Annotated in this window: 59 protein-coding genes (2 of these 59 running past the window's edge); 33 read left to right on the forward strand and 26 right to left on the reverse strand. The window is 62.9% G+C overall.

The genetic code is table 11. The annotated features are described in order from the left end of the window. The 3 genes from FJV77_RS21885 to FJV77_RS21895 all read left to right on the forward strand — a co-directional run. Positions 1-1,006, forward strand: the 3' portion of a protein-coding gene (locus FJV77_RS21885) for a phosphoenolpyruvate carboxykinase (RefSeq protein WP_142868696.1). 605 nt of this gene lie to the left of the window's left edge; only the last 1,006 of its 1,611 coding nucleotides appear in the window; its start codon lies off the left edge, out of view; the stop codon is at positions 1,004-1,006. An 86-nt stretch (positions 1,007-1,092) separates the two neighbouring features. After that, positions 1,093-1,527 (forward strand): alternative ribosome rescue aminoacyl-tRNA hydrolase ArfB, encoded by a 435-nt coding sequence (arfB, locus tag FJV77_RS21890; protein ID WP_112560029.1) that lies wholly within the window; start codon positions 1,093-1,095, stop codon positions 1,525-1,527. A gap of 121 nt (positions 1,528-1,648) precedes the next feature. Next, entirely contained in the window at positions 1,649-2,266 is a 618-nt protein-coding gene (locus tag FJV77_RS21895; protein ID WP_142868697.1) for an alpha-ketoglutarate-dependent dioxygenase AlkB, read from the forward strand. Between the two features lie 46 nt (positions 2,267-2,312). Here FJV77_RS21895 and FJV77_RS21900 read toward each other — a convergent pair whose 3' ends face one another. From FJV77_RS21900 to hisB, 12 genes are all read right to left on the reverse strand, one after another. Next, positions 2,313-3,848 (reverse strand): hypothetical protein, encoded by a 1,536-nt coding sequence (locus tag FJV77_RS21900; protein ID WP_142868698.1) that lies wholly within the window; start codon positions 3,846-3,848, stop codon positions 2,313-2,315. A 38-nt stretch (positions 3,849-3,886) separates the two neighbouring features. Continuing rightward, the gene (locus tag FJV77_RS21905) at positions 3,887-4,330 is read right to left on the reverse strand and encodes a GtrA family protein (protein ID WP_246691338.1); all 444 of its coding nucleotides are present in this window, start codon (positions 4,328-4,330) and stop codon (positions 3,887-3,889) included. Between the two features lie 2 nt (positions 4,331-4,332). Continuing rightward, positions 4,333-5,370: a glycosyltransferase family 2 protein gene (locus FJV77_RS21910; protein ID WP_246691333.1), complete on the reverse strand. Its 1,038-nt coding sequence runs from the start codon at positions 5,368-5,370 to the stop codon at positions 4,333-4,335. A gap of 72 nt (positions 5,371-5,442) precedes the next feature. Further along, a complete protein-coding gene (gene coaA, locus FJV77_RS21915; protein ID WP_142868700.1) occupies positions 5,443-6,402 on the reverse strand; it encodes a type I pantothenate kinase in 960 nt (319 codons plus the stop codon). A 133-nt stretch (positions 6,403-6,535) separates the two neighbouring features. Beyond that, entirely contained in the window at positions 6,536-6,859 is a 324-nt protein-coding gene (locus FJV77_RS21920; protein WP_142868701.1) for a phosphoribosyl-ATP diphosphatase, read from the reverse strand. Between the two features lie 35 nt (positions 6,860-6,894). Then, positions 6,895-7,689: an imidazole glycerol phosphate synthase subunit HisF gene (gene hisF / locus FJV77_RS21925; RefSeq protein ID WP_185970392.1), complete on the reverse strand. Its 795-nt coding sequence runs from the start codon at positions 7,687-7,689 to the stop codon at positions 6,895-6,897. Then, a complete protein-coding gene (locus FJV77_RS21930) occupies positions 7,686-8,522 on the reverse strand; it encodes an arginase family protein (RefSeq protein ID WP_142868703.1) in 837 nt (278 codons plus the stop codon). Before FJV77_RS21930 ends, hisF begins: the two co-directional genes overlap by 4 nt. Beyond that, positions 8,519-9,265 carry a 1-(5-phosphoribosyl)-5-[(5-phosphoribosylamino)methylideneamino]imidazole-4-carboxamide isomerase gene (gene hisA / locus FJV77_RS21935; protein ID WP_142868704.1) on the reverse strand — a complete coding sequence of 249 codons (747 nt, stop codon included), beginning with the start codon at positions 9,263-9,265 and terminating at the stop codon, positions 8,519-8,521. Before hisA ends, FJV77_RS21930 begins: the two co-directional genes overlap by 4 nt. A 2-nt stretch (positions 9,266-9,267) precedes the next feature. Continuing rightward, complete coding sequence (locus FJV77_RS21940) at positions 9,268-9,558, reverse strand: DUF1330 domain-containing protein (protein ID WP_142868705.1); 291 nt, start codon at positions 9,556-9,558, stop codon at positions 9,268-9,270. Beyond that, on the reverse strand, positions 9,558-10,208 hold the full coding sequence (gene hisH, locus FJV77_RS21945; RefSeq protein WP_142868706.1) for an imidazole glycerol phosphate synthase subunit HisH: 651 nt from the start codon (positions 10,206-10,208) through the stop codon (positions 9,558-9,560). Before hisH ends, FJV77_RS21940 begins: the two co-directional genes overlap by 1 nt. Position 10,209: 1 nt before the next feature. Continuing rightward, complete coding sequence (locus tag FJV77_RS21950) at positions 10,210-10,686, reverse strand: DUF2628 domain-containing protein (protein ID WP_142868707.1); 477 nt, start codon at positions 10,684-10,686, stop codon at positions 10,210-10,212. Between the two features lie 4 nt (positions 10,687-10,690). Further along, the gene (hisB, locus tag FJV77_RS21955; RefSeq protein WP_142868708.1) at positions 10,691-11,290 is read right to left on the reverse strand and encodes an imidazoleglycerol-phosphate dehydratase HisB; all 600 of its coding nucleotides are present in this window, start codon (positions 11,288-11,290) and stop codon (positions 10,691-10,693) included. Between the two features lie 241 nt (positions 11,291-11,531). Here hisB and hslV point away from each other — a divergent pair, with 241 nt between their 5' ends. The 5 genes from hslV (at position 11,532) to FJV77_RS21980 (ending at position 15,770) form a co-directional block, all read left to right on the forward strand. Next, the gene (gene hslV, locus FJV77_RS21960) at positions 11,532-12,083 is read left to right on the forward strand and encodes an ATP-dependent protease subunit HslV (protein WP_128302721.1); all 552 of its coding nucleotides are present in this window, start codon (positions 11,532-11,534) and stop codon (positions 12,081-12,083) included. After that, entirely contained in the window at positions 12,073-12,615 is a 543-nt protein-coding gene (locus tag FJV77_RS21965; RefSeq protein WP_142868709.1) for a GNAT family N-acetyltransferase, read from the forward strand. Before hslV ends, FJV77_RS21965 begins: the two co-directional genes overlap by 11 nt. A gap of 4 nt (positions 12,616-12,619) precedes the next feature. Further along, positions 12,620-13,219 (forward strand): DUF2585 domain-containing protein, encoded by a 600-nt coding sequence (locus FJV77_RS21970; protein WP_142868710.1) that lies wholly within the window; start codon positions 12,620-12,622, stop codon positions 13,217-13,219. A gap of 5 nt (positions 13,220-13,224) precedes the next feature. Next, positions 13,225-14,538, forward strand: coding sequence for an ATP-dependent protease ATPase subunit HslU (gene hslU / locus FJV77_RS21975; RefSeq protein WP_142868711.1), 1,314 nt, complete (start codon positions 13,225-13,227; stop codon positions 14,536-14,538). A 275-nt stretch (positions 14,539-14,813) separates the two neighbouring features. After that, complete coding sequence (locus FJV77_RS21980; protein ID WP_142868712.1) at positions 14,814-15,770, forward strand: DUF1402 family protein; 957 nt, start codon at positions 14,814-14,816, stop codon at positions 15,768-15,770. Between the two features lie 245 nt (positions 15,771-16,015). On the opposite strand, the gene FJV77_RS21985 is transcribed toward FJV77_RS21980, so the two are convergent. From FJV77_RS21985 to FJV77_RS21995, 3 genes are read right to left on the reverse strand one after another with little or no spacing between them, the layout of a single operon-like run. Further along, on the reverse strand, positions 16,016-17,251 hold the full coding sequence (locus tag FJV77_RS21985) for an FAD-dependent oxidoreductase (RefSeq protein WP_185970393.1): 1,236 nt from the start codon (positions 17,249-17,251) through the stop codon (positions 16,016-16,018). Continuing rightward, complete coding sequence (locus tag FJV77_RS21990) at positions 17,251-17,565, reverse strand: MocE family 2Fe-2S type ferredoxin (protein ID WP_023744927.1); 315 nt, start codon at positions 17,563-17,565, stop codon at positions 17,251-17,253. The genes FJV77_RS21985 and FJV77_RS21990 overlap by 1 nt, the downstream gene beginning before the upstream one ends. 23 nt (positions 17,566-17,588) lie before the next feature. After that, positions 17,589-18,680 (reverse strand): fatty acid desaturase family protein, encoded by a 1,092-nt coding sequence (locus FJV77_RS21995; RefSeq protein ID WP_142868714.1) that lies wholly within the window; start codon positions 18,678-18,680, stop codon positions 17,589-17,591. A gap of 161 nt (positions 18,681-18,841) precedes the next feature. Here FJV77_RS21995 and FJV77_RS22000 point away from each other — a divergent pair, with 161 nt between their 5' ends. The 10 genes from FJV77_RS22000 (at position 18,842) to FJV77_RS22045 (ending at position 27,761) form a co-directional block, all read left to right on the forward strand. Beyond that, positions 18,842-19,873 carry a LacI family DNA-binding transcriptional regulator gene (locus FJV77_RS22000; RefSeq protein WP_142868715.1) on the forward strand — a complete coding sequence of 344 codons (1,032 nt, stop codon included), beginning with the start codon at positions 18,842-18,844 and terminating at the stop codon, positions 19,871-19,873. A gap of 615 nt (positions 19,874-20,488) precedes the next feature. After that, a complete protein-coding gene (locus tag FJV77_RS22005; RefSeq protein ID WP_142868716.1) occupies positions 20,489-21,430 on the forward strand; it encodes a sugar ABC transporter substrate-binding protein in 942 nt (313 codons plus the stop codon). 112 nt (positions 21,431-21,542) lie between these two features. Further along, positions 21,543-22,619 carry an ABC transporter permease gene (locus FJV77_RS22010; RefSeq protein ID WP_142868717.1) on the forward strand — a complete coding sequence of 359 codons (1,077 nt, stop codon included), beginning with the start codon at positions 21,543-21,545 and terminating at the stop codon, positions 22,617-22,619. Between the two features lie 2 nt (positions 22,620-22,621). Beyond that, the gene (locus tag FJV77_RS22015; RefSeq protein WP_142868718.1) at positions 22,622-23,389 is read left to right on the forward strand and encodes an ATP-binding cassette domain-containing protein; all 768 of its coding nucleotides are present in this window, start codon (positions 22,622-22,624) and stop codon (positions 23,387-23,389) included. A 174-nt stretch (positions 23,390-23,563) separates the two neighbouring features. After that, the gene (gene iolG, locus FJV77_RS22020) at positions 23,564-24,559 is read left to right on the forward strand and encodes an inositol 2-dehydrogenase (protein ID WP_142868719.1); all 996 of its coding nucleotides are present in this window, start codon (positions 23,564-23,566) and stop codon (positions 24,557-24,559) included. Positions 24,560-24,592: 33 nt separating this feature from the next. Beyond that, entirely contained in the window at positions 24,593-25,387 is a 795-nt protein-coding gene (locus FJV77_RS22025) for an SDR family oxidoreductase (protein WP_142868720.1), read from the forward strand. Between the two features lie 72 nt (positions 25,388-25,459). Next, entirely contained in the window at positions 25,460-25,723 is a 264-nt protein-coding gene (locus tag FJV77_RS22030; protein ID WP_142868721.1) for a type II toxin-antitoxin system Phd/YefM family antitoxin, read from the forward strand. Further along, positions 25,720-26,142, forward strand: a complete 423-nt coding sequence (locus FJV77_RS22035; protein WP_142868722.1) for a type II toxin-antitoxin system VapC family toxin — start codon at positions 25,720-25,722, stop codon at positions 26,140-26,142. The genes FJV77_RS22030 and FJV77_RS22035 overlap by 4 nt, the downstream gene beginning before the upstream one ends. Positions 26,143-26,151: 9 nt before the next feature. Next, complete coding sequence (locus tag FJV77_RS22040; protein ID WP_142868723.1) at positions 26,152-26,448, forward strand: hypothetical protein; 297 nt, start codon at positions 26,152-26,154, stop codon at positions 26,446-26,448. 221 nt (positions 26,449-26,669) lie between these two features. Beyond that, on the forward strand, positions 26,670-27,761 hold the full coding sequence (locus tag FJV77_RS22045; RefSeq protein ID WP_142868724.1) for a 3-deoxy-7-phosphoheptulonate synthase: 1,092 nt from the start codon (positions 26,670-26,672) through the stop codon (positions 27,759-27,761). A 263-nt stretch (positions 27,762-28,024) separates the two neighbouring features. Here FJV77_RS22045 and FJV77_RS22050 read toward each other — a convergent pair whose 3' ends face one another. Continuing rightward, the gene (locus FJV77_RS22050) at positions 28,025-28,660 is read right to left on the reverse strand and encodes a LysE family translocator (protein ID WP_142868725.1); all 636 of its coding nucleotides are present in this window, start codon (positions 28,658-28,660) and stop codon (positions 28,025-28,027) included. Positions 28,661-28,787: 127 nt separating this feature from the next. Between FJV77_RS22050 and FJV77_RS22055 the strand changes: the two genes are divergently transcribed. Continuing rightward, positions 28,788-29,489: a YafY family protein gene (locus FJV77_RS22055; RefSeq protein ID WP_142868726.1), complete on the forward strand. Its 702-nt coding sequence runs from the start codon at positions 28,788-28,790 to the stop codon at positions 29,487-29,489. 12 nt (positions 29,490-29,501) lie between these two features. Here FJV77_RS22055 and FJV77_RS22060 read toward each other — a convergent pair whose 3' ends face one another. Further along, positions 29,502-30,611 carry a Gfo/Idh/MocA family oxidoreductase gene (locus FJV77_RS22060; protein ID WP_142868758.1) on the reverse strand — a complete coding sequence of 370 codons (1,110 nt, stop codon included), beginning with the start codon at positions 30,609-30,611 and terminating at the stop codon, positions 29,502-29,504. 217 nt (positions 30,612-30,828) lie between these two features. On the opposite strand from FJV77_RS22060, the gene FJV77_RS22065 reads away from it, so the two are divergent. Beyond that, positions 30,829-31,674 (forward strand): MurR/RpiR family transcriptional regulator, encoded by an 846-nt coding sequence (locus tag FJV77_RS22065; protein ID WP_185970394.1) that lies wholly within the window; start codon positions 30,829-30,831, stop codon positions 31,672-31,674. Here FJV77_RS22065 and FJV77_RS22070 read toward each other — a convergent pair. Next, a complete protein-coding gene (locus tag FJV77_RS22070; RefSeq protein WP_142868728.1) occupies positions 31,671-32,561 on the reverse strand; it encodes an AraC family transcriptional regulator in 891 nt (296 codons plus the stop codon). The genes FJV77_RS22065 and FJV77_RS22070 overlap by 4 nt on opposite strands. A gap of 140 nt (positions 32,562-32,701) precedes the next feature. Between FJV77_RS22070 and FJV77_RS22075 the strand changes: the two genes are divergently transcribed. From FJV77_RS22075 to phnN, 10 genes are all read left to right on the forward strand, one after another. Next, complete coding sequence (locus FJV77_RS22075) at positions 32,702-33,427, forward strand: SDR family oxidoreductase (protein WP_142868729.1); 726 nt, start codon at positions 32,702-32,704, stop codon at positions 33,425-33,427. A gap of 89 nt (positions 33,428-33,516) precedes the next feature. Beyond that, positions 33,517-34,017, forward strand: coding sequence for a hypothetical protein (locus FJV77_RS22080; protein WP_142868730.1), 501 nt, complete (start codon positions 33,517-33,519; stop codon positions 34,015-34,017). Positions 34,018-34,277: 260 nt separating this feature from the next. Continuing rightward, positions 34,278-36,212 carry a 5-dehydro-2-deoxygluconokinase gene (gene iolC, locus FJV77_RS22085; RefSeq protein WP_142868731.1) on the forward strand — a complete coding sequence of 645 codons (1,935 nt, stop codon included), beginning with the start codon at positions 34,278-34,280 and terminating at the stop codon, positions 36,210-36,212. 32 nt (positions 36,213-36,244) lie between these two features. Beyond that, complete coding sequence (iolD, locus tag FJV77_RS22090) at positions 36,245-38,095, forward strand: 3D-(3,5/4)-trihydroxycyclohexane-1,2-dione acylhydrolase (decyclizing) (RefSeq protein ID WP_142868732.1); 1,851 nt, start codon at positions 36,245-36,247, stop codon at positions 38,093-38,095. Between the two features lie 104 nt (positions 38,096-38,199). Beyond that, a complete protein-coding gene (gene iolE, locus FJV77_RS22095; RefSeq protein WP_142868733.1) occupies positions 38,200-39,117 on the forward strand; it encodes a myo-inosose-2 dehydratase in 918 nt (305 codons plus the stop codon). 43 nt (positions 39,118-39,160) lie between these two features. Further along, positions 39,161-39,394 (forward strand): DUF3329 domain-containing protein, encoded by a 234-nt coding sequence (locus FJV77_RS22100; RefSeq protein WP_142868734.1) that lies wholly within the window; start codon positions 39,161-39,163, stop codon positions 39,392-39,394. 349 nt (positions 39,395-39,743) lie between these two features. Then, a complete protein-coding gene (iolB, locus tag FJV77_RS22105) occupies positions 39,744-40,556 on the forward strand; it encodes a 5-deoxy-glucuronate isomerase (protein ID WP_142868735.1) in 813 nt (270 codons plus the stop codon). A 138-nt stretch (positions 40,557-40,694) separates the two neighbouring features. Beyond that, positions 40,695-41,402 carry a DUF1045 domain-containing protein gene (locus FJV77_RS22110; RefSeq protein WP_142868736.1) on the forward strand — a complete coding sequence of 236 codons (708 nt, stop codon included), beginning with the start codon at positions 40,695-40,697 and terminating at the stop codon, positions 41,400-41,402. A 33-nt stretch (positions 41,403-41,435) separates the two neighbouring features. Beyond that, positions 41,436-42,575: an alpha-D-ribose 1-methylphosphonate 5-triphosphate diphosphatase gene (locus FJV77_RS22115; protein WP_142868737.1), complete on the forward strand. Its 1,140-nt coding sequence runs from the start codon at positions 41,436-41,438 to the stop codon at positions 42,573-42,575. Continuing rightward, positions 42,572-43,201, forward strand: a complete 630-nt coding sequence (gene phnN / locus FJV77_RS22120) for a phosphonate metabolism protein/1,5-bisphosphokinase (PRPP-forming) PhnN (RefSeq protein ID WP_185970399.1) — start codon at positions 42,572-42,574, stop codon at positions 43,199-43,201. Before FJV77_RS22115 ends, phnN begins: the two co-directional genes overlap by 4 nt. A 2-nt stretch (positions 43,202-43,203) precedes the next feature. Here phnN and FJV77_RS22125 read toward each other — a convergent pair whose 3' ends face one another. The 3 genes from FJV77_RS22125 to FJV77_RS22135 form a co-directional block, all read right to left on the reverse strand. Further along, a complete protein-coding gene (locus tag FJV77_RS22125) occupies positions 43,204-44,190 on the reverse strand; it encodes an ABC transporter permease (RefSeq protein WP_142868738.1) in 987 nt (328 codons plus the stop codon). Between the two features lie 73 nt (positions 44,191-44,263). Next, positions 44,264-45,802, reverse strand: coding sequence for a sugar ABC transporter ATP-binding protein (locus tag FJV77_RS22130; RefSeq protein WP_142868759.1), 1,539 nt, complete (start codon positions 45,800-45,802; stop codon positions 44,264-44,266). Positions 45,803-45,924: 122 nt separating this feature from the next. Then, the gene (locus FJV77_RS22135) at positions 45,925-46,887 is read right to left on the reverse strand and encodes a sugar-binding protein (RefSeq protein ID WP_142868739.1); all 963 of its coding nucleotides are present in this window, start codon (positions 46,885-46,887) and stop codon (positions 45,925-45,927) included. Positions 46,888-47,476: 589 nt separating this feature from the next. Here FJV77_RS22135 and FJV77_RS22140 point away from each other — a divergent pair. Continuing rightward, entirely contained in the window at positions 47,477-48,589 is a 1,113-nt protein-coding gene (locus FJV77_RS22140) for a LacI family DNA-binding transcriptional regulator (protein ID WP_185970395.1), read from the forward strand. An 84-nt stretch (positions 48,590-48,673) separates the two neighbouring features. Here FJV77_RS22140 and FJV77_RS22145 read toward each other — a convergent pair whose 3' ends face one another. The 3 genes from FJV77_RS22145 to FJV77_RS22155 form a co-directional block, all read right to left on the reverse strand. Next, a complete protein-coding gene (locus tag FJV77_RS22145) occupies positions 48,674-48,979 on the reverse strand; it encodes a protamine-2 (modular protein) (RefSeq protein WP_246691334.1) in 306 nt (101 codons plus the stop codon). A gap of 212 nt (positions 48,980-49,191) precedes the next feature. After that, positions 49,192-50,307 (reverse strand): DUF1501 domain-containing protein, encoded by a 1,116-nt coding sequence (locus FJV77_RS22150; protein WP_142868741.1) that lies wholly within the window; start codon positions 50,305-50,307, stop codon positions 49,192-49,194. Next, a complete protein-coding gene (locus FJV77_RS22155; RefSeq protein WP_185970396.1) occupies positions 50,298-51,647 on the reverse strand; it encodes a S8 family serine peptidase in 1,350 nt (449 codons plus the stop codon). The genes FJV77_RS22150 and FJV77_RS22155 overlap by 10 nt, the downstream gene beginning before the upstream one ends. A gap of 166 nt (positions 51,648-51,813) precedes the next feature. Between FJV77_RS22155 and FJV77_RS22160 the strand changes: the two genes are divergently transcribed. Further along, positions 51,814-52,395, forward strand: coding sequence for a hypothetical protein (locus FJV77_RS22160; protein WP_142868743.1), 582 nt, complete (start codon positions 51,814-51,816; stop codon positions 52,393-52,395). A 12-nt stretch (positions 52,396-52,407) separates the two neighbouring features. On the opposite strand, the gene FJV77_RS22165 is transcribed toward FJV77_RS22160, so the two are convergent. Next, on the reverse strand, positions 52,408-54,141 hold the full coding sequence (locus FJV77_RS22165) for a tetratricopeptide repeat protein (protein ID WP_142868744.1): 1,734 nt from the start codon (positions 54,139-54,141) through the stop codon (positions 52,408-52,410). 182 nt (positions 54,142-54,323) lie between these two features. Here FJV77_RS22165 and FJV77_RS22170 point away from each other — a divergent pair, with 182 nt between their 5' ends. After that, the gene (locus FJV77_RS22170; RefSeq protein ID WP_185970397.1) at positions 54,324-55,520 is read left to right on the forward strand and encodes a YcaO-like family protein; all 1,197 of its coding nucleotides are present in this window, start codon (positions 54,324-54,326) and stop codon (positions 55,518-55,520) included. Positions 55,521-55,532: 12 nt separating this feature from the next. On the opposite strand, the gene FJV77_RS22175 is transcribed toward FJV77_RS22170, so the two are convergent. Further along, positions 55,533-56,094, reverse strand: the 3' portion of a protein-coding gene (locus FJV77_RS22175) for a LysR substrate-binding domain-containing protein (RefSeq protein WP_142868746.1). 350 nt of this gene lie beyond the right edge of the window; only the last 562 of its 912 coding nucleotides appear in the window; its start codon lies beyond the right edge, outside the window; its stop codon occupies positions 55,533-55,535.

Here is a 56,094-nt window from a genome sequence, read left to right on the forward strand (position 1 = left end):
GGTGTTCACCATGCTGAACTACCTCTTGCCGGCCAAGGGCGTCATGCCGATGCACTGCTCGGCCAATGAGGGACCGGCCGGCGACGCGGCGATCTTCTTCGGGCTTTCCGGCACCGGCAAGACGACGCTGTCGGCCGATCCGTCGCGTACGCTCATCGGCGACGACGAGCATGGCTGGGGGCCGCATGGCATCTTCAATTTCGAAGGCGGCTGCTACGCCAAGACGATCCGGCTGTCGGCCGAAGCCGAGCCGGAGATCTTTGCCACCACGCAGCGTTTCGGCACGGTGCTGGAAAATGTCGTGCTCGACGCAAACCGCGTGCCGGATTTCAACGATGGCCGGCTGACCGAAAACACGCGCTGCGCCTATCCGCTCGACTTCATCCCCAACGCCTCGAAGACCGGGCGCGCCAGCCACCCGAAAAACATCATCATGCTGACCGCCGATGCTTTCGGCGTCATGCCGCCGATCGCGCGGCTGACCCCGGCGCAGGCGATGTATCACTTCCTCTCCGGCTACACCGCCAAGGTGGCCGGCACCGAAAAGGGCGTGACCGAGCCGGAAGCAACGTTCTCGACCTGTTTCGGCGCGCCGTTCATGCCGCGCCATCCCAAGGAATACGGCAATCTGCTGCGCGAGTTGATCGCCCGCCACGACGCCGATTGCTGGCTGGTCAACACCGGCTGGACCGGCGGCGCCTATGGCACCGGCAAGCGCATGCCGATCAAGGCGACGCGCGCCTTGCTGTCCGCTGCCCTCGACGGTTCGCTGAAGGCGGCCGGCTTCCGCACCGATGCCAATTTCGGCTTCGAGGTGCCGGTGGCCGTTCCGGGCGTCGACAGCGCCATTCTCGACCCGCGTTCGACCTGGGCCGACAAGGCTGCCTATGACCGCCAGGCAGCAAGGCTGGTCGGCATGTTCGCCGTCAACTTCGAGAAGTTCGAAAGCCATGTCGATGCCGTTGTGCTCGGCGCCGCACCGCGCCTGCAGGAGGCTGCGGAGTAATCGCGACGTCGCTCTCGGTATGTCGTTGAAAGGCCCGGTCCCGATCGGGCCTTTTCTTTTTCGGTCCGCCGCGCCATGACTGCGGCATGCCGATCGACGACATCATCATTGCCGACGAAGCCGTGATCCACCAGGGCGACCTGCACGAGGATTTCATCCGCTCGTCCGGTCCCGGCGGCCAGAACGTCAACAAGGTGGCCACCGCAGTGCAGTTGCGCTTCGACGCGGCCAATGCGGCCGGCCTGTCGGAGCGCGTACGCGCACGAACCATCAAGCTTGCCGGCCAGCGTGCCACCAAGGATGGTGTCATCGTCATCGAGGCCGGGCGCTTCCGCACCCAGGAGCAAAACCGGGCCGATGCCCGGGCAAGGCTGACGGCACTGGTCGCCAAGGCCGCCGAACCACCGCCGCCGCCGCGCAAGAAGACCAGGCCGTCGAAAGGCGCGGTGGAGCGGCGTCTGAAGAGCAAGGCCGGAAGAGGCACGATCAAGAAGCTGCGCGGCCGGGTGGAGAACGATTGAGCGCCTGACCGATGTAGTGCGCCGGCGATGCCTGACCGAAATCGGATACACCGCGGCTTTCGGGTCGCCGTTTTGTTTGGCGGTGGCATTGTCGGCCAGATCAATTAGGTGAAGCGTCCCCATGCTCGTTCTGCCCAAAGGCGTCCGCCATATGCCTGGTTATCTGCCCCGCGCGGCGCAGGAAGCGCTGGTCGAAGACGTCCGCAAGGTGGTGCAGCAGGCGCCGCTGTTCGTGCCGGCCATGCCGCGCACCGGCAAGGAGATGAGCGTGCGCATGACCAATTGCGGCCCGCTCGGCTGGGTCACCGACAAGGAACTGGGATATCGCTACCAGCCGATGCATCCGCTGACCGGGGAGCCATGGCCGCCGATCCCCGACGCGTTGATGCAGTTGTGGCAGGAGGTTTCTGCCCATCCGCATCCGCCGGAGGCCTGCCTGGTCAATTTCTACACGCAGGACGCCAAAATGGGCCTGCATCAGGACCGCGACGAACTCGATTTCGCGGCCCCGGTGGTTTCCGTCTCGCTTGGCGACGACTGCCTGTTTCGGGTCGGCCAGACGACACGCGACGGCGGCACCAAATCGTTCAGGCTGAAAAGCGGCGATGTCGTCGTGCTCGGCGGTGAAGGCCGGCTCTGCTTCCACGGCGTCGACCGCATCTACCCGTCGACCTCGGCGCTGCTGAAGAATGGCGGCCGCATCAATCTGACGTTGCGGCGGGTGACGAAGGCCTGCTAGAGCAATTCCGGGAAAAGTGTGAAGCGCTTTTCCGTCCGGAATTGCGTCAAAACAAAGAGATAGAGCGGTTCGCAGCTCTAGCATCGTCGCGGACAAGGACCTTCAACGTGTCATCCTCGGCGATTTGCCGGTAGCCTTGCATGAAGCGGACGAAATCCTGTCGGCCGGAAAGCTCGGTTAACCACAAGATGTCCGCTTTCTGCACAATCACCAGCGATGGCCGCTTGCTTTCGAGTTGGGCAAGCTTGTCGTCGATGTAGCGATCGGTGATCTGCCGGTAGTGTTCGGCCGCCGCCTGGTTGCCGCTTTGCGCCTCGACCTGCGCGAAATAGGTGGCGAATCCCCCAAGCCAATCGCTGCAGTAGATCGAGATCCAGCTGCCGCCGACCATCCGCGTCAGCGGATGGCCCGCGGCAATGTCCGACCCTATGAGTGCGACCGTCGGGTGGTCGACCGCGGCCTTTATCGTGGCGACGAAATCGGCGCCGGGTTTCTGGCTGGGCCAGAAGGGAACGGCATTGGCCAGAATGGTGGTGGCAAGCAAAAGCATGCGCGCAGACCCCATGCCCATGCCCGATGGCGATTGCCTCGCGGGGTCGATCTGCACGGCTCGGAGCAGCAACGCCGCGGCCATCAGGCTGAGCGCCGGGAATGCATGATAGGGCCAACCCTTGGCCTGATAGACAAGAGGCACTGCGGCCGCCAGTGACGCCAGGACGAACACCATGATCAGCGGCGACAAGGCGAGGCCCGGCCGAAGCAAACGCAACATGTAGAGTGCGACGAGATAGGCCGGCGCATACTTGACCAACAGCGCTTGCACGACCCGCAGCCGCATATAGGTGTCGGCCAGCACCGGGTAGATGGCGTTGAGGAATTCTGGATAGAAGTACAGCACGGCGACAAGATAGGCGGCGCAGACCAAGCCGATTACCCAGTATTCGATGCAGAAGAGTGACCAGATCGACCGGCGCCGCCAGGCCACGTAGAGCGCCGGAACCAGCACCATCAGCGCATAATAGGGTTTCACAAGCACCAGTACGCTGCCGCAAAGGCCGGCCAGTACCGCTATAAGCAAGCTCGGCGTGCGCCCTTCCGTCGGCGCGGCGCGCCAGGCCATCAACACCAGCAACGGCAGAAACAGCGCGACGCCCAGATGTTCCCGCTCGCTGAAAGCATTGCCGGGAAGAATGATCAGCAGTGCCAGGAACAGCGGCAGCATCGAGAACAGGACACGGTTTTCGGCAAAGCCGGCCAAGCTGGCTATCCGCGCGGCAAAGCCGAGACCCAGCAGGCAGATCGCATAGGCATAGAGATGAATGACGACTTCCGGCGAAATGCGGAGCGCCTGCGCCAGGGCCACGGCCGGCATGAACAGCCATGGCGTGAACGGCGGATTGACCTCGAAGAGATCGACATAGAGTCGTGAGCCGGCAAGCACCTTCTCGGACATGGTGATTGCCCAACTGGTGTCGGGTATGACACCCCAGCGCATCTGCCAGGGCACGGCCGCCACCAGCACCAGCAGGCAGAAGACCAGGGTCCATGGCAGCGTTCGCGAGCTGCCCTGGGCCGAAGTCATGGCGGATCTCTCAATGAGCGAAGTGCGGATCTCCGTACTCATCGGGCCGCCACGAAGACGAATTTGCGCAGGATGATGAAGTTCAGGAGCGGAACCAGAACGGAAGCGATTACCACCGGCACCAAGGGCGGCAGTCCGGCTACGTCGGCAAGGATCACGGCCAGCCCGACCGAGAGCAGAAATCCGAGCGCGGTGGCGCAGGCGAAGCGGACGATCTCGAAGCCGACCGCGCCGTCCGACATGAACGTTACGAAGCGATGCCCGCAATAGGAGAACACCGCGCCGGCGCCATAGCCGGCGATCGAGGCTATTGTCGCCGGCATGCCGAAGCCGTGGCGGGCCGAAAGCGCCAGGGTCAGCACGGCGTAGATCAGGGTCGATACGCAGCCGATCGCGGCAAATCGGAGGATTCGCGCTGGCTCCGAACGGCCCATGGCCCATGACCAGTAGCCGGGCAAAGGATCGTTGACCGCCTGGCGCACAGTCAACCGAACCGGCGTTCATGCGTCGCAGGCGGCGTTTTTTTCGACGCCTGGGAATTGTTCATCGCGGCGATCGCTTCCTCGAAGCCGGTCAGCCGGTCGACGACGTAAAGCGGCCGCCGTTTCACCTCGGCATGAATGCCGCCAACATAAAGGCCGATGACGCCGGTCATCAGCAGATTGATGCCCGACAGGAAGGAAATGATCACCACCGTCGATGTCCAGCCATGGACGACGCCGCTGACAAAAAGCCAGGAAAACACCGCGTAGAGGCCGAGCAGGGCGGCGAGGCCGGAAATGGCCAGACCCGCCCACAGCGCCAGCCGCAGCGGCTTGTCGGAAAAGCTGACGATGCCGTGCACGGCCAGCCGCACCATCTTCCAGAACGGATATTTGGTTTCGCCTGCCGCCCGCATCGGCCTCTCGAATGGCACAGCGGTCTGCTTGAAGCCCATCCAGCCGAACATGCCGCGCACGAAGCGATCACGCTCGGGCATGCGTTTGAAGGTTTCCAGCGCCTTGCGCCCGATCAGCCGGAAATCTCCGACATCGCGCGGGATATCGACGGAGGTCATCTTCTCGATCAGCCGGTAGAAGATACTGGCGCTGACCCGCTTGAACCAGGTTTCGCCCTCACGCCGGATGCGCCGCGCATAGACGATCTCATAGCCTTCTTTCCACTTGGCGATGAGATCGAGCACCACCTCCGGCGGATCCTGCAGGTCGGCATCCATGACGATGACGGCCTCGCCCGCGGCGGCATCCATGCCGGCCGTGATGGCGATCTGGTGGCCGAAATTGCGCGACAGCTCGATCAGCCTGTAGCGGTCATCCTCAGCTACCATGCCGCGCAGGAAGATGACGCTGGTGTCGCGGCTGCCGTCGTCGACGAAAATTGCTTCGGCACGACCGTCCAGCGCGTCCAGCAGCATGCCGATGCGCCGCACCAGCAGCGGCAGCACCGCTTCCTCGTTGAAGATCGGAATGACCAGGGAATAGACCGTGGCCTGGCGGCCCACGGCATCGCTCGCATTGATCACCGCTTGCTCCCGGCCCGCTGGAATTGCAGCAAAAACTAGCCGGGATTGCCTAAGGTGCCGTTAACCCAGTGGTCACAGTTTCCTGAGTGCCACTTCCTCGACTAGGTGATTGGCGCCCTTGCGCAGGATGAGGTCGGCGCGCGCCCGCGTCGGCACGATGTTCTCGCGCAGGTTTTTCAGGTTGATGTTGGCCCACAATCCTTCCGCAATGGCGCGCGCGGCGTCTTCGGAAAGCTGCGAATAGCGATGGAAAAAGGAGTCCGGATTGCGGAAGGCGGTCTCGCGCAACCGCATGAAACGGGCGATGTACCAGTGATGAATCAGCTTTTCGTCGGCATCGATATAGATGGCGAAATCGAAGAAATCGGACAGGAACGGAACTATCTTGCCGTCCTTCGGCAATTTGCCGGGCTGCAGCACATTGATGCCTTCGAAGATCAATATGTCGGGCCGGTCGATGGTGACGAACTCGCCGGGAATGACGTCATAGGTCAAATGCGAATAGACCGGCGCGCGGACATTTCGCTGCGCCGACTTGATGCCCGAGAGGAAGCGCAGCAGCGCGCCGACATCGTAGCTGTCGGGAAAGCCCTTGCGTTCCATCAGATTGTCGCGCCGCAGAACCTCGTTGGGCAGCAGGAAGCCGTCGGTGGTGATGAGGTCGACCTTGGGGCTCGACGGCCAGCGCGCCAGAAGCTCCTTCAGCACGCGCGCCGTGGTCGACTTGCCGACCGCGACCGAACCGGCAATGCCGATGATGAACGGCGTCTTGACCACATCCAGCGCGTTGAAAAAGGCCTGGCGTTGCCGAAACAGCAGCTGGCTGGCCTCGACATGGGCCGACAGCAGCCGCGACAGCGACAGATAGATGCGCTTGACCTCTTCCAGGTCGACCGGGTCGTTGAGCGAGCGCAGACGGTTGATCTCGTCTTCGCTCAGCGTCATCGGCGTGTCGGCGCGGAAGTTCGACCATTGCTCGGCCGAGAAGAAACGATAGGGGGAATATTTCTCGGTCGGAGCGAGCTGGTCCATCGAGTTTCCTGCCCTCCTAGAGCATGATGCCGAAAAGTGTGAAGCGGTTTTCGGACGACATCATGCTCCTTCTTTAATTTTAGAGACGGATTCAGATTTCAGGCCTTGGCCTGAAATCATCCGGCTCTAGCGGTCAACCCTTCGACCGCGAAGCCTTTTCGGCGACGCCCGAGCGGCCGGTACGGCTCTCGAGCTCGCGCAGTACGTCGTCCAGCGGAACCTCCGCAATGCCGAGCACGACAAGCCAATGATATATAAGATCGGCACTTTCGGAAACGAGGGCTTTTTTGTCGCCTTTGATGGCGGCAATGACGGTCTCGACCGCTTCCTCGCCAAGCTTCTGCGCGGCCTTGTCCATGCCCTTGGCAAACAGTTTCGCCGTCCACGAGTCCGGGTCGCCGGACCGGGCGCGTTGGGCGATGATTGTCTCCAGCTCGGAGAGCGAGAATTCAGCCATGGCGAGGTAGCAAGCCTTTCTTAGCCGGAAACGCTCTAGGGCCGATCGACGGACGAGTCCAGCCGCATCGGCAGGCCGGCCTTGGCCATATGCGCCTTGGCTTCGGCAATCGTGTAGGTGCCGAAATGGAAGATCGACGCCGCGAGCACCGCACCGGCATGGCCGTCGCGGATGCCCTCGACCAGATGATCGAGCGTGCCGACGCCGCCCGACGCGATCACCGGCGCGCGCACCGCATCCGCAATCGCGCGGGTCAGCGCAATGTCGTAGCCCGCCTTGGTGCCGTCACGGTCCATCGAGGTCAATAGGATCTCGCCGGCGCCACGATCGACCATTTTTCGCGCAAACTCGACCGCATCGATGCCGGTCTTTTCGCGGCCGCCATGGGTGAAGATCTCCCAGCGGTCGCTCTCGCCCGCGGCGGAAACCTTCTTGGCGTCGATGGCCACGACGATGCACTGATTGCCGAATTTGTCCGCTGCCTCGGCGACAAAATCCGGGTTCTTCACCGCCGCCGTGTTGATCGACACCTTGTCGGCGCCGGCCAGCAGCAGTTTTCTGATATCGGCGACTTGCCGCACGCCGCCGCCGACCGTCAGCGGCATGAAGCACTGTTCGGCGGTGCGGGCGACGACGTCGAAGATGGTTTCCCGGTTGTCGGACGACGCGGTGATGTCGAGAAAGCAGAGCTCGTCGGCGCCGGCCGCGTCATAGGCTTTTGCCGCCTCGACCGGGTCGCCGGCATCGACCAGATCGACGAAATTGACGCCCTTGACGACGCGGCCGTTCTTGACATCGAGGCAAGGGATGACGCGAGCCTTCAGCATCAACTCTCCTCCATCGTCGCCAGCAACTCGCTGAGCAGTTCGCCGACCAGCGGCGGAACCTCGGCCTGCGCGTCGAAGGCCGGATCGTAGGCCGAGATGGTGATGCCGGCGATCGGCAGCAGACCGGCGATGCCGCAGACCGCCTGGCGCAGCTGTTTCGGCTCCGGGCCGCCCGGCGTGGTGTAGCGGTTGGCCTGCAGCGCCTCGGGATCGTGCACGTCGAGGTCGAGATGCAGGTGCACCCGCTTTGCGTCCGGCGCCTTTAGTCTGCCACAGGCCGTTGCCCAGTCGGGGCATTCAGCGCGGATCACCGGCAGCGTCTTCAACAGCTCCTGTTCGGCGGGGTCGAGGTCGCGCGCATTGACCAGCACGCAGCGGGCCGGGTCGATCGGTTTGAAGCCGGGGATAGCCGAGGCCATCGGCTTCCAGCACAGGCCCAGGACCGTCGCCAGCGCCATGCCGTCGAGAAAGCCGTAGACGGAGGTTTCGGGCGTGTTGAGGTCACCATGCTGGTCGGCCCAGATGATCGCATCGGCATCTTCGCCGGCGACCGCACCGGCCGATGTCAGGCAGTTGCCGGCGAGCACGATCGGAAAGCGGCCGCGGTCCAGGGCGATGCGGACCTCGCCGCAGACGGCATTGCAGACCGCAAAGCCGGTTGCGATCTCGCGCTCCTGCTCGTCGCCAACCCTGCCGATATCCGTAACGACGACGTCATGCCCGGCCAGCGTCAGCGCATCGACGAGCCCGCCGGCGACGATCGCGTCCGGTCCCTGGCCCATGCCGCCGTGATAGTGGCCGCTGTCATAGGAGGCGAGGATGATGGAGATTTTCACGTGCGGGTCTCCATTGCCTTGCCCTGCAGCACCGCCAGCGCCTCGGCCGGATCGATGCGCCCGTCATAGAGCGCGCGGCCGGAGATCGCGCCTTCGAGTTTTTTCGCGTCGGGCATGGTCATACGCACAATGTCGGCGATCGAGGCCAGTCCGCCCGAGGCGATGACCGGGATCGACACCGCGTCGGCGAGGTCGATCGTGGCATCCCAGTTGATGCCGGTCAAAACACCGTCGCGGTCGATGTCGGTGTAGATGATGGCGGCAACGCCCGCGCCTTCGAATTTCTGCGCCAGTTCGATGACGCCGAGGCTGGAGGCCTCGGCCCAGCCTTCCACCGCCACCTTGCCACCCTTGGCGTCGATGCCGACGGCAATCTTGCCCGGGAATTCCTTGCAGGCCTGCTTTACCAGGTCGGGGTCGCGCACCGCCACTGTGCCGAGAATGACGCGCGCCAGCCCGCGATCGAGCCAATCCTCGATCTGCGCCAGCGTGCGGATGCCGCCGCCAAGCTGCACCGGGTTCTTCGTCGCCTTGAGAATGGCGCCGACCGCCGCGCTGTTGACGCTCTGGCCCTTGAAGGCGCCGTTGAGGTCGACGACGTGCAACCACTCAAACCCTTGGTCCTCGAAGGCCCTGGCCTGGGCCGCAGGGTCATCATTGTAGATCGTCGCGGTCGCCATATCGCCGTGCTTCAACCGCACGCATTTGCCGTCCTTGAGATCGATGGCGGGAAACAGGATCACGGTCAGGCACCCTCGACGATGACGAAATGGCCGGTCGAGGCGGCGAGCCTGTATTTCGAAGCCTCCTGGTACTCCGGCGAGTGATAGCAGGCCACGGCCACATCGTAGGATTCGAACTCGACCACGACATGACGGTTGCCGGTCAACGTTTCCGGATTTTCATAACGCCCGGCCCGCACGATGAACTTCGCGCCATATTTGGCGAAGGCTTTGGCGTTGGCTTCGATGTACTGTTTGTAGATCTCGGGATCGCGGACATCGACCAGCGCGATCCAGTAGCCCTTCTTGCTCATCAGGGTCTCCAGCGCAGGAAATTGGTGATCAGCGCCAGGCCGAGCGCCTGGCTTTTTTCGGGATGGAACTGCGTGCCAACGAGGTTGCCGCGGGCGACCGCAGCCGTTACCGGGCCGCCATAGTCTGTAACGGCCAGCACCTCGTCCGGCTTTGTCGCGTCAAGATGATAGGAATGGACGAAATAAGCGTGCAGGCCCTTCGGCCCGGTCGCAATGCCGGAAAACAGCGGGTGCTTGCGGTTGAGATCGATCGTGTTCCAGCCGATCTGGGGGATTTTCAGCGCCGGATCGGTCGGCGCGATCTCCTTGACGTCGCCGGCAATCCAGCCGAAGCCGTTGGTCACGGTCTTTTCCAGGCCGCGCTGCGACATCAGCTGCATGCCGACGCAGATGCCGAGAAACGGCCGCGCCTTGGCGATCGCCACCTCCTCCACCGCTTCCCACATGCCGGCCACGCCGCGCAGGCCTGCCGCGCAGTCGGCATAGGCGCCGACGCCGGGCAGCACGATGCGGTCGGCGCTGCGCACCCGTTCGGCATCGGCGGTGAGTTCTATGGCAGCGGCAATCCCGGCTTCATGCGCGGCGCGCTCGAAGGCCTTGGTGGCCGAGCGCAGATTGCCCGACCCGTAATCGATGATTGCTACCCGCATGTCAGCCTTTTCCCGGCGTGTGGGTCAGCCCGAGCGTCAGGCCGGTCTGCGCCGGCCGGGCGAGACTGGCGTCCGGCACGATGCGTGGCAGCGGCGCCTGTTCCTCCGCCTGCGCCTCCGCGTCCAGCGCCTGGCGGATGTCGGCACCGTCAGGATTGTCGGCTTCGACGACGCCCCATTCATGCCAGCCGCGGCGGCGCAGGGCCGCGATCCGCAACCCTTGTCCTTCCAGGCCGATATAGAGCGAGACCAGCAGCGACAGCGCCGAGCCTGCCCAATCCAGTCCCAGCCTTTGGCCGAGCAGCGAGATGAGGCCCATGGCGACGAAGGCGAGCGCGGCCTCGATCCACAGCCGGTGCCAGGCGAGCCAAAGCGGCGCAAGCAGGAAAGCCAGCCAGGAAAACCCGTCGCGGACAAAAATGGTTGCGTCGCCCGCCTCGGTGCGGCCTGGCGGTTCCATCACGACATAGATGGCCATCAGCCTACCCTTTCAGAGATCCCTTGGTGGAGGGAACCGCGTCCGGCTGGCGCGGGTCGCGCTCCAGTGCTGCACGCAGGGCGCGCGCCACCGCCTTGAAGCAGGTCTCGGCGATGTGATGGTTGTTGGCGCCATAATGGTTGGTGACATGCAGCGTGATGCCGGCATTCTGCGCCAGCGCCTGGAAGAATTCGCGCACCAGTTCGGTGTCGAACGTGCCGATCTTCGGCGACGAGAAGGCGACGTTCCAGACCAGGAACGGCCGGCCCGACACGTCGATCGCCGCGCGCGTCAGCGTCTCGTCCATGGCGAGATCAATCGAGGCATAGCGCATGATGCCGCGCCGTTCGCCCAGCGCCTTGGCCAGCGCCTGGCCGATTGCAATGCCGGTGTCCTCGACCGTGTGATGGTCATCAATATGCAGGTCGCCCTTGGCCTTGACCGTGATGTCGATCAGCGAATGGCGCGACAGCTGGTCGAGCATATGGTCGAAGAAGCCGACGCCCGTCGACATGTCGGAGATACCGGTGCCGTCGACATGGACCGAGACCGCGATCTCGGTTTCCTTGGTCTTGCGGCTGACTTCGGCGGATCGGGACGCCATGACCTTGTCCTTGTCTTTGGGCAAACGACTGGGGGCAAAACGGAAAGACAACGCCTCCAAGCGCTCATTTGCTTGAAAACGAAAGCCTTCTAGCAGCATGATCCGGCGATTGCCAGTTGCGATGCGGATCGCTATCGCCGGTAGCGGAGGCGGTTTGCAATCACCTGCCCCATGCATACATATGGCCGATCGAAATCCCGCGCCAATCGCCTTATCGGGATCGCGCGAATCGGAGCTATAAATGTCGAATGAACTGACCATGCATGCCACGACCATCGTGACGGTGCGCAAGGGCAACAAGGTGGTGATCGCCGGCGACGGCCAGGTCAGCCTTGGCCAGACCATCATGAAGGGCAACGCCAAAAAGGTGCGCCGCATAGGCAAGGGCGGCAATGTCATTGCCGGTTTCGCCGGCGCCACGGCGGATGCCTTCACCTTGCTGGAGCGGCTGGAAGCCAAGCTCGAACAATATCCCGACCAGCTGACGCGCGCCTGCGTCGAGCTCGCCAAGGACTGGCGCACCGACCGCTATCTGCGCCGGCTGGAAGCGATGATGCTGGTGGCCGACAAGTCGGTCTCGCTGGCGCTGACCGGCACCGGTGACGTGCTGGAGCCTGAATTCGGCGTCATGGCCATCGGCTCCGGCGGCAATTATGCACTCGCCGCTGCCCGTGCGCTGATGGATAGCGACAAGGATGCCGAGGAGATCGCCCGCAAGGCGATGCAGATCGCATCCGACATCTGCGTCTACACCAACAACAATTTCGTCATCGAAACGCTCGATGCCGCCTGAGCCGCCGGTGCTCTACGATTTTCGGCCGGTTGTGGAAAAAGACCTGCCGATGATCGCCGGCTGGCTGGCCGAGCCGCATGTCGCCGAGTGGTGGGACGATCCGGAGACGGAAATCGCCGGGATCCGCGATCACATCGCCTCGATTTCCGTCGAGCCGCTGATCGTCGAACTCGACGGCAAGCCGATCGCCTATCTGCAGAGCTACGACCCGCATCTGGAGGACGGTCATCCCTATGCCGACCAGCCTTTCGGCACGCTCGGCATCGACCTGTCGATCGGCATGCCGGACCTTGTCGGCAAAGGTCATGGCTCGGCCATCGTCAGGCAGTTCGTGGAACAACTGTTCGAGGAAGGCGCGCCGCGCGTCATCATCGATCCGCATCCCGACAATGGCCGCGCCATCCGCGCCTATGAAAAGGCGGGCTTCAGGGCTATCGATCGCAGGCACTCGGAATATGGGGACGTCGTGCTGATGGCAATCGATGCCGAAGAGGGCGATGCCGAAGAGATCGACGCGCAAGAGGGGGAATAACCTGATGACGACACCGAGCGTGGACAAAAAATACTTGGCCTATGAAGACAGCTGGCGGATGGGGCTTCTCCTCGTGCTCGCTCTGCTCATCTTCCAGGCGGGCGCGCTTTACGGCATGGGCCGCACGCCGATCTGCACCTGCGGCTACGTCAAACTCTGGCACGGGGTGGTGAACAGTTCGGAGAATTCCCAGCACATTTCCGACTGGTACAGCTTCTCGCATATCATCCACGGCTTCCTGTTCTACGCCTTGGCCTGGTTCCTGTTTCCGCGCTCGCCGATCGGTCTGCGCCTGGCTTTTGCGGTCGTCATCGAGGGCGGCTGGGAGCTCCTGGAAAACAGCCCGTTCATCATCGAACGCTACCGTGCCGGCACCATTTCGCTGGATTACTATGGCGACTCGATCATCAATTCGGTGTCCGACACACTGGCCATGGTGCTGGGATTTGTGATGGCGCGAAAGCTACCTATATCAGTCGTCGTCGGCCTCGCCCTCATCTTCGAACTGGGTGTCGGCTACCTCATCCGGGACAATCTGACGCTCAACGTGATCATGCTGCTGCATCCGTTCGAGTCCATCAAGCAGTGGCAAAGTGGAATTTGAGTGATATGACCACCTTCTCTCCCCGCGAAATCGTTTCGGAACTCGACCGCTTCATCATCGGCCAGAAGGACGCCAAGCGCGCCGTGGCCATCGCCTTGCGCAACCGCTGGCGCCGCCAGCAGCTGGAAGGCCAGATGCGCGAAGAGGTGATGCCGAAGAACATCCTGATGATCGGCCCGACCGGCGTCGGCAAGACCGAGATATCGCGCCGCCTGGCGCGGCTCGCCGGTGCGCCTTTCGTCAAGGTCGAGGCCACCAAGTTCACCGAGGTCGGTTATGTCGGCCGCGATGTCGAGCAGATCATCCGCGACCTCGTCGAGATCGCCATCGGCCTGGTACGCGAAAAGATGCGCGAGGACGTCAAGGCGCGTGCCCACATCAACGCCGAGGAACGCGTGCTGGAAGCCCTCGTCGGCAAGACGGCGAGCCCGGCCACGCGCGACAGCTTCCGCAAGAAGCTGCGCGACGGCGAGCTCGACGACAAGGAGATCGAGGTTGAGGTGGCCGACACCGGCAACGGCGGCATGCCCGGCTTCGAGATCCCCGGCATGCCCGGCGGCAATATCGGCGTACTCAACATCAACGACATGCTGTCGAAGGCGATGGGCGGCAAGAAGACCAAGAGCCGCAAGACCACGGTCAAGGAATCCTATGCGCTGTTGATCAGCGACGAATCCGACAAGCTGCTCGACCAGGACGAGGTGGTGCGCAGGGCGCTCGAATCGACCGAAAACGACGGCATCGTCTTCCTCGACGAGATCGACAAGATCGCCTCGCGCGAGGGGGGCATCGGTGCCGGCGTCTCGCGCGAGGGCGTGCAGCGCGACCTGCTGCCGCTGGTTGAGGGCACGACGGTGGCGACCAAATACGGACCGGTGAAGACCGACCACATCCTGTTCATCGCCTCGGGTGCGTTCCACGTTGCCAAGCCGTCCGACCTTTTGCCGGAGCTGCAGGGCCGCCTGCCTATCCGCGTCGAACTGCGCGCGCTCGAGAAGGACGATTTCGTCCGCATCCTCACCGAGACGGAAGCCAGCCTTATCAAGCAGTATATCGCGCTGATGAAGACCGAGGGGGTCGACCTGACCTTCACCGACGATGCCATCGATTCGCTCGCCGGCATCGCCGTCGACCTCAATGCCAGCGTCGAAAACATCGGCGCAAGGCGGCTGCAGACGGTCATGGAGCGCGTGCTGGACGAGATCTCCTACGATGCGCCGGACCGCAACGGCACCAGCGTCACCATCGACGCCGCCTATGTGGAAAAGCATGTCGGCGACCTCTCCAGAAACACAGATTTGTCGCGATTCATCCTTTAAACGAGGGCGCCGGATCAGTCCGGCGCCGGTAGAGCGCCGCGCGTCCTTCGGGCGCGCAAAGGTCGCTCTAACAGTATTGAATCGACGCATCGGACTTTCCAAAAATCGGTTCCGATTTTTGGGCCGATGCTTCGGCACCAATTTCCGGCAAACAGCATGATGTGTGGCCGGATGGTACCATGCGGCCACCTTTCGTCTTGCCGTGTGACGGGGCGCTCTCGACTCAACCGGGAGCACTACCCTAGTTTGCGCGGCAATTCTTTAGGCGGCGGCGCATGAAAAAACTGATCTTGATCATTCTCGGTTTGACGCTGGCGGCGACGCTGTTTGCCGCCGACGCGGCAACATTGGTGCCGGCGGGCAACCGCAACGCCGTGCAGCCCGACATACCCGGCGCTTCCAGTCGCCGCACCCAGGCCACCAACACCACCTTCCAGGCCAAATACCGCAAGGTCTACGCCCTGCTGCAGACTGACGCCGAACTGCGCGCCAAGATCAAGAAGGCGGCCGCCGCTTACGGCATCAACCCCTTGCACATCGTCGGCGCCATCGTCGGCGAGCACACCTACAATGTCGACGCCTACGACCGGCTGCAGACCTATTATGTCAAGGCGATATCCTACCTCTCCAGCAAGCTGTCCTTCGCCTATGACGGCGAAGACATCACCGATTTCGTGCAGCGGCCGGAATTCAAGAAATGCACGATGTCCGACAGCTACGATCTGTGGGAATGCCGTGAGCAGGTGTGGAACCACTCTTTCCGCGGCAAGACCGTCGGCGGGACAAGCTTTCCCAACGACCGCTTCGGCGCCACCTTCTTCCAGCCCTATTATGCCGGCCAGACCTTTGGCCTCGGCCAACTCAACCCGCTGACCGCGCTGCAGATGAGCGATCTCGTGCACAAGGTTTCGGGACTGCCGGAGCTCGATGTCGGCGATCCGAATGGGGTCTACAAGACCATCATGGATCCGGACCTGACGCTGCCCTATGTCGCGGCGACGATCAAAAAGTCGATCGACGCCTATAAAAGCATTGCCGGCTTCGACATTTCGGGCAATCCGGGGCTCACCGCCACGCTCTACAATGTCGGCAACCCCGAGCAGCGCGCCTATGCGCTGAAGGCCGAAAACGACAAGCGCCGCGCCGCCGGCGAGCCGGTTAAGCTGCCCGAGGAAAATTACTACGGCTGGCTGGTCAACGACAAGCTGGACGAGCTGAAGGCGCTGTTTTAGGGCACGATTAAGTTCGGATTGAGCGGACACCACCTCATTTTCAGGCGTTTGTGCTGCCCCTCATCTGCCTGCCGGCATCTTCTCCCCGTGAGAAGGGGGCTGTCGCAATCCCCGCCGCCTTTTCTGCGACGTTTAAGATTGGCGAAAGCATCGGCGCAGGCCTCTTTCTCCCCGTCACTATACGGGGAGAAATGCCCGGCAGGGCAATGAGGGGCGGCGCAGGTCTCAATGATTGGCGGAGAGACTCACGCCGCCAGCAGCGACTTCAGCTTCACATCCTGCGATCCCAGCGCTTCCGGCGCCGGCTTTGCCCGCTTGGCGATCAGCATCTCGGCCAGCCTGATGTCGCGCGCCACGGCGTTGCCGGGGCCGATGCCGCTTGCCGCCACCAGCCTGCCGTCCCCGGCCAGATGGAACAGGATGAAGGCGCCGTGGTCGAGGTCGCGGCGCACGGTGCTTTTGCCCTCGTCGGAAAGCCCGGCGATCTGCAGGCTGAGCCCGTACTGATCCGACCAGAACCACGGCACCGCCGCATGCGCCTCGCCGGCGCCCAGCATGTTCCTCGCTGCCAGCGCGCCCTGTTCCTGCGCGTTGCGCCAGGCCTCCAGCCGCACACGGCGGCCAGCATAGACAGCGAGCGGAAACGAACAACAGTCGCCGGCGGCAAAGATGTCCGGGTCACCAGTGCGCAGCATGGCGTCGACGGCGATGCCATTGTCGATGGTCAGACCCGCTTCGACGGCAAGCCCGGTGACCGGCACGGCGCCGATGCCGATGACGGCCAGATCGGCAACGATCTCTTGTCCGTCGGCGTGCGCAATGCACACCTCGGTGCCGTCATCGGCGATGGAGATGATGCCCTGACCGGTGAGGATTTTCACGCCCTCGGCTTCATGCGCTTGATGGACAATCTGGGCGATTTCGGCCGGCACACCGCGCATCAGGATGCGCGGCTGCGCCTCGATGACGGTGACCGCAGCCCCGAGCTTGCGCGCCGAGGCCGCGAGTTCAAGACCGATGAAGCCACCGCCGATGATGGCGACGCGGTTGCCTGCACTCAGATGCTGGCGAATAGCGAGTGCGTCGGTAAATGTGCGAAGGTAGACGCAGCGCGCACCCAACCCCGGCATAGGCAGCTTGCGCGGTGTCGAACCGGTCGCCAGCAGCAGTTTGTCGTAGGCGAGCACCGAACTGTCCGACAGCCGCACCATATGCGCCGCGCGGTCGATAGCCACGGCTTGCACGGAATGGATATGGCGGATGGACCGTTCCGCCAGAAGTTCGTCACTGGCGATCGCCCGGATTTCAGGCGCATCGCTGACCATTGCGTCTTTCGACAAAGGAGGCCGCTCATAGGGCAGATGCGGTTCGTCACCGACCAGCGTCACCGGGCCGTCATAGCCGAGCTCGCGCAGCGTCAGCGCTGCCCGCCCGCCACATTCGCCGGCGCCGATGATGACCATCCCCGCTTGCATCGCCATCATCCGATCTGGATCAGCACTTTGCCGGCCTCGACCTTGACCGGATAAGTCGCGAGGTTGACGCAGACCGGCGCGCCGCGCGCAGCGCCCGTCTTGTAATTGAAGCGGCCATTGTGCTTGGGGCATTCGATGATGTCGTCCATCACCAGCCCATCGGCCAGATGCACCTTCTCATGCGTGCACAGGCCATCGGTGGCGAAATAATCATCGTCCGGGCTGCGATAGATGGCGAAGGTACGCCCGCCATGGTCGAAGCGCATCACGTCTTCTTCGTCGATATCGCCTGCGGCGCAGGCCTCGACCCAGTCGCTCATTTATTTCTCCCCAAATCGGATCGTCATTCCGCCGCGGCGGCGACGGCATCGTTGTGGAATTCCTCGCGGTATGGCCTGGCCGTCGGCGGCAATTCGCGCTTGACGAAATAGTCCTCGTTGCGCAGTTGGCGCAGGAAGGCCGGGATCATCTCGCGATAGCCAGCCAGGATCGACGGCGTCGGCGCCGGCAGATCGTGCTTGATCAGCGCATGCAGCCTGGGCAGCGCGTGATAGGGCACCATCGGGAACATGTGGTGCTCGACATGGTAATTCATGTTCCAGTAGATGAAGCGGCTGACCGGGTTCATGTAGACAGTGCGGCTGTTGAGCCGGTGGTCGGTGACGTTGTCGGCAAGACCGCCATGCTGCAGCAGCCCGACCATGACGTGATGCCAGGCGCCGTAGAGCCTGGGCAAGCCGACCAGCATCAGCGGCAGGAATGAGCCGAAATACAGTGCCAGCGCAATCGTGACGGCATAGATCGCCGTCCAGATGCGGGCGATGCGGATCGCCCTCGGCTGCTCCTGCTCGGGTATGAAGGTCTTTTCGGCCGGGCTGATATTGCCGGCGGCGTTGCGAACCATGTCACTCATCGCGTGCCAGGCGTCGAGCACGCCGACGAAGCCGAGGGCAGCACGCGCCAGATCCGGTGGTCGCATGACCGAGATTTCCGGATCGCGCCCGACGATGATGGTGTCGGTGTGGTGGCGGGTGTGACTCCAGCGCCAGGTCACCGGATTGCGCATGATCATGAAGCTGGCGATCTGGTAGACCGCGTCGTTCATCCACTGCGTGCGGAAGGCGGTGCCGTGGCCGCATTCGTGCCAGCGCGAATCGGTCGAAGAGCCGTAGAGCACGCCATAGACGAAGAAGAACGGCACGCACCACCAGCTGCCCCAGAACCAGACGCCGCCGGCGGCACTCAGGATCAGCGCGGCGAGCCAGATCGCGGTATCGCGGATCGCCGGCCCGTCGGAGCGCTGCATCAGCTCCTTCATCTGCTTGCGCGGAATGTCGGTGTGATACCACTCGGCCGCCGAGAGTCCGGTCTCGACGGCGAGTTGAGCGTCGCGGCCAATCAGGCTGTAGTCCCGCCGGGACGGTGTTGCGGTCATGATTGCCTCCCACGGCAACGGCGCTCGCTCCAGCGAATGCCAGCCTGGCTTCGAGCGTGAAAATAACGCCGACGCATGATAGACTCAACATCACAAAGATAGTTTCTATCATTTTCTATCAGGATGATGTAGAAGCTTCGGACGAACCCGACGAGGCGAGCATGGCAAAACGGCCGACCATCACCGACCTGGCGCGCATCTCCGGTGTCAGCGTCGCCACTGTCGATCGCGTGCTCAACAGCCGCCTGCCGGTGCGCCAGGAAACGGCGCGCCGCGTCTATGAGGCGGCGACAGAGATCGGCTACCACGCCGCCGGCCTGATCAAGCAGCGGCTGCGTCATGAACTGCCCGAATACAGGCTAGGCTTCCTGCTACTCAGGGGCAACTACACTTTCTATAGCGAATTCGCGCGCGAGCTGGAACTGGCCGTATCGCAATCGCCGCGCTTCCGTGGCGTCGCCATGATCGACTTTGCCGACTCGCTCGCTCCCGACGAAATTGTCGAGCGTGCTCGCAAGCTGGCCTCCAAATGCCGGGCGGTAGCTTTGGTCGGACCGGATCATCCGACGCTGACCGTCGCCGTCGAGGAGATGAAGGCAAAAGGCCTGCCGGTGTTTTCGCTGCTGTCCGATTTCGCTGCCGGCATCCGCGAAGGCTATGTCGGTCTCGACAACCGCAAGGTCGGCCGCACCGCCGCCTGGATGATCTCGAAGGCGGCGAAGCGGCCGGGCAAGGTGGCGCTGTTCGTCGGCAGCCACCGCTTCCATGGCCACGAACTGCGCGAGATCGGCTTCCGCTCCTTCTTCCGCGAGCAGGCGCCGGATTTCACTCTGCTGGAAACGCTGGTCAATCTGGAAGCCAATGAGATCACGCAGGACACGCTGCTTGGTCTTCTCGGCAACCAGCCGGATCTCGTCGGTTGTTATGTCGCCGGTGGCGGGATGGAAGGCGCGGTCGCGGCACTAAGGCAGGCCAAGCCCGCCGACATGCCCGCCATCGTCTGCAACGAGATCAACGCGGTGTCGCGCTCGGCGCTCGCCGACGGCATCCTGACCATGGTGATCTCGACGCCGCTGACCGCTCTCTGCCGCGAACTGGTCGGCCTGATGGCGCACGCCATCGAGGCAGGCGCTGCCAATGCGCCGGGACAGACCTTCCTGCCCTTCGACATCTATCTGCCGGAGAATATTTAGGGGTCTCGACGTCGGCGATTGGTCGGAGCATTCCCACCCGCCGTCGTCATCCACGGGCGGAGCAAGGAGCGCAGCGACGCGGCGCAGACCCGAGGATCCATGCCGCGACTTCCGAGCTATGCAACGGTGCAGACGAACCTTCCGGAGCACTACGACCATAAATCCTGAACCGCCGTGTTCGTGCCGACAGTCCCGGCATGGATCCCAGAGTTTCCGCGACGTCGCTTCGCGACTGCTCCACTCTAGGATGACGAAGTCTAGGGTGGCCCTCGCAAATCGTGGATGGCAGCGACCGGGAGCCGGCCAGCGGCTTAGGTCTCGATCCCCCGATAGGCTCAGCCTCTGCAGCGGCTTCTATCATCTATCCTCCGAAAATCTCGCATCCGGTTTTGGAATGGCCCTTGACGTCTGGCAAAAAAATGGAATAAATATTTCACCAACTAGGTATTTTGGTCCTTTCGTTCCGGAACATCTGTTTCAAACAGGGAGCCTGGCGTTCCAATCCTTGGCAAACGCCGTCCGGAACAGAGACGACATCAGGGAGAGATTCCTCGGGCGATCGGGGATTCCGGGTAGATCGGTGCAGCCGGACACCAAATGTGGAGGAGAAACACAATGAAGAAACTGATTTTGGGCGTCGCCTTTGCGGCGCTGATGAGTTCGTCCGCTTTTGCCGCCAAGATCGGCGTGTCGATGGCCAAGTTCGACGACAACTTCCTCACCGTGCTGCGCAACGGCATGATCGAGCAGGCCAAGGGCATGAGCGGCGTTGAGCTGCAGGTCGAAGACGCGCAGAACGACGTCGCCAAGCAGCTCGACCAGATCAAGAACTTCGCCGCCTCGGGCGTCGACGCCATCATCGTCAACCCGGTCGACACCTCGGCCACGCAGGCGATGTCGGATGCCGCCGCCGCCGCCAAGATCCCGCTGGTCTATGTCAACCGCGAGCCGGTCAATGTCGACACGTTGCCGGACAACCAGGCTTTCGTCGCTTCGAACGAGGCCGATTCCGGCACGCTCGAGACCAAGGAAGTCTGCCGCCTGTTTACCGAAGCCGGCAAGAAGGAAGCCAATGTCTATGTCATCATGGGCGAGCTTTCCAACCAGGCCGCCGTGCAGCGCACCAAGGACATTGAAGAGGTCATTGCGACACCGGAGTGCAGCTTCATCAAGATCATCGACAAGCAGACCTCGAACTGGAACCGTGACGAAGCCCAGAACCTGATGACCAACTGGCTGTCGACCGGCAAGCCGTTCGACGGCGTCATCGCCAACAATGACGAAAGCGCCATCGGCGCCATCCAGGCGATGAAGGCCGCCAACGTCGACATGAAGTCGGTCGTCGTCGGCGGCGTCGACGCCACGCAGGACGCGCTGGCCGCCATGCAGGCGGGCGACCTCGACGCAACCGTGTTCCAGGACGCGGCCGGCCAGGGCGCAGGCGCGCTGGATGCAGCACTCAAGCTCGCCAAGGGCGAGAAGGTCGAACACAAGGTCTACGTGCCCTTCCAGCTGGTGACGCCGGCCAACATCGACAAGTTCTTGAAGAAGAACTGAGGCAAGCGCTTCGCTCGACCAACGGAGCGGCGCATTAACATCCGCGCCGCTCTTGTCTCCCTCACCGCCCTGACGGGCGGGAGGGCAGGTGTGGCCTCACGGAGGACAAGACATGTCACAGACATCGCATGGCGTCGGCGGGGTCAGCTATGACGCGAAGAAACGGACATGGCCGGCCGAATTCAACGTCTTCCTGGCGCTCATCATTCTCGTCATCGTCTTCGAACTGATCGGTCGCATCTTCCTCGGCGATAGCTTCCTGTTCAACACCCGCGACAATGTCGCCGGCATCTTCAACGAGGCCCGCCTGCAGATCATCATCCTGCAAGTGTCGATCGTCGGCATCATCGCCATCGGCGTCACGCAAGTGATCATCACCGGCGGCATCGACCTGTCCTCAGGCTCGATTGTCGGCGCCACCGCGATGATCGCCATGAGTTTCGCCCAGGTGGCGACGGTCAACGGCAACCCCAACCCCAAGGCGATGTTCCTGGCGCAAGGCTGGACCGACCTGCCGGTCATCGTGCCGGTGCTGGTTGCGATCGGCTGCGGCATGCTCGCCGGCCTGATCAACGGCTCGTTGATCGCCTACACGCGCATCCCGCCCTTCATCGCCACCCTCGGCATGATGATCACCGCGCGCGGCATCGCCAAATGGTGGTCCAAAGGCCAGCCGATCTCGTTTCCCACCGACAGTTTTGCCGCCGTCAGCACCGGCTCGAGGCCGGTTATCATCTTCCTGGCGCTGGCGGTGCTGTTTCAGCTGATCCTGACCTATACGCGCTACGGCAAGCATTGTTATGCCATCGGCTCCAACGAGGATGCCGCGCGCATGTCCGGCATCAAGATCCCCAATCACAAGATCCTCGTTTACACGATCGCCGGCATTCTTGCCTCGCTCGCCGCTGTCGTGCTGTGCTCCAAGAACCTGACCGCCCAGTCCGGCATGGGTGTGATGTACGAGCTCGACGCCATCGCCATGGCGGTCATCGGCGGCGTTTCGCTGTCGGGCGGTCGCGGTTCGATCATCGGAACGGTGATCGGCGCGCTGATCTTCGGCGTCATCATTTCCGGCTTCACCTTCCTGCGCCTCGACGCCTACTATCAGGAGATGGTCAAGGGCGTGATCATCGTCGGCGCGGTCGTTCTCGACCAGTGGCGTCAACGCATGCGGGCATTGAGGGCTTGACCATGTCAGACATCGTCCTGAAGACCGAAAACCTCACCAAGCGCTATGGCGGCGTGCACGCGCTCGAAGGCGCGAATTTCGAGCTGCGCAAGGGCGAGCATGTCGCCATCATGGGCGACAATGGCGCCGGCAAGTCGACCTTCGTGCGCCAGATCACCGCCGTCGAGCAACGCACCAGCGGCCAGATCTGGTTCGACGGCAAGGAAGTGAATTTCGCCGGGCCGATCGAGGCCCGCACGGCGGGCATCGAGACCGTGTTCCAGAACCTGGCGCTCGCCGACGATCTCGACGTGCCGTCGAACCTGTTCCTCGGCCGCGAAAAGGTGCTGTTCAATCTCGGACCGTTCTCGATCCTCGACCGCAAATACATGCGCAAGGCGACGGAAGCCGCCCTTGTCCGCACCGCGGTGAAAATCCCCAATTTGTCCAACACCATCCGCCACATGTCGGGCGGCCAGCGGCAGTGCGTGGCGATCGCCCGGACCGCAACCTTCGCCTCCAAGCTGATCATCATGGACGAGCCGACGGCAGCGCTTGGCGTGCAGGAGACGGCGCAGGTCGAAAACATCATCCGCACACTGAAGGCCAATGGCGAGCCGCTGATCCTGATCAGCCACAACATGCGCCAGGTGTTCGACCTGTGCGACCGCATCGTCGTCTTCCGGCGCGGCCGCATCGTCGCCAACCTGCGCAAGGAAAACACCGACGGCAACGACATCGTCTCCTACATCACCGGCGCCAAGATCGGGGAGGCGGAACTCGCGGCCTAAACAGGACGATCATCCGGTTTCCGGGACGATCTGACGCGCTGAGCAATTCCAGGAAAGTGTGAAACGGTTTTCCGTCCGGAATTGCGCCAAAACAAGAAGTACCCTTGCCACCTTCCCCTCAGGGGAAGGTGGAGACACAACTCTCTCGAACCCATCCCCCTAGAGGAAATTTCCATGACTGTTCGTTTCGCCCTCCTCGGTGCCGGCCGCATCGGCAAGGTCCACGCCCGCGCCGTTGGCTCCAACCCGCAGGCCAAACTGGTGGCCGTCGCCGATGCCTTCGAAAAGGCGGCGACCGAGCTGGCAACAGCCTATGGCGCCGAAGTGCGCACCATCGACGCGATTGAAAAATCAAAAGACATCGACGCCGTCGTCATCTGCACGCCGACCGACACCCATGCCGATCTGATCGAGCGCTTCGCCAAGGCCGGCAAGGCGGTCTTCTGCGAGAAGCCGATCGACCTCGACGTCAAGCGCGTGGAAAAATGCCTGGCCGTGGTCGACAAGGCCAAGGCGACGCTGATGGTCGGCTTCAACAGGCGTTTCGATCCGCATTTCGCCGCCGTGCGCAAGGCGATCGACGACGGCGCCATCGGCACTGTCGAGATGGTCACCATCACCTCGCGCGATCCTGGCGCCCCGCCGGTCGACTACATCAAGCGCTCGGGCGGCATTTTTCGCGACATGACCATCCATGACTTCGACATGGCCCGCTTCCTGCTCGGCGAAGAGGTGGTGGCGGTCAGCGCCCATGCCTCGGTGCTTGTGGACAAGAAAATCGGCGAGGCCGGCGATTTCGATTCGGTCAGCGTCATCCTCGAAACCGCGTCCGGCAAACAGGCCGTCATCTCCAACTCGCGCCGCGCCACCTATGGCTATGACCAGCGCATCGAGGTGCATGGCTCCAAAGGCATGGTCGCGGCCGAAAACCAGCGGCCGGTATCGATCGAGGTCGCCAACGAGAAGGGCTATACCCGCCCGCCGCTGCACGACTTCTTCATGACCCGCTATCTCGACGCCTACGCCATCGAGATCGCCGCTTTCATCGCCGCCGCAACCTCGGGCAAGAAGGCATCGCCCAGCGGCGCCGACGGCCTCGTGGCACTGAAACTGGCCGATGCGGCGCTGAAGTCGGCGACGTCAGGCAAGACCGTCCGCCTGGACAAGTAAGAACGTTTAGCAAGAACCCACAGGAGCAGAGCGATGAGCGCATCCGCCGATCGCAATTCGAACACACGCGCCATCGTCACCGGCGGCGCGCAAGGCATCGGTTTTGCCGTCGCTTCGGCGCTGGCAGGTGAAGGCTGTAAGGCGCTGGCGCTTATCGGCCGCTCACAGGAGAAGGGCGACAAGGCCGTCGCTCACTTCAAGAAAGCCGGCGTCGACGCCATCTTCATCAGCGCCGACGTCTCGAAAGTGGCCGACTGCAAGCGTGCGGTGGCGACGGCCATCTCGCATTTCGGCACCATCAACGCGCTGGTCAACGCCGCTGCCACGTCCGCACGGGGCTCGCTCGTTGAGACGTCCGAAGAGACCTTCGATCAGATATTTGCCACCAATGTGCGCGGCCCCTTCTTCCTGATGCAGGGCGTCGTGGCGCATCTGCTGGACAAGAAAGCGCCGGGCTCGATCGTCAACGTCCTGTCGATGTCGGCGCATTGCGGCCAGTCTTTCCTGGCCCCCTATTCGTCGAGCAAGGGTGCGCTGGCGACGCTGACCAAGAACGTCGCCAACGCCTACCGCTTCAACCGCATCCGCTGCAACGCCGTGCTGCCCGGCTGGATGGACACCGAAGGCGAGGACATCGTGCAGAAGAAATGGCACGGCGCATCCGATGACTGGCTGGTAAAGGCCGAGGCCGGCCAGCCGATGGGCCAGCTGGTGAAGCCGGATCAGCTGGCGCGCCTGATCAGCTATATGGTGAGCCCGCAATCCGGCGTCATGACCGGATCGTTGGTCGACTACGACCAGAACGTTGCGGGGACCTCGCCGGAGTAGTTTCAACCCCTGTTGCGACAGCATCGCCATCCCTATATAGTCACAATAGTCAGACTGGTCACGAGGGATGCGATGCTAACGTCGCCAAAAGACGCCAACTGGACGGTCGCCGGGGCAAAAGCCCGGCTCTCCGAGGTTATCGAGCGCGCGCAGTCTTCGCCACAGACGATCACCAGGAACGGCAAACCAAGCGTGGTTGTCGTCTCGGCCGATGAATGGCAGCGCAAGACCGCACGCAAGGGTACGCTTGCGGAGTTCCTGCTGGAGTCACCGCTGCGTGGCGCAGATCTCGACCTTGAACGTCACCGCGACGAGCCGCGTGATTTGCCACTGTGAAGTTGCTGCTCGATACGAATGTCCTCTCCGAAGTGACGAGGCCGTCTCCGGATGCACGTGTTCTGAACTGGCTGGACGGGCTCGATGAGGACCGCTCCTTCATCAGCGTCGTATCGATCGCGGAAATCCGGCGTGGCGTCGCCCTCATGGATGAGGGCCGCAAACGCGAGGCGTTGGCTGAGTGGCTCGCTCAAGACCTGCCGCAGCGCTTCGAGCAGAGGGTTTTGCCGGTGGACGAACCCGTAGCCTTGGCCTGGGGCGACCTGATGGGCATTGCGAAGCGCCGCGGTCGCGGCCTGTCGTCGATGGATGGCCTGATCGCAGCCACTGCGATTGCACGAGAGCTAACCTTGGCAACACGCAATACGAAGGATTTCGAGGGCTTTGGACTTGAACTCTTCGATCCCTGGACTGCATGATCCGGGCGCTTGATGCGGGCCTCAAAAGCAGCCCATGTCTCCTTGTCTCAGAAGGTCGTCTCGATGCATCCATACTGGATCACGATAAGCGGTCATCTCGGTGTCGGCGTCACCGCGCGGTCGGAAGCCGATGCCCTCCAGCTCTTCCAACTTGCCTTTGGGTCCGCCGAGAAAATCATCAAGATCGAGATCATCAAGGACATGAACGATCTCGACCAAAATCACGTCCTACCCAATATGGGTGGGGCCAACTTCCTCCGGCGAGGCATCTGGTTCCCGCAGGGCCAGGAGCACATCGCAGACTGAGACAATGCGTAGCCGCATCAGGTACGTGACAAGCGTTGTCGCATCGACTATATGAACCTCATGATCAACCTGACCGCCACGTATTGGTACTTTAGGAGCTCGCTGGCGGCGGGAGGATTGCGCTCGATCTGAAGATTGCAGCAACAACATCCGAACAGCCGCCAGATCTGGCGGCTTTTTTGTTTCAGCCGGCAGGTCTCCCAAAACAGGAGCAGAATGCCGTGTTGACCACCACAGACGACCTTCGGGTCACCGAAATCAGAGCCTTGAGCACACCGGACGAGGTGATGCGCGAGATACCGCGCACGCTGACGGCGACGCGCACCGTTGCCACATCCCGAAACGCCATCCATTCCATTCTAACCGGGGCAGACGATCGACTGCTTGTCATCGTCGGCCCTTGTTCCATCCACGATCCGGTCGCGGCCGTTGACTATGCCAGCCGTCTGGCGGCGCTGCGCGAGACCCTGTCCGACCGGCTCGAGATCGTCATGCGCGTCTATTTCGAAAAGCCGCGCACCACGGTCGGCTGGAAGGGCCTGATCAACGATCCTGATCTCGACGGCTCCTTCAACATCGAGAAGGGGCTGCGGATGGCGCGCAACGTGTTGTCGGCCGTCAACAATCTCGGCCTGCCGGCGGCGACCGAATTCCTCGACATGACGATCCCGCAATACATAGCCGACCTCGTCGCCTGGGGCGCCATCGGCGCGCGCACCACGGAAAGCCAGATCCACAGGGAATTGGCCTCGGGCTTGTCCTGCCCGGTCGGCTTCAAGAACGGCACCGACGGCAATCTCAGGATCGCCGCCGAGGCGGTGAAATCGGCTGCCCAGCCGCATCATTTCATGGCGGTGACCAAGGGCGGGCGCAGCGCCATTGCTGCAACGACCGGCAATGAGGACTGCCATGTCATCCTGCGCGGCGGCGTTCAGCCGAATTATGACGCGGCGAGCGTCGAGGCGGCCTCGACCGAACTCGCCCGCATCGGTGTCGCGCCGCGGCTGATGATCGATGTCAGCCACGCCAACTCGGCCAAGAAGCCGGAGAACCAGCCAAAGGTGGCGGCTGATGTCGCCGGCCAGGTCGCGGCGGGCGACGAGCGCATCATCGGCGTCATGATCGAGAGCAATCTCATCGCCGGCCGGCAGGACGTGGTGCCGGGCAAGCCGCTCACCTATGGCCAGAGCATCACCGATGGCTGCATCGACTGGGCAACCACCGAGACCGTGCTGCACGGCCTCGCCGGCGCCGTCGAATGGCGCCGCTCGGCCAGGCGCGCCATGCTGGACAGCCGGCAGGGCGCGGCTTGATCGCCCACCTGCCCCAGCAGGGTAGGACAATCGCATCTGGCATCGCCAGCCCCCCACTCCGTCTCGGCTTCGCCGAGCCACCTCTACCCCCACGTTCGTGGGGGAGAGGAAGGCCAATCGCCGAGGCCGCAGCGTTGAAAGGCTTGGGCTTTCCTCTCCCCCATGAACATGGGGGAGAGGTGGCCGCGAAGCGGACGGAGTGGGGGCTGGCGCCCCAATATGCGATTGCCCAGCCCATTTGGATAAGGCCGCAGATGATCCATCTACCCCGCCTTCAAGCCCTCCCAGGCGGTGAACGTCGAGACCGCGAACAGCAGCAGCCCGGCCGCTCGGCCGGCGAGAGCGGTCGTCCGTGGGTTGTCGACCAGAAGCGTGCGGCTGCGGCCGGCAGTGATAGCGAGCCCGCCATAAATCGCGGCCTGCGTCAGAACCGTCAGCAGGCCCATGACAGTCGCCTGCATCCAGATCGGGCCATAATCCGGCTTCAGGAACTGCGGATAGACGGCGAGGATGAACAGATAGGCCTTCGGGTTGATCAGGCAGGTCATAAGACCTTGGCGAAACGCCTTCCAGGCCGAACGGCTGCCGGCCGGCCCGTCATGGCCGACGGTGATGGAACTGCGCATCAGCGTGATGCCGATAAAGGCCATGTAGGCGGCGCCGGCAAGCAGCAACGGCTTGAACAGGATCGGCACGAAATGCATCAGCAGGCCGACGCCGACCGCGCCGTTCAGCGTATGCACCATGCCGCCGACCATGATGCCGCCGGTCGCTGCGAGCCCCCTGTCGCGCCCGCCGGTCAGCGCATTGGCAAGCACGAACAGCATATCCATGCCGGGCACGATGATGATGCCGAACAGCAGGATAAAGAAAAGCCAGAGATTCTCTGCATAACTCATGTCAGTTGCCTGTCGCTTCCTGCCAGTGTGCCGTTTGGGAATTTGTTGATTTTCAACCCGATAGGCAGTCCAATAGGTCATCCCAACTGACGGGGGTGTGTCAGTAGCGTTTTGATCGGGAGAGGAAATGCGCAAGGCGTCACGCCTGTTCGAGATCATTCAGATCCTGCGGCTGGCGAGGCAGCCGGTGACGGCGGCCATGATTGCCGAGCAACTGGAAGTGACGGTGCGCTCGATCTATCGCGACATTGCCGCACTGCAGGCGATGCGCGTGCCGATCGAAGGCGGGCGCGGCATCGGCTATATATTACGCCCCGGCTTCGACCTGCCGCCGCTGATGTTTTCGATCGAAGAGATGGAGGCGATCGTCCTGTCGCTGGCGCTGCTGGAGCGCACCGGAGACAGCGAACTCAAGCAGGCCGCCAAGCGCGTCAGCGCCAAGATCGCCGGCGCGGTGCCGCCGCCCTTGCGCCAGGCGTTCGACGCCAACGCTCTGCATGTCTGGGGTTTTGCCGCGCCGGCAATCGGCACCATCGATCTGGCGCTGGTGCGGCGCGCCATCCGCGACGAGGAGAAGCTCGACCTCTCCTATCGCGACGAAATGGGCCGCGCCTCCGAGCGGCTGATCCGCCCGATCGCGTTGATCTACTATGCCGAGACCGCCAACATCGTGGCCTGGTGCGAACTGCGCCAGGCGATTCGCAATTTCCGCAGCGACCGCATCGAGGATTGCCGGCCGACCGGCCTGCGCTTCAAGGGCGAAGGCGATCGCTTGCGGCAGGTCTGGGTTGATGGCTGGGAGACGAACGCTGTGGTGGCGACCGGCTGAAGCGAGCGGATACTACCGCACGTCCACCCAGCGCTTTTCCTCGAACGACCTAGCCATTGCGTGCACGGTGCGCTCGATCTCCAGCCCCTCGGCAAACTCGATCACCCGCGCCGGCTTGCCGGCAAGCCGCGTCAGCAATTCGTGGCATTCGATGATCTTGAGGTCATTGAAGCCGAGGCCGTGGCCGGGCGCCGGCAGGAAGGCGTCGTAGGGCTTGTGGTGCGGCGCCACCAATATGGTGCGGTAGCCCTGTTCGGTCGGGCGGTCGGCGGTGACGTAAAGCTGGATTTCGTTCATCCGCTCCTGGTCGAACAGGATCGATCCCTTGGAGCCGAAAATCTGAATGGCGATGCGGCCCTTGCGGCCCCAGGCCGAGCGGTTGACCAGCAGCGTGCCGGCAATGCCATTTTCCAGGTGCATCAGCACGCTGGCGATGTCGTAGGTCTCCACCGCACGGCGGCCGCCGGCGGCCAGCTTGCGGTCGGCATAGGGCTTGGCCATGTCGCAGATGACGCTGGCGACGCGGCCGAACAGCGTCGAGACCAGCGACAGTGGGTGCACGGCGAAATCGTCGAGCGCGCCATAGCCGGAGGCGGCCTCATGCTTCCAGAAGAACAGCGCTTCGGGATCGGCCATGAAATCCTCATCCATCTCGATGCGCAGATGGTTGACCTCGCCGATGATTTTTTCGTCGAGCAGCGCGCCGATGTGGCGGATCGCCGGGCTCTGTATGTAGTTATAGCCCAGCGCCGCGACCTTGCCCGATTTCTTCGCCGCGGCTGCCATCGCCTCGGCCTCGGCAAAGCTCGGCGCCATCGGCTTTTCACACCACAGATGCTTGCCGGCTTCGAGGATGGCGACGGCCATTTCCGGGTGGAACTGGTTGGGCGTGGTCAGCGAAACGATGTCGACCTCGGGATCGTTGACGACGGCGCGCCAGTCGCCGGAGCCCTTGGCGAAGCCAAACTCGCCCGCCTTGCGTTTGGCCAGCTCCTCATTGACCTCGCCGAGATGGACGAGCTTTGGCTTGGCGACATCCGGAAAAACGGCGCCGACGGCACTCCACGCTATGGCGTGGCACTTGCCCATGAAACCCGTGCCGATAAGACCGACGCCGACCATCTTCTTCTCCACTGGACAAAAATCCCCGGTGGATGAATTAGTCCATTTTGTTCTGAAATGGAATGTCTGCCTCATTTTTTATGGCGTTCTTGCGCAGGCTCGCTATGATGGGGCACAGAGGGCGTCATTAGAGTCAAAGAGATAGAGCATGATGTCGTCCGAAAACCGCTACACACTTTTCGGCATCATGCTCTAGATGAGCCTGGACGGGGCGACGATGGACGAACGGGTACCTCGCGACTTCGAGACACTGCGCGCCACGATCCTCGATCGCCGCGAAACCTTGCCCAAGCGCATTGCCCAGATTGCCGCTTACGCGCTCGACAATCCCGACGACATCGCCTTCGGCACCGCCGCCAGCATCGCCGCTTCGGCCGGCGTGCAGCCCTCGACCCTGATCCGTTTTGCCCAGCAGCTTGGCTTCGACGGCTTCACCAGCCTGCAGCAGGTGTTTCGCGAGCGGCTGCGCGAACGCAACTCCTCCTATGACGAACGGCTGCAGGCACTGCGCGCCAAGGCTGACGCGGGTGCGGGCCATCGCGCCATCTTCGATGGCTTCGTCGCCGCCGCCAGCACCTCGCTCAACGACATTTCGCGCACGCTGGACGAGGCGCATCTGGAAGATGCGATCTCGCTTCTGGCCAAGGCCGAGACCATCTATGTCCTTGCCAAGCGCCGTTCCTATCCGGTGGCGAGCTACATCGCCTATGCCCTGGGCAAATTGAAGATCCGCAACCAGCTGATCGAATCGGCTGCCGGCCTCAACGCCGAAATGGTCGCCTTCGCCACGCCGGCGGATGCCGTCATCGCCATCAGCTTCTCGCCCTACGCGCCGGCCACCATCGAGGAAGCCCGCACCATTTCCGAACAAGGCGTGCCGATCGTCGCCATCACCGACAGCTCGTTTTCGCCGCTGGCGCAGTTCGCCAGCGTCTGGTTCGAGGTTGCCGAGGCCGATTTCGCCGGCTTCCGCTCGCTGTCGGCAACCATGGCGCTGGCCATGGCGTTGACCGTCGGCGTCGGCGAGAAGCGGCGAAGCACAAGCCGCAAGCGCAAAGGTTAGATCACCTCTACGGCCGCCTCGCCTGCCGCCGAAAGCCGCGCCGCGTCACGCGCCGGCGGCGTTCCGAACTGGCGGGCATATTCCCGGCTGAACTGGGAAGCGCTCTCATAGCCGACGGCAAAAGCGACGCTGGCAACATTGCCCGGCTGGGCAAGCAGCAGATGGCGGGCCTCCAGCAGCCTTATCTGTTTTTGATACTGGATCGGGCTCATCGCGGTCGCCGCCTTGAAATGACGGTAAAAGGCGGCCTCGCTCATATGGGCGATCTGGGCGAGGTCGCTGACCCGGATCGCCTGATGGCAATGCGTCCGGATCCAGGCGATCGCCTGGCCGATGCGAGACAGATGGCCATCGGCGCGCGCCAGCTGGCGAAGCTTCCCGCCCTGCGGTCCTTGTAAGAGCCGAAACAGCATCTCGCGTTCAAGCGCTGCCGCAAGCACGGGTATCTCGGCCGGCCGGTCAAGCAGCCGCATGATGCGACGCAATGCGTCGAGCAAATCGTCATTGACGGGCGAGGTGGCGAAACTGTCGCCGCCAAGCGCCGGCTCGTGCTCGACAAGCAGGGCGGCGACGGCCTGCAGATCAAGGCTGAAGCCGATGGCGAGGTAGGGATGCCCGGCACTCGCTTCGACGATCTGGCTGATGGTGGGCGTTTCCACCGTGTAGATGAAATAGCTGGCGGGATCGTAGCGCAGAGCCCTGTCGCCGATCAGAACCGTCTTCGCGCCCTGCAGCACGAACAGAATCCCGGACCCCCACACACCCGCCACCGGTGCTGTGGTGGCTTCGCTGCGGCCGATCGAAACATGCGGGATCGCCGTTCTCACCCGCCGTCCGTCTGCGTGACGGCCGGCAATATCGATCAGTTCCCGCAAGGCCTCGCTCATGGCGCCAGCATGGCGCATCCGAACCGAGCGGGCAAGCCGGGTGAGAGGATCAGGCAAGAGGAAGAGAGGTTTCGGCGCGCGGCATTTGGCGGCGAAGCGCCATCTCTGTGTCTCCGATATGGAGAAATGGAGATATCAAAATGACGACGACAAAAACCGCTGTGGTGACCGGCGCCAACAAGGGTATCGGCCGCGAAATCGCCCGGCGGCTGGCGACGATGGGCTTCAAGGTGTGGCTCGGCGCCAGGGATGCCGGGCGCGGCATGGCGGCAGAACAAGAATTGCGCGCCGAAGGCCTGGACGTTCAATGGCTTGCGCTTGAAGTCACGCAGGACGACAGCGTGGCGGCCGCCGCCAAAACCGTCGCCGCAGAAGGCCCCGGGCTCGATGTGCTGGTCAACAATGCCGGCATCGCCATCAACTATGAGCTGCCGCCGAGCGAGCAGCATCTGGCCGATATCAGGGCCACCTATGAGGTCAACGTGTTCGGCCCGATCCGCGTCACCCAGGCTTTCCTGCCGCTGCTGGCAGCGCCGGCCGCGCGTATCGTCATGGTCAGCAGTTCGACCGGGTCGATCGGTCGCGCGCTCGATTCGGGCACGCCGAACCATGCGGTCAACCTGTTGGGCTATGGCAGCTCCAAGACGGCGCTGAACGCCATCACCGTGGCCTTCGCCCGGGAACTCGGGCCGAGCGGTATCAAAATCAACGCCGCGGCACCCGGCTATACCGCCACCGACCTCAACGGCTTTAAAGGCCACCGCACCGTGCAGCAGGCGGCCGAGATCGTGATCCACTTGGCGACCCTGGATGCCGATGGCCCGAACGCCGGCTATTTCAACGATGACGGTCCGCTTCCCTGGTGAACGGAGCCGGACCGCCAAAGTCGTGAACTCATAAATGCGGAATGACCGGGATAGGTGCAAAGCGGACTTGGGATCTGTGGAAAGCGCTCATGTCGTATGCCATGCTAGAACCGAAGTTCATCGAGAATGGTTCATCCATGAATTGGGAACAGATCGCATCGGATTTCGCTTGGGACGGCTCATGGCGAGACATCTACGTTCTGAACACGTCTGAGGCAGATTGGCAGGGCGTCTGGGACATCCTCCTCGAATGGACCCCCCCTGCCAGTTTCAGTGTCTCCGGCAAGATCGAATCGATGCCATTGGGGGTCGAAGCCGCCCTGGAAAGCGAAACAGACAGCCTACTTTCTTTTTACGTCGGGCCAATCCAGCTTGCATGTCACTTCTTCAGCGCTGTCGAAATTGAGTTCGACTTCGATCCAAGGCAAGTCAGCGGAGAAACCGAGATTGAGCTGCTTGACCGCTTTATGCGATTGCTCGGTGACGCTACTGGGAAGCAGGTAATTCTGACGCAGGAAAATGATCAGGAGGCTATCATCGCCCGCTACTCTCCCGACCTTAAGACTGTGGTTTGGCCAGCATTTTCATAGTCGAATGCCTGCAACGGGTCGCTTTGTCGGCTGGCGGCTTTCCCCTCAAGCTCGTCTCGATCCACATCTGGCTACGCGTTAATGGGTCTACGTCCTAAGTCTCCCGCAGCATCCTCTGTCGACACTTTTCGCAAAAGGAATGCTCATTCCATATTGACTATGGATTGGAATTATTATTTCATATTCCCGGCGCCACGCTGCCGCTCGCGCGTGTCCCCCAACTAGGTTGCTCTAGACAACAAGACCGACGGGAGGTTCCAATGAGCGAAGCCGTGGACGCGAAATACGCTCCGCTCGATGTCATCACCATCGGTCGCGCTTCCGTCGACCTCTATGGCCAGCAGATCGGCTCGCGGCTGGAGGACATCGGCTCCTTCGCCAAGTCGGTCGGCGGCTGTCCGGCCAACATTTCGGTCGGCACGGCGAGGCTCGGCCTGCGCTCGGCGCTGCTCACCCGCGTCGGCGACGAGCAGATGGGCCGCTTCATCCGCGAACAGCTGCGGCGCGAAGGCGTCAATGTCGACGGTCTCAAGACCGACAAGGAACGGCTGACGGCGCTGGTGCTGCTTTCGGTCGAGAGCGAGGGCGTTTCGCCGATGATCTTTTACCGCTCGGACTGCGCCGACATGGCGCTGGCGCCGGAAGACATTGACGAGGCCTTCATCGCCTCGGCGCGTTCCATCGTCGTCACCGGCACGCACTTTTCCCGACCCAACAGCGACGCCGCCCAGCGCAAGGCGATCCGCATCATCAAAGCCAAGGGCGGCAAGGTGGTGTTCGACATCGACTACCGCCCCAATCTCTGGGGCCTAGCCGGCCATGCCGAAGGTTTTGAGCGCTATGTCAAATCCGACCGCGTCTCGGCCCAGCTGAAGACGGTATTGCCCGATTGCGATCTCATCGTCGGCACCGAGGAAGAGATCATGATCGCCTCGGGCGCCGACGACTGCCTGAGCGCGCTGAAGACCATCCGCTCATTATCCTCGGCCACCATCGTCCTGAAGCGCGGCGCCATGGGCTGCATCGTCTATGACGGGCCGATCAGCGACGATCTCGAAGACGGCATCGTCGGCAAGGGCTTTCCGATCGAGATCTACAATGTGCTCGGTGCGGGCGACGCCTTCATGTCCGGCTTCCTGCGCGGCTGGCTGGGTGGCGAAGACCATGCCACGGCAGCGACCTGGGCCAATGCCTGCGGCGCCTTTGCCGTGTCGCGGCTGCTCTGTGCGCCGGAGTATCCGACCTTCGAGGAGTTGCAGTTCTTCCTCAAGAACGGCAGCAAGCACCTGGCCTTGCGCAAGGACGAGGCGGTCAACCACATCCATTGGGCAACGACGCGCCGGCGCGACATCCCCTCGATGATGGCGCTCGCCTGCGACCATCGTGTCCAGCTCGAGGACGTCGCTGCCAAGACCGGCGCCGATCCGGCGCGCATCCGCGATTTCAAGGTGCTGGCGGTCAAGGCTGCGGCGAAAGTCGCCGCTGGCCGTGACGGCTATGGCATGCTGATCGACGAGAAGCACGGCCGCGAGGCGATGTTCGAATTCGCCAGGCATCCCTTTGCCTGGCTCGGCCGCCCGGTCGAACTGCCGGGCTCGAGGCCGCTGCGCTTCGAATTCTCGCAGGACATCGGTTCGCAGCTGGTGGAATGGCCGGTCGACCACTGCATCAAATGCCTGTGCTTCTACCATCCCGACGATCCGGCAGAACTCAAGGAAGAACAGCAGCAGAAACTGCGCGCGCTGTTCGAAGCCGCGCGCAAGGTCGGCCGCGAATTGCTGGTCGAGATCATCGCCGGCAAGCACGGCAAGCTCGACGACACCACGATCCCACGCGCGCTGGAAGAACTCTATGCGCTGGGCATCAAGCCGGATTGGTGGAAGCTCGAGCCGCAGGCCTCGGCCGGCGCCTGGGCCAAGATCGAGGCCGTCATCCTCAAGCACGATCCGTGGTGCCGTGGCGTCGTGCTGCTTGGGCTGGAAGCGCCGCAGGACGAGCTGGAAGCTGCCTTCGCCGCCACCGCCAAGGCGCCCATCGTCAAGGGCTTTGCCGTCGGCCGCACCATCTTCGTCCACGCGGCCGAACAGTGGTTGGCCGGCAAGATGTCGGATGACGAGGCGATCGCCGACATGGCGTCGCGCTTCGAACAGTTGACCGAAGCGTGGCTTGCCGCGCGTGGCCGCAAAGCAGCATAAAGGCGCGGCACAGGACTGCGGAGGAAAACACTATGACGAAGACAATTCGCCTGACGATGGCGCAGGCGCTGACCCGCTTTCTCAGCAAGCAGATGACCGAGATCGACGGCAAAAAAGTGCCGATCTTCGGCGGCGTCTGGGCGATTTTCGGACATGGCAATGTCGCCGGCATCGGCGAGGCGCTCTACCAGGTGCGCGACGAACTGCCGACCTTCCGCGCCCACAATGAACAGGCGATGGCGCATGCGGCGATCGCCTATGGCAAGGCCAATTTCCGCCGCCGCTTCATGGCCGCGACCTCGTCGATCGGTCCCGGCGCGCTCAACATGGTGACGGCGGCAGCCCTTGCATACGTAAACCGGTTGCCCGTCCTGTTTTTACCGGGCGATGTCTTCGCCAATCGCATTCCTGATCCGGTGCTGCAGCAGGCCGAGGATTTTTCCGACGGCACGGCGACGGTCAACGACTGCTTCCGTCCGGTGTCGCGCTATTTCGACCGTATCACCCGACCGGAACAGATCATCCCGGCGCTGAGCCGAGCCATGCAGGTGCTGACCGATCCGGCGGAGTGCGGCCCGGTGACACTGTCGCTTTGCCAGGACGTGCAGGCCGAAGCCTATGACTATCCCGAGAGCTTTTTCGCCGAGCGCGTCTGGCACCAGCGCCGGCCGCGTCCGGACCGGGGCGAACTGGCAGCGGCTGTGGCGGCGCTCAAGGGCGCCAAGAAGCCGCTGATCATTGCCGGCGGCGGCGTGCTGTATTCGCAGGCATCGGACGAGTTGGCGAAATTCGCCGAGGGCGCCGGCATTCCGGTCTGCGAGACGCAAGGCGGCAAATCCTCGCTGCCGGACAAGCATCGGCTCAACATGGCGGCGGTCGGCGTCACCGGCACCTCGGCCGCCAACCGGCTGGCGGAAGAAGCCGATGTCGTGCTGGCCATCGGCACGCGCCTGCAGGATTTTACCACCGGCTCGTGGGCGCTGTTCAAGAATTCCGGCAAGACGATCATCGGCTTGAACGTGCAGCCTTTCGACGCCGGCAAGCATCGTGCGCTGCCGTTGGTCGCCGACGCGGCCGAAGGGCTCGCCGAACTCGGTGCTGGGCTCAAGGGCTGGAAGGCGCCTTCCGCCTGGACCGACAATTCGGCTGCCGGCAAGAAGGCCTGGCAGGCCGAAGCCTCGAAGGTGACGGCGTCGACCAACGCCGCCTTCCCTTCGGACGCGCAGGTGATCGGCGCCGTGCAGCGCGCCATGGGCTCCGGCGTGACCTTGCTGCATGCCGCCGGCGGTCTGCCCGGCGAGTTGCACAAGCTCTGGCAGGCCGGCGCGCCCGGCTCCTACCACGCCGAATACGGCTTCTCGACCATGGGCTATGAGATTGCCGGCGGCCTCGGGGCGAAGATGGCCAAGCCGGACGAAGAGGTCGTCGTCATGATCGGCGACGGCTCCTATCTCATGCTGAATTCCGAGATCGCCACTTCGGTGATGCTCGGCCTCAAGCTCACCATCGTACTGCTCGACAACAGGGGCTATGGCTGCATCAACCGGCTGCAGATGGCCACCGGCGGCGCCAACTTCAACAATCTGCTGAAGGACTCGCGCCACGAGGTTCTGCCCGACATCGACTTTGCCGCGCATGCCGCCAGCATGGGCGCGATATCAGAAAAAGTGCCGTCGATCGCCGGACTGGAAAACGCGCTGCAAAAGTCGAAGAAGAACGACCGCACCACCGTGCTGGTCATCGACACCGACCCGCTTGTCTCCACCGACGCCGGCGGCCACTGGTGGGATGTGGCGGTGCCGGAAGTCTCCGCGCGTAGCCAGGTCAACGCGGCACGCAAGGCCTATGACGAAAAGCGGCAGATGCAGACCATCGGCGATTGATGCTAGCTCCCTTCTCCCCGTCACTATACGGGGAGAAGGTGCCGGCAGGCGGATGAGGGGCAGCGCCAGCAGCCGAAGATGAACTGTTAAACCGGAGTGACGACTTGAAAGCCAAACTGGGCATGTCCCCCATTGCGTGGTGGAACGACGATCTTGCCGAACTCAGCGACGACGTATCGCTGGAAGAATGTCTGCGCCAGTCGCGCTCGGCCGGCTTTACCGGCATGGAGATGGGCCGGCGTTTCCCCAACGATCCCGCTGTCATGCTGCCGATCCTGAAAAAGGCCGACGTCACGCTGTGCGGAGGCTGGTTTTCCGGCACGCTGGTCGATGAAGACATGGGCAAGAACAAGGATCGCATCCAGCCGATGATCGACCTGTTCAAGGCGGTCAACGCGCCTTGCATTGTCTATGGCGAGGTCGGCCGCTCGATCCAGGGCGACCGCTCCAAGCCGCTCGCCACCAAGCCGAAATTGTCGGGCGACGAGATGAAGGCCTATGGCCGGCGACTGACCGAGTTCGGCGAATGGTGCGCCGAACAAGGCATGCCGCTCTCCTACCACCATCACATGGCGGCGGTGGTCGAGACCGAGCCGGAGCTCGACGCCTTCATGCGCCATTCCGGCGACGGCATTCCACTGCTGCTCGATGCCGGCCATCTCGCCTTTGCCGGCGGCGACGTGCTGCGCGCCATCGACAACCACCACAAGCGCATCAGCCATGTCCATGTGAAGGATGTGCGTATGGCCGTGATCGACGGGCTCGACCGCACGAAACAGTCCTTCCTCGATGCCGTGGCGCTCGGTGCCTTCACCGTGCCGGGCGACGGGTCGCTGGATTTCGGCGCCATCGTGCAGCGCTTCGCCGATTACGGTTATGAAGGCTGGTTCGTCGTCGAGGCCGAGCAGGACCCGAAGAAGAACCCGCCGCTGAAGATGGCGCAGGTCGGCCACAAGGAGCTGATGCGGGTGATGACGGCAGCAGGTTACACGGTGGAGACGCAAGGGTTCCCCAATGTATGATGCGACGGGTTTCCGCCGAGCCAGCTTGCTGTAGATTGGCCCGATGAAAGATTACGAACACCCATTCTTCCGGCCACTGTGGCGGCGCGTTGCCGTCGTCGCCGTCTGCGTGATCTGGGCGATCATCGAATTCGCCTCCGGCACACCGTTCTGGGGGGTGATCGCGCTCGGCTTCGGCGGCTATGCCGTCTGGCAGTTCTTTTATCTGTACAAGCCGGCTGAGGAGGGCAAGGCTTCGGCCGACGAACCAAAGACCGGCACCGAACCGAAGGAATGACCGGGTTCCATGGCGCCTACGTTTTTGTGGATCGGATACTACGCGCGTTACGGTTCGCATACGTCGGCGATTAGCCAGAACGCCCCGAGCTTCGTCATCCTAGGGCGGAGCAAGGAGCGCAGCGACGCAGCGCAGACCCTAGGATCCATGCCGTGACATGGAAGCGTTGCGACCGTGCAGAATTCTGCTCCGCTGTGCCCTCGGTAGAGGTCACGGAATGGATCCTAGGGTCTCCGCGACGGAGCTTCGCTCCTGCTTCGCCCTAGGATGACGAAGTTTAGAGCGACCGGCCAATCTCCAAAGTTGGTTCGCGAGACTGCAAGCAGGCTTGAAAAATAGGGAGACAAAAATGTCGAAACTGCTCGTCAAAGCCGACAAGGGCCATGGCCGCGTCGCCCATGTCACGCCCAAAAGCGCCGGCTGGACCTATGTCGGCTTCGACCTGCACCGGCTGAAGCCGGGCGAGACCGCTTCCGGCAAGACGGGCGACCGGGAAGTCTGCCTGGTGTTCGTCACCGGCAAGGGCACGGGAACAGCCGGCGGCCAGGAGCTCGGCCTGCTGGGCGAACGCATGTCGCCCTTCGAGGGCAAGCCATGGTCGGTCTACGTGCCTGAGGGGTCGGACTGGTCGGTGACGGCCGATACCGTTCTTGAACTGGCGGTCTGTTCGGCTCCGGCCCTTGGCGGCGGCCTGCCGGTGCGCGTCATCGCGCCCGACGATCTCGGCCAGGAAGTGCGCGGCAAGGGCACCAACACGCGCTACGTCACCAACATCCTGCCGGAAGGCAAGCCGGCCGACTCGCTGCTGGTGGTCGAGGTCATCACGCCCGGAGGCCACACGTCGAGCTATCCCCCGCACAAGCACGACCAGGACAATCTGCCTGCCGAATCCTATCTCGAGGAAACCTACTATCATCGCCTCAACCCGCCGCAGGGCTTCGCCTTCCAGCGCGTCTACACCGACGCCGATAAGAACGGCGCCCGCGAACTGGACGAGGCGATGACGATCGAGGACGGTGATGTCGTGCTGGTGCCCAAGGGCTACCATCCCTGCGCCGCCTGCCACGGCTACGACCTCTATTATCTCAACGTCATGGCCGGTCCGAAGCGGACGTGGAAATTCTACAATGCGCCCGAGCACGAATGGCTGATGAAGGCCTGAACAGCCGAAGCTATTGGTCCAGCAGAGAAAAATCGTCGGCTAAGGACTTGTCCGGTCGATTTGCCATCGAAAACCCTTCAAAGCTTCGTCAATCCGTCATGGAAATCACCTATGGCAGCGGGCTGACGAGGATTTCTCATGCGTTATGCCATCTATTTCACCCCGAGGCAGGACGAACCGCTGGCGCGGCTCGCCGCCAACTGGCTGGGACGCGACCCTTTTGGCGCCGCTACCAGGCCGGTCGAGGCGGTGGGCGACCTGTCGGCGGCGGAAGTCGCCTTCCACACCGCATCGGCGCGCCGCTACGGTTTCCATGCAACGCTGAAGGCGCCGTTCCGGCTGGCCCCGAACGAGACGGAAGCCTCGCTGCGTGCCGCCCTCGACGTCTTTGCCGAGGCAGCGCCGACCGTCACCATCCCGCGCCTCATCGTCAGCCAGATCGACGGCTTCTTCGCTTTGGTGCCGGAAGGCCCGCTGCCGCCGCTCAACCGTTTTGCCGATGATGTCGTGCTTGGCTTCGATCGTTTTCGCGCCCCGCTGACCGAGGCCGAGATCGAGCGGCGCAGCCCGGATTCGCTGAAGCCGGCCGAGTTCCGCAATCTCTGCCAATGGGGCTACCCCTATGTTTTCGAGACCTTTCGCTTCCACATGACGCTGTCCGGCCGGGCCGGGCCACAGGAAAGCCAACGTCTGCGCGCAGCAATCGACAGCCTGTTCGGCGAGGTGCTGCAGCAGCCGGTGCCGGTGGATGCGCTGACGCTGTTTGTCGAAACCGAACCGGGCGCCCCATTCATGGTGCTCTCCCATCATGCGCTCGGCCGCCGCGCGGCCAGAAAAACCGCCTGACCACGTCGCCTGAAAACCTAAGGACTGCCTGAAATGACCGCCGAGACCGTTTTGACCAATGCCCGCATCGTGCTTGCCGACGAGATCGTCGAAGGGTCGCTGCTGCTGCGCGACGGCCTTGTCGCCGGCATCGACGCCGGTCATGGGCGGAGCGGCGAGGATATGGGCGGCGACTACATCATTCCCGGCCTGGTCGAGCTGCACACCGACCATCTCGAAGGCCATTACGCACCGCGGCCGAAAGTGCGCTGGAACCCGATCGCCGCCGTCCTTGCTCATGACGCGCAGGTGGCCACCGCTGGCATCACCACGGTGCTCGATGCCTTGCGCGTCGGCATGGACGAGGATGCGGATCTCACCTCCGACGACATCCGCAAGCTGGCCGATGCCATTGAGGACAGCGTGGCGCAGGATCGCCTGCGGGCCGACCACTTCCTGCATCTGCGCTGCGAGGTTTCGGCGCCGGACTGCCTGCAGGCCTTCGCCAATTTCGACGGCGACGAGCGCGTGCGGCTGGCCTCGCTGATGGACCATGCGCCGGGGCAGCGCCAGTTCGTCAATCTCGAGACCTACGCCTATTACTATCAGCGCAAGCTGAAGCTGACCGATCGCGATTTCAAGCTGTTCTGCGAAAAGCGGATGGGGGAATCGGCGCAGAATTCGGGGCCGAACCGGGTGGCGATATCAGCCGCCTGCCAGGAGCGCGGCATCGTGCTCGCAAGCCATGACGATGCCACATCAGGCCATGTCGACGAAGCCATCGAACAGGGCGTGCGCGTTGCCGAATTCCCGACTACGCTGGAAGCTGCCAAGGCTTCGAAAGAGGCCGGGCTCGGTGTGCTGATGGGCGCGCCCAACGTCATGCGCGGCGCCTCGCACTCCGGCAATGTTTCGGCCCGCACGCTGGCCGGCGACGGCCTGCTCGACATCTTGTCGTCCGACTACATTCCCTTCAGCCTGATCCAGTCGGCCTTCTTCCTCGGCGACGTCGTCGAAGGCATTTCCCTGCCGCAGGCTGTGGCCATGGTGTCGAAGAACCCGGCCGAGGCCATCGGCCTCAACGACCGCGGCGTCATCGAACAGGGCCGCCGCGCCGATCTGGTGCGCGTGCGCGTCGACGACCATGTGCCGGTCGTGCGCACCGTCTGGCGCCAGGGACGCCGGGTCGCCTGATGGTCTCGGCATCGATCGAGCGCGAACTCACCGCCGAGGCCTTTCCGGTCCGCAACGGCGTCTTCGTCGCCGTCGTCGGCCCGAGCGGCGCCGGCAAGGATACGGTCATCGGCTATGCCAAGGCGCTATTTGCCGATGAGACAAGGCTGGAGTTCGTCCGCCGGGTCATCACCAGGCCGAGCGACGCCGCGAGCGAGGACCACGACACGCTGGCCGACGCCGCCTTTGTCGAGGCCGAGGCCGACGGCGCTTTCGCCATTTCCTGGGAGGCGCACGGCCTGCGCTACGGCATCCCGGCCGATGTCGACTGGTCGATAGCCAACGGCCACGTCGCGGTCGCCAATGTCTCGCGCGCGGTCATTCCGGTGCTGCGTGAGCGCTACGCCAATCTGGCCGTGGTCGAGATCACCGCTGCCCCGGAAATCCTCGCCGAACGGCTCGCCCAGCGCGGCCGTGAATCGCGCGGCGAAGTGCTGGCACGCCTCGCCCGCAGTGCCAATGTCGCTTTGTCCGGACCCGGCGTCACCTCGATCGACAATGGCGGTCCACGCGAAGCCGCCGGCGAGCGTTTCGCCGAGGTGCTGCGCAAGGCGATGGCGTTCTCGGATATGTCCGGCGTGATTTAGCTCTACTCCGCCGCCACACTCTTGCGGCTGGCGTCGAGCATCAGCCGTCTTGCCCGGAACACGCCCCATTGCTGGTCGACCAGCACGCCGATGAGGATCACCCCGCCCATCACCGCGAAGTTGAGTGAAGACGGGATGCCGAGCAGATTGACCAGGTTCTGCAACTCCTGCAGCAGCACGGTGCCGAGGATGACGCCGACCAGGGAACCTTCGCCGCCGCGCAGCGAGAAGCCACCGAGCACGGCCGCGGCGATGGCGTAGAGTTCATAGAACTGGCCGTGGCTGGCCGGCGAGATCGAGCGCGTATACATGGCGAAGTAGATCGCCGACAGCGCCGTCAGCACGCCGCAGATGACATAGGCGGCCATGACGACGCGCCCTGTTCGGATGCCGGAATATTTCGCCGCTTCCTCGTTCTTGCCGATGGCATAGAGGTAGCGTCCGAACACCGAGCGGTGCAGCACCACCCACATCACGATGGCAATGACGATCAGCGCAATGAAGCTGTTCGGTACGCCCCAGGATCGGCCCGCCGTCAAGAATTCGAGCTCCGGGAAATTTTGCCCGAAGCCGAAGCCCGCCGTGCCATCGGCGGTGTAGAAGCGCGCCACGCCGCGATAGATCAGCAGGCCACAGAGCGTCACCACGAAGGGCTGCAATTTGAGCCGGGTGATCAGCCAGCCATGCACCAGCCCGATGATGGCGCCGAGCACCAGGATCAGCGGCAGCGCAATCGGCCATCCCAGACCGCGTACGGCGATGAAGTCGATGAACAGCGTACCGAGCAGCGCAACCACCGAGCCGACCGACAATTCGATGCCGCCGGTGATGATGACGAAGGCCTGGCCGATCGACAGGATGCCGAACAGGCCGATCAGGTTCGAGGTATTGGCAAGGTTGATCGGCAGCAGGAAGCGCGGATTGATGATCGCCACCACGGCCCCGACCACCAGGATCAGGATCAGCAGGCCGAGATCTTTCTTGCTCATCGTCTTCTCCCCAATGCCCGCTTGAGCAGGTTCTGCAAAAAAATGTTCCGCGCGACCCGCGGCAAAACAAAGCCTAATTCGGCTTCTTGCCGACAGCCAGCAGAAGCACGTTCTCCTGGCTGAAGTGCTCCTTGTCGAGAATGCCCGAGATCTGGCCCTCATGCATGACGGCGATGCGGTCCGAAACGCCGATCACCTCTTCCATGTCGCTGGAAATCATCAGCACGGCGACGCCGGCATCGGCCAGCGCCCGCATCAGCCCGTAAATCTCGGCCTTGGCGCCAATGTCGATGCCGCGAGTCGGCTCGTCGAGGATCATCACCTTGGGGTTCATGGCCAGCCATTTGCCCAGCACCACCTTCTGCTGGTTGCCGCCCGATAGCGTGCCGGTGCGCGTCTGCACCGACGGCGCCTTGATGCCGAGATTGGCTTTCTGCTTCTCGGCCGTGGCGGCCTCGGTGCTGGCGGAAACCAGCGAGCGCCTGGCATGTGCCGGCAAATTCGGCAGCGAGATATTCTGGGCAATCGACAGGTCGAGCAGGATGCCGGTCAGTTTGCGGTCTTCGGGCACCAGAAAGATGCCTTGCGCGACGGCATCCGCTGCGGAGCCGAGCACAACTGGCTTGCCATCGAGCTCAAGTGCGCCGCCAAGCGTGCTGTCGATGCCGAAGAACACCCGCGCCAGTTCGGTGCGGCCGGAGCCGACAAGACCGGCAAGACCGAGGATTTCGCCACGCCTGACGTCGAGGTCGACCGGCCGGGCAGGGTAGGCGGGGGTGCGAACAGCTTTGGCCGAGAGTGCGGTCGCGCCCGGTGCCCGGGCCGCTTCGGAGGCCTTCTCGCGCTCCTTCAACATGCGGCCGATCATCAGCTTGACCATCTGGTCGTGGTTGATGGCGCTCTTCGGCAAGGTGCCGGCCAGCATGCCGTCGCGCAGCACCACGACGCGGTCGGCGACGCGCTCGATCTCGTGCAGGCGGTGCGAAATGAAAATGACGCTGATGCCGTCGGCCTTCAGCGCCTTGATGACGTCGAGCAGCTTGTCGGTCTCGGCGATCGGGAGGCTCGATGTCGGCTCGTCGAGGATGACCAGCCTCGCCTTGATCGACAACGCCTTGGCGATCTCGACCATCTGCTGCTGGGCAAGCGACAGCGCCGAGACCGGCGTGTTGGCGGAGAAATTGGCGCCGACGCGCTTCAACAATGGCGCCACCATGTCGCGCAGCCTCGCGCGGTCGACCAGTCTCAGCGGCCCGCCCCGCAACGGTTCGCGGCCGAAGAAGATGTTGGCGGCGACGTCGAGGTTTTCGAACAGATTGAGTTCCTGGTGCACGAAGGCGATGCCCGACCTCAGGCTGCCTTCGACGGTTAGCCCGTCATGCGCAACGCCGTCGACGGCAATGGTGCCGCTATCCGGCCTGGTGACGCCGCCGAGGATCTTCATCAGGGTCGATTTGCCGGCGCCGTTTTCGCCGACGAGGCCGATCACCTCGCCGGGTCTGACCTCCATGGAAAAACCATCCAGCGCGACAACGCCCGGATAGGTCTTGCGCACGTTCTCGAGGCCGAGGAACGGGGTAGTCGCTGCAATGGATGTGTCGGAATAGTTCATCAAGCCTGACAGCAGCCGCTGGGCCAAAACGGCCCCTTCAGCAGACTGACGGGCCTTCGCCCGCCCGTCAACACGATCACCGGCCCAAGGCGAACCTTGAGCCGGCGTAACTGCTCGTGGCCTCAGTTTCCGGACATCGCCTTCAGATTGGCCGCATAGGTGTCGACATCGTCCTTGCCGATGATCTTGGTCGGGATGATGATCAGGCCGCCTTCCGGAATGCCGGATTTGTCGCCCTTGAGATAGGCGGCCATCAGCTTCATGCCCTGATAGGCCCATTCGAAGGGCTGCTGCACGACGGTCGCCGCCACCGTGCCTTCCTTGACACCGCCCAGCGTGATCGGATCGTCATCGAAACCGACGACGGTGATCGAACCGAGCTTGCCGGCGTCGCGCAGTGCTTCATAGATGCGCGGCGTGTTGTAGGAATAGAAGCCGACCATGCAGGTGATATCGGGGCTGGCGACCAGCGCGTCCTCGACATTCTTCTTGGCGCGCGCCTGATCGATATCGTCGCCGCGCACGTCGACCAGTTCGATCTTGCTGCCGGCCAGGCCGTCCTTCATGCCCTGGATGCGTTCCTTGGCATTGTCGGCGCCGAGCAGGCCGACGAAGCCGAGGCATTTGCCACCGTCCGGCATCGCCTTCTTGGCAATCTCGGCCGCCTGCTTGCCGGCATCGACATTGGACGAGCCGATATAGGCGACGCGCTTCGTCTGCGGGGCATCGCTATCGGTGGTGAACAGCGCTGTCTCCGAGGCGATCTTGTTCAGACCGTCGGTCGAGGTCTTGGGGTCCACGGCCGAAACCATGATGCCCTTGACGCCGGCCGTCACCAGATCGTCCATCAGCCGCTGCTGGATGGCGACCGAGGACTGCTCGGGATATTTGAGCTCGAGATTGTAGTCTGGCAGTTCGCCCTGCGCCTTCTTGACGCCGGCTTCGGCGGCCTTCCAGAAGTCGGAAGCGCCGTTGACGACGAAGGCCAGCGTCGGCTTGTCGTCGGCGCGCGCAATCGCTGTCGCCGTCAGGCCAAGCAGCAGGGCTGCGGTGGCGACGGATGCATGTCGTATCAAGGAATTCATGTTCAACCTCCCATTTTGGTTCAGTCGTCGGACTGACCGTTCTTGCCTTCACCTGAATTTGCCGCTTGCGGCTTGGACGCCCTCCTCCCCAGGGGTTCCCGGCACTCAAAAGAATGGCGTCGTTCCAGTCACGATGCGGACTTTAGAGACTCATCTCGCGCTCGTAAATAGTCTGATTTGTCTGACATATCACATGTCCGAAACAAAGCTTGGGGAGGCAATCCCCGCTCGCCATCAGGCCATTCACGCGCACTTCTCGCCACGCGGGTCCCAGCCGGACCGGGCGCGACGGATTGACGTTACAGCGCATTTTTGTATTAGTAAACAGTATTAGTAAAAGGTCTCACGTGAAGGCTCGACGGTAGCCCTGGGGCTCTTTTTGACGAACGCGCGCTGCATTGGTTGCATTCAAGTAGCGCCTTGCAGTCTTTGGGGTTTCATCAGCGCGGAGCGCGCATAGCGGAGGCACGTCAAAGCTGCTAATAGATATAAACGCCTTCGGCCATTTCCATTAGTCGGCGGCACCAAGCTGTCTTGTCGGCCTGACAGGCTGCCGCTAGACAGGCGAGGGATTGGGGACACGAATGCCATGAGCGAGACGAGGGATCCGGCCAGCGACACGGCGAAGCGGCGCAAGGCGCCGGCGAGAACCGCCAAAGGCGGCCGCGTCACCATGACCGACATCGCCAGGGCGGCCGGCTGCTCTCAGGCGACCGTCTCTTTCGTGCTCAACAATTCGCCGGGGATCAGGCTCTCGCAGCAGACGCGCGAGCGGGTGATCGACGCCGCGCGTGCGCTCGGCTACGCCGCGCCCGCCTTCTCGGCGCTGCGCAAACCGGTTCCCGCCTTCGAGGGGCTCGATGGCGTCATCGGTTTCGCCGTCGACCAGCTGGCGACCAGTCCGGAAGCCGTCGTCGCAATCGAGGGCGCTCGCCAGGCGTCATGGAATGCCGGCAACGTCTTGCTTGTGGCGCAGACCATGGGCGACGCCGTCATGGAGCCGCGCGCCATTGCGGCCCTCACCAAGCGCGGCATCTCGGCGCTGATCTACATGACCATCTTCACCCGCGAGATCACGGCGCCCGACTTTCTCTACGGCCTCGATATTCCGGTCATCCTGCTCAACTGCTACACATCCGACTATGCCTTCCCGGCCGTGGTGCCTTCCGAGATCGCCGGCGGCCAGAGCTCGACCCGGCATCTGATCGGCCACGGCCACCGACGCATCGCCACCATTACCGGCGAGCCGTGGATGCAGGCGGCGCAGGACCGGCTGAAAGGCTACCGCAGGGCGCTCGCCACCGCCGACATCCCGTTCGATCCGGAGCTGGTGGTCGAAGGCGACTGGTCGGCAAGTGCGGGCTATGCCGCGACCGCCAAGCTTCTGGCGCTCAAAGACCGCCCGACCGCCATCTTCTGCCAGAACGACCGCACGGCCATCGGCTGCTACGAAGCGCTGAAGGAGGCAGGCCTGCACATCCCGCAGGACATTTCCGTCGTCGGCTATGACGACGAGGAGATCGCCCGGCATCTGTTCCCGCCGCTGACGACATCGATCCTGCCGCACATGGCCATGGGCCAATGGGCGATCGAGCAGCTCGAAGTGCTGCCGCCTCCCGGCCGCGGCCGCTATCCCATCACCAAGCTCGAATGCCCGCTGGTCGAGCGCGACTCGGTGGCGGCGGTGGCGAGGCAAACCTGACCTGCCCATCCCGAAGCAGTCGCGATGGGCCTTGTTTTTAGGATTTGCGCCTCAGGGCAGGACGAACCCCTGGATCAAGCGCGGCTAGAACCGCAATATGACAAAGGAGCGCCTGCGATAGCAGCGCCTGTGCCAGCGGCCATAGCGCCAGAACCTGCGGCAATGCCGTCTCCACACGCGCCGCCTGTGGTAGCGACGATAGTGCCATCGCCGATGGTAGATCTGCTCGACATCGCCCGGGCCTTCGTCGTCATCGAAGGCACTGGGATCCTGCTTGTCGAGTTCATCGAGAATGCCGTTGCCGACATTGGGAACTCCGGCCACGGCCTCGAGAGGCCGAACCGTAGTAGCAAGCGCCGCGGCCCCCGCAACGCCGAACAATGCTGTCAAGAACGATCGCCGATCCATCAAAAACCTCCATCAGCAAGATCTAACGAAACGGAGATAGCGCGGCGCATTGAAAAGGCCAGAGGGGAAGTGCCAGCAAGGTGTAAGGTATCTTAAGGATGTCTTAGTCTGTCATCTGGCCAACTTGGAAAGGATGGGCGTCAACAAGGGAGAGTGCCAGATGTCGGCGCCGCTACGCGTTCGCCAAGCGTGCGTCAAGTCCGACACAACCCACTAATTGCTGGAAGGCCCGATGCGTTTGGAGCGACCATCGCCATTGCCTGGCTGGAGAATCCAAAGTGGTCCTTCAACACCGCGTTGACGATTGAGCGGACATCGGTGGTGACAGCCAAGTCGGTCTCCGCGTGGAGCTGATCGGCCGCCAATCCGGGCCAGCGACCGGCGATCCGCCCGCCGGCTACCGCGCCACCCATCAGGAACGCTACGCTGGCACTGCCATGGTCGGTGCCACCTTGTTCGTTGAAGTGGACGGAGCGCCCGAATTCCGTAATGCCGAGCACAACGGTTTGACGCCAGATTGCGGCTGCCGCTTCCGAGAACGCAACGACACCACGCGCCAATGTCCCAAGGGTCGCCGAAAGGCGCGCTCCCTGAGCAACGTGGGTATCGACGCCGTCCAACTGCAGCAGGGCCACGCGCGGACCGTCCGGCCTGGACAGCGCCTGCGCCGCGGAGGTCGCAGCTGCGGCAAAGCTGGCAGCACTCAGCGCCTGTCGCCGCGCAAGCAACGTCTGCACCGTTTCGGCTGAACCGGACGCCGCACCGAGGCAAAGGCGGGCGATGTCAAGTCCCGGATTGGCCAACGCAAGATCGAAAAGCACATCATTCGAGAGGTCGGCCGGCGCGGCACGCCAGATTGTTTGCCTTCCCTGCGACAAAACCGAAGCGGCTCTTCCTGGCCAGCCAAAATCGCCGCCGTCGACATCGCCGTCGAACAGGACCCTCTGCGCGGCGTCGTGCGATTTGCCGATATCCGGGATGCCCGTCGCGGGCAGGATCAGCAATTCGCCGGCTGAATAGAACCGAGCAAGCGGTTCCAGCGCCGGATGAAGCGCAAACAGCGGATCAAGCTTCAAACCGAACGCGTCGTCGGACGTGTCAAGTTCTCTCGCCGTGCCTCGCACCCGCCGGAAATCCGGATCACCATGGGGCGGCAGCGCGGCCAGCGCATCAAGTCCGCCCCGAAGGTGAACGACCAGCAGCCGCGGGTGACTGTCGCCGGCAAAAACCGCCGAAGCACGCCCTGCGCTGGTCGCAAACAGCGAGGCAAGACCCAAACCCTGGAGGGCTGTGCGGCGCGTCAATTGCATTTCGGATAGTCCGGAATAGTGACGTCCGGCGTTCCGCGTGTGGAATATCCAAGCGGATCGGCATTTGGGATCACGCTCTTTTTGATCGGGACCTTCTGCAAATTCGCGGTAGGCCGAGCCAGCAGTCCTGCAAGAACTGGAGCGGCAAGGGACGTTCCCGAACAGATATTCTGTCTTAGCTCGTGATTTTTGCTCCGCCAAAGCACCTGGACGCCAACGCCTGGCTCGGACATGGCCGCGCCAAAAGCGCCGCCATCCCAAAGCAGATCACACCAATTGGCTGACACGGCGCTGCACGCGCCAATGACGATGGTGCCGGTCGGGATATAAGTGCTGTCGGATGCCGAGACACTTTTGATGAAGCCTTGCGTCGGGTTTGGAGAAAGATATTCCGACGCATTCGCCGGGAAAAAGGACTGTACCCACGACGCCTCGTCGTCTTCCCGCGCATTGCCCGCCGCAATCACAATACGGACTTGTTTGTTTGCAATCTCAAACAGCAGCTTGTCCATCAGACCAAGCTGGCCTAATTGGCCACCATTCCTCGCGGTCTCCATGAACTGCGAGCCCCAGCTGATGTTCAGGATTTGGCCGGCGGACGCATTGTCAAGAACGTATTTCAGGGCGACAAGCGGCGGCCCGACGATCTTCGACTTCACGCCTTCAAATGCCTTGACAATCTTGAGTGGCACCCCGGGGCTGACCCCAACGATGCCAAGGTATTCTCCACTTGTCGTACCTGGCACGCGCATTCCACCAACGATGCCTGCGACCATCGTGCCGTGACCTTGAGTGTCTGCCACGCCCATGGTCGTGCTGCATGGAGTGACCGTGCAGTTGATCCGTTCCGAAATATTAAGAAGCCCTTTTGTGACGATGTCTTCGTCGACGCCGCTATCGATGATCCAGACTGCGGACCCGTTGGTCACAGGACTGGGCGACCCGACTACACTGCAAACGCTCGGCGGCACGAGCTTGTCACCCGTCACAGGCGCTAGCGGCCTGCGTGCTTCGCAACCGCCATCCGCGAACAGGCTTACTTCAAGTGAGTCCGGTTCCTGATACCCTTCCGATAGAAGCTTGTTCGCTTCCTCGTCGGTAAAGCTGCCAGTGACCAGGCTAAATCCCAGATCCGGCATGTCGACAGCCTGCAGGGCTTCCCCCGACTGATTGATCTTGTTCAGGCCGGCGATAGTCGTTCGAAATCTGTCTTTGTCCGCAAGTGGCGTGATGAATGTGTGTTGCGTTACTTGCGGCTCGCCGGAGTCTTCGTCCGCGCGCGCGATCGTGGCCGCGAAAAGGGTGGCGGCGAGAAAAGTCACAAGCCAGGCGAACCTCATGGATCCCCCACCATCTGCTGGTCGACTGACTGGCAGCATGCTCCCAATAGCTCTTTCTGTCCACGGCAAAGCTTTGGAGGCGAACCGCTCGAGGGCTCTTCTTGCAGCCAAAGAAAAAGCGGCCTAGGTTGTTTTCGCACGCCTCAAAGCGCGGGGAGCAACGCTTGTGCCTAAGGTGAAACTCAAGCAGGGCCGACAGGCTCAGGAGATTGGCGCCTCGCTCGTGGGGGCGTGGCTGAAGGCTTTGCCGCCCGCGTTCACGGCGACTGTATCAGTGGTAGATTCGACAAGTCAGTTGACTATAACCGTCGACATGCAGAACGCATTCGCGTCCGGTGACGTCATAGCTCTGCGCACTGAAGACAAGACTGGCGGCCTTCGAAGCGTGAAGGTAGGGACGATCACCCCGGGCACTTCGGGCAAAACCTTTCGCGTTGTTGATCTTGCTGGTGCCAATATCAACTACAAAGGCAAAGATTTAAAGAATGGCGTAGTGTCGAAAGTAAAAGACCTGAATGACGCTACTCTTCTAAGCGAACTTAAGATTGTGCTGGAGCAGATCGTCGACGCGAAAGTGAAACTGGTGTGCGATGCCCCAACGGAGCTGACTGTGGTCCTGCCGGCCCTGCCGGAAGGCGTTGTCACGCGAGAGGATCTGATAGATTACCTCGGGACGTACCACAACAACGCACAGGGTCGGCACTATCATGACGAGCTTGCGTCCGCGGTCCTCTTCGGCTGCCGATAGCAAACTTCAGTATCAGTTCGGCAGCCCGGCGGCGAGCAGCCCTTTGAGCAGCGTGGCCCGATCTTCCTCCAGGCGATAGGGCTCCTTGGCCACGAATCGACTGCAAGAAAAGCTGGGCGTGGCCGCCAACACGCGAGCCGCATACAGCCTTGCGTCGCTGTCCCGGCCAAGCGCCGAGCTCGAAGCGGCCATGTAGGCCGTAACCCATGTCGGCATTGTCGACGAACGGCTCAAAGCGACCAATGCCGGCTCGGGCCGGCCCGCAATGAAGTGGACGATGCCGCGAAACGGCCAATACCAAGATGGTTCATAGAGGGGATCGAGCACCTGCGCCCGCTCGAACCATTGCATGGCTCGATCTGGTTCGCCGCCAAATGTGTAGAGGGTGCCGAGATAGGAAACCTGCTCGGGATCGTTCGGATTGAGGTAGAGGGCCCGTGCGTAGAGTTGCGCGGCGACGTCGAAGTCTCGCAAGTGCAGCAGCACCCAGCCGAGAATGTTGAGGCAAACCGGATCGCTGGGAGAGAGCGCCACCGCCTTCTTGGCAATTGCATGCGCCTCGTCGAGCAGGGCATCGGAAGATCCCATGTCGCGAAACCATTCCAGCTGCTTGTAGTGAGCCAGCTTGGCGTAGGCGCGCCCATAGGTCGGATCGAGGTCGATGGCGCGCTGATACCATTGCCTGGCTTCCGCTTCGGACGCGAGGTCGCCGAGCGGCAGGGCATTGCCGCGCAGCACGCACTCATAGGCCGCCAGGTTGGCCGGCGGCTTGCGCCGCGCCTTCTCAGCACCCGCTGCCTTCAGGCGTCCGATGACTGTGCCCACGATCTTGCGGACCAGTTCGTCCTGCACATCGAATATGTCCTGATCGTCGCTGTCATAATGCTCGGCCCAAACGTCGCCGCCGGACGTCGCGTCGACCAGTTCGCACGACAGGCGGATACGCCTCCCCATCCTGCGGATTCGCCCCGCAAGCTCGAAATCGAGCCCGATATCCGAGACCAGCTTCGGCAGGTCCACATCCTTGAGCCGCATCGAGGTATGATATGACGCGACGGAGAGCTGCGTGAACCGCGTCAGCTCGGTGATGACGTCTTCCGTGAACCCTTCGCTGAAATAGGGTTCCACGCCGCCGGTGCTGACAAATGGGCGGACCAGGATCGACGGCGTGTTCGAGCCCGAAGTCCCGGCGCCGACGCTCGGAGCGGGGCCTTCGGGTCTGTGAATAAGCGAGTAGACCGCTACGGGTCGGGGAATGTTCTTGAGCAGGAAGTCACCGCAATATTCGAAGGGCAATTGCAGCCCTGCCCGGACCTCCTCATGCACTTTTGCCGAAAGGCAAATGCCTCCGGGGGCTGCGATCTGTTCAAGGCGTGCAGCCACGTTTACACCGTCGCCGAACACGTCTCCGTCGCCGTCGACGATAATATCGCCGAAATTTATGCCCATCCGAAGCGACAGACCGGGCGACGGCCGCTCGGGGTTTGCGAGATAGGCCTGGATAGCCACCCCGCACCGGACCGCTTCGACCGCACTGAGGAACTCCGCGACGATACCGTCGCCGGTGTTCTTCACAACGCGGCCGTCATGCCGATGAACGTAGCCTGGGATCTCGTCGTGCATCAGCGCCCGGACGCGGGTAAACGTGCCTTCCTCGTCTTCCGCCATTTGTTGCGAATAGCCGACCACGTCTGCGACCACGATCGCAGTCAGGCGTCGCTTCAGGGCGCCGTTGTTTGCGGTCAATCCAGGCTTTGGGGTCAATCCATACCTCGGGTCGGACGTCCGAACGTACTTTAGCACATTTGCATGATGCTATCGCGCATGGCAGCGTGTAAATTGCTGCACGAAGAGCTTCGGGCGCGCGACAGGGCGAAATCCGTTCAGAAGCGCCCGCAACGCGAAAGATTCGCACATTCGAGGTCTGCGTGGGGTCCAGTCTTCTTTATGGCCCGGTGGTGATCTCGGACCCATTGCTCGGCTGTCCTCTCACGGTGGCGGCCGGTCGCGTTCGCGCCGCCAGGGATGGCGATGAGAGCACTTACTTCGTGTCCGGTTGGGGCACGACAGTCGAGCAGGCGCTGCAAGGCTGCCTCTATGAGGCGGACGAGACCTACTTCGCCCAGATCATTCCCGAGGGGCGAATTCTCCGGTCGTGTGCCGATGCGATTGATGGGCAGGTCGTCGAGCCGCCCGGCATCCTTCTTTTCAGCGAAGAGCAATATGACCGGCGAGAGGCCGGGAACCGACAGTCCCGCAACATGGTTCCGGCCCGCTGGGATAGATCCGCGCCTGAAGACTGGATCCTGAGTGACGACAAGCTCGGTTCGGAGCAAGCCTGGGTGCCCGCGGGGCTGTGTTTCCTCGGATATGATCCCGGTGGCAAGCAATCATCTTTGCCGGCTGCCGACTCGAACGGCCTTGCGCTGGGCGTCAACCCTGAGGACGCTGCGATGAGCGCACTTCTCGAGCTGATAGAGCGAGATGCGACCTCCATCTGGTGGTACAATCGACTTGTGCTGCCTCGCATCGATCCGAAGTCGTTGGCAAGCGACACCGTATCGTCTTACGAGGACTGGCTTTGTCACCGAGGTCGCGAATTGCGGCTTCTGCGACTTACGCTGGATTTGGCGGTGCCGATAGTTGCGGCAATCTCCAGCGACAGGTCCGGCCGATGTCCGGCGATGGGGTTTGCGGCGGGCGCATCGTGGTCAGCGGCTGCCACAAGGGCGGTTGGCGAGCTTGCGCAATGCGAAGCGAACCTTGCTCTGCTCTCCCAGCAGGCGCAGCAACAGGGAACGACCGGCTTTACGCCCGGGGCGCGGCAGCTTTATCGCTGGCATCAGGAGACGGATCTTGGGCTGTATCGCTATTTGCAGGGTGGCGGCCCTGCCTGCGCGGATGAAGCGACACTCGACTACGCCTCATGCGTCAAACTCTGCCATGAACGAAACCTGGAAATATTCGCCGTCATCCTGATGCAGGATGAGCAGCGGTCCCTTGTCCGCATGTTCGCTCCGGGCTTGCGTTCGACCAAACCAAGGTTTGGTCCGGGCAGGCTGTATTCTGTTCCAGGCACTCTTGGCCTCAAGCCTGCGCGCTGCCGAGACCCTTTCCCGTTTTAGCGCCGAAACCAGTTAGCGCAGAGCCGCAGCCGGGCGCCGCACGTCCTTCGGCCGGGCGACAGAGCCATGCAGAATGCTGCCGATGTTTGCGACCAGAAACGCCGCCAGTTCGCGCGCCGGCGCATCCAGCCGTCGTGAGGGCGCAATCAACGCCAGCTCGGACGGCGGTTGTTCCGCAAACCCGTCGACGGCGCGCAGCAGGCGGTGCTCGGGAAGCACCGCATCCACCGGCAGCAGGCTGATGCCCAGCCCCGACGCCACCGCCGCCTGCACGCCGATCAGCCCCTGGCTTGTATAGGCGATGCGCCACATCCGCCCGACCGCCTCGATGGCGCGCGTTGCCCTTTGCCGGTAGATGCAGCCTTGCGGAAACATGGCGAGCGGCACGGGGTCGGCGTCGAGCGCACCGGACGGGCCGGCTACCCAGGCAAGCGTCTCCTCCCAGCGCCCCAGGCAGGGCGCGTCGCCGGGTTCGCGCTTGATCAGCGCCAGGTCGATCTCGCCATTGTCCAGCAGGCGCCGCAGCTCGAAACTCCAGCCGCTGACGGTGTCGAGCCGCAGATGCGGCGACGCC

Origin of the sequence: Mesorhizobium sp. WSM4306 (assembly GCF_007003975.1) — a bacterium.
Classification (GTDB): domain Bacteria; phylum Pseudomonadota; class Alphaproteobacteria; order Rhizobiales; family Rhizobiaceae; genus Mesorhizobium.

Coding starts and splice junctions, on each gene's coding strand:
- arfB (WP_112560029.1), top strand. CDS start 1,093: ATGCCGATCGACGACATCATCATTGCCGACGAAGCCGTGATCCACCAG.
- FJV77_RS21895 (WP_142868697.1), top strand. CDS start 1,649: ATGCTCGTTCTGCCCAAAGGCGTCCGCCATATGCCTGGTTATCTGCCC.
- FJV77_RS21900 (WP_142868698.1), bottom strand. CDS start 3,848: ATGACTTCGGCCCAGGGCAGCTCGCGAACGCTGCCATGGACCCTGGTC.
- coaA (WP_142868700.1), bottom strand. CDS start 6,402: ATGGACCAGCTCGCTCCGACCGAGAAATATTCCCCCTATCGTTTCTTC.
- FJV77_RS21920 (WP_142868701.1), bottom strand. CDS start 6,859: ATGGCTGAATTCTCGCTCTCCGAGCTGGAGACAATCATCGCCCAACGC.
- FJV77_RS21940 (WP_142868705.1), bottom strand. CDS start 9,558: ATGAGCAAGAAGGGCTACTGGATCGCGCTGGTCGATGTCCGCGATCCC.
- hisH (WP_142868706.1), bottom strand. CDS start 10,208: ATGCGGGTAGCAATCATCGATTACGGGTCGGGCAATCTGCGCTCGGCC.
- FJV77_RS21950 (WP_142868707.1), bottom strand. CDS start 10,686: ATGGCCATCTATGTCGTGATGGAACCGCCAGGCCGCACCGAGGCGGGC.
- hisB (WP_142868708.1), bottom strand. CDS start 11,290: ATGGCGTCCCGATCCGCCGAAGTCAGCCGCAAGACCAAGGAAACCGAG.
- hslV (WP_128302721.1), top strand. CDS start 11,532: ATGTCGAATGAACTGACCATGCATGCCACGACCATCGTGACGGTGCGC.
- FJV77_RS21965 (WP_142868709.1), top strand. CDS start 12,073: ATGCCGCCTGAGCCGCCGGTGCTCTACGATTTTCGGCCGGTTGTGGAA.
- FJV77_RS21970 (WP_142868710.1), top strand. CDS start 12,620: ATGACGACACCGAGCGTGGACAAAAAATACTTGGCCTATGAAGACAGC.
- hslU (WP_142868711.1), top strand. CDS start 13,225: ATGACCACCTTCTCTCCCCGCGAAATCGTTTCGGAACTCGACCGCTTC.
- FJV77_RS21980 (WP_142868712.1), top strand. CDS start 14,814: ATGAAAAAACTGATCTTGATCATTCTCGGTTTGACGCTGGCGGCGACG.
- FJV77_RS21985 (WP_185970393.1), bottom strand. CDS start 17,251: ATGGCGATGCAAGCGGGGATGGTCATCATCGGCGCCGGCGAATGTGGC.
- FJV77_RS21990 (WP_023744927.1), bottom strand. CDS start 17,565: ATGAGCGACTGGGTCGAGGCCTGCGCCGCAGGCGATATCGACGAAGAA.
- FJV77_RS21995 (WP_142868714.1), bottom strand. CDS start 18,680: ATGACCGCAACACCGTCCCGGCGGGACTACAGCCTGATTGGCCGCGAC.
- FJV77_RS22000 (WP_142868715.1), top strand. CDS start 18,842: ATGGCAAAACGGCCGACCATCACCGACCTGGCGCGCATCTCCGGTGTC.
- FJV77_RS22005 (WP_142868716.1), top strand. CDS start 20,489: ATGAAGAAACTGATTTTGGGCGTCGCCTTTGCGGCGCTGATGAGTTCG.
- FJV77_RS22010 (WP_142868717.1), top strand. CDS start 21,543: ATGTCACAGACATCGCATGGCGTCGGCGGGGTCAGCTATGACGCGAAG.
- FJV77_RS22015 (WP_142868718.1), top strand. CDS start 22,622: ATGTCAGACATCGTCCTGAAGACCGAAAACCTCACCAAGCGCTATGGC.
- iolG (WP_142868719.1), top strand. CDS start 23,564: ATGACTGTTCGTTTCGCCCTCCTCGGTGCCGGCCGCATCGGCAAGGTC.
- FJV77_RS22025 (WP_142868720.1), top strand. CDS start 24,593: ATGAGCGCATCCGCCGATCGCAATTCGAACACACGCGCCATCGTCACC.
- FJV77_RS22030 (WP_142868721.1), top strand. CDS start 25,460: ATGCTAACGTCGCCAAAAGACGCCAACTGGACGGTCGCCGGGGCAAAA.
- FJV77_RS22050 (WP_142868725.1), bottom strand. CDS start 28,660: ATGAGTTATGCAGAGAATCTCTGGCTTTTCTTTATCCTGCTGTTCGGC.
- FJV77_RS22055 (WP_142868726.1), top strand. CDS start 28,788: ATGCGCAAGGCGTCACGCCTGTTCGAGATCATTCAGATCCTGCGGCTG.
- FJV77_RS22060 (WP_142868758.1), bottom strand. CDS start 30,611: ATGGTCGGCGTCGGTCTTATCGGCACGGGTTTCATGGGCAAGTGCCAC.
- FJV77_RS22065 (WP_185970394.1), top strand. CDS start 30,829: ATGGACGAACGGGTACCTCGCGACTTCGAGACACTGCGCGCCACGATC.
- FJV77_RS22070 (WP_142868728.1), bottom strand. CDS start 32,561: ATGAGCGAGGCCTTGCGGGAACTGATCGATATTGCCGGCCGTCACGCA.
- FJV77_RS22075 (WP_142868729.1), top strand. CDS start 32,702: ATGACGACGACAAAAACCGCTGTGGTGACCGGCGCCAACAAGGGTATC.
- FJV77_RS22080 (WP_142868730.1), top strand. CDS start 33,517: ATGTCGTATGCCATGCTAGAACCGAAGTTCATCGAGAATGGTTCATCC.
- iolC (WP_142868731.1), top strand. CDS start 34,278: ATGAGCGAAGCCGTGGACGCGAAATACGCTCCGCTCGATGTCATCACC.
- iolD (WP_142868732.1), top strand. CDS start 36,245: ATGACGAAGACAATTCGCCTGACGATGGCGCAGGCGCTGACCCGCTTT.
- FJV77_RS22100 (WP_142868734.1), top strand. CDS start 39,161: ATGAAAGATTACGAACACCCATTCTTCCGGCCACTGTGGCGGCGCGTT.
- iolB (WP_142868735.1), top strand. CDS start 39,744: ATGTCGAAACTGCTCGTCAAAGCCGACAAGGGCCATGGCCGCGTCGCC.
- FJV77_RS22110 (WP_142868736.1), top strand. CDS start 40,695: ATGCGTTATGCCATCTATTTCACCCCGAGGCAGGACGAACCGCTGGCG.
- FJV77_RS22115 (WP_142868737.1), top strand. CDS start 41,436: ATGACCGCCGAGACCGTTTTGACCAATGCCCGCATCGTGCTTGCCGAC.
- FJV77_RS22125 (WP_142868738.1), bottom strand. CDS start 44,190: ATGAGCAAGAAAGATCTCGGCCTGCTGATCCTGATCCTGGTGGTCGGG.
- FJV77_RS22130 (WP_142868759.1), bottom strand. CDS start 45,802: ATGAACTATTCCGACACATCCATTGCAGCGACTACCCCGTTCCTCGGC.
- FJV77_RS22135 (WP_142868739.1), bottom strand. CDS start 46,887: ATGAATTCCTTGATACGACATGCATCCGTCGCCACCGCAGCCCTGCTG.
- FJV77_RS22140 (WP_185970395.1), top strand. CDS start 47,477: ATGAGCGAGACGAGGGATCCGGCCAGCGACACGGCGAAGCGGCGCAAG.
- FJV77_RS22150 (WP_142868741.1), bottom strand. CDS start 50,307: ATGCAATTGACGCGCCGCACAGCCCTCCAGGGTTTGGGTCTTGCCTCG.
- FJV77_RS22155 (WP_185970396.1), bottom strand. CDS start 51,647: ATGAGGTTCGCCTGGCTTGTGACTTTTCTCGCCGCCACCCTTTTCGCG.